The sequence below is a fragment of the Streptomyces sp. NPDC087845 genome (assembly GCF_044742755.1).
Classification (GTDB): domain Bacteria; phylum Actinomycetota; class Actinomycetes; order Streptomycetales; family Streptomycetaceae; genus Streptomyces.
On record NZ_JBIUVC010000005.1, the window covers coordinates 1 to 56,697 of the forward strand.

Below are 56,697 nucleotides of genomic sequence, written 5' to 3' on the forward strand. Positions count from 1 at the left end.
TCAGACTCTTTCGTGTCCGATTCCCGGTCGAAGCGGGGTTGCTTTCCAGTTCTTCGCTTTCGCGTTTCCCTTTCCGGCGAGTCCGACTCTATCAGGCCTTTTCATTCCCCTTGACCAACCTCCTGCAGGCATGCAGGTGCCGATCCGAGTTAGGGTCAGGGCTTAAAAGTCGCCGCCGACCCCCGACGTGAAGTCGTACTGGGGCCAGGCAGGGGTATGACAGTACAGGCAGCCGAGAGTCGAGGCAAATCGTTTCCGGTGCTCCTCCGATGGTCACGAACCGCCAGGACTCGGGCGGAACCGGAACTTCTTATGACTTACTCTGCTGAACAGCACGCTGTCGTCTGCAAGCCGTGACGGCGCCATTCGAGCTCCACCCCTGGGAGGTTCCCCATGACCACTGTGACGTCCCCCCTTGCCGGACGTGCCATCGGGCTCGCCGCCGTGCCGGACCCGGTCTTCTCCGGCGCGATGGTGGGTCCTGGAACCGCCATCGATCCCGTGCGCGAGCCGTCCGAGGCCGTATCACCGGTCGACGGCATCGTTGTCTCCCTGCACCCGCACGCGTTCGTCGTCGTCGACGGGCAGGGACACGGCGTGCTCGTCCACCTCGGCATCGACACCGTCCAGCTCAATGGCGAGGGCTTCGAGCTACTCGTGAACAAGGGGGACACGGTCACCCGCGGCCAGGGGATCGTGCGGTGGGACCCTGCGGGCGTCGAGGCCACCGGCAAGTCGCCCGTGTGCCCGATCGTGGCGCTGGAGGCGACTGCTGACTCCCTCTCCGATGTCCGGGAGGACGGCGACGTCAAGATTGGCGACACGTTGTTCGGTTGGCAGTGACGGACTCGGCGCGATGACGGCCGACTGGATATCCACCGCGGAGGCACGGACCGCCGCACAACCGGGGACGGGTGAAATGGAGACAACGCTGCGAGGCGTCGGCGTGAGTCACGGAGTGGCGATCGGCGAGGTGCGTCATATGGGTACGGCGGTGCTCGAACCGCCGGCGAAGCAGATCCCGGCCGAGGAGGCGGAGCGCGAACAGGGGCGCGCCCGCCAGGCGGTGGAAGCCGTGGCGGCCGATCTGATCGCGCGCGGCAACCTTGCCGGCGGCGAGGCCCAGCATGTGCTCGAGGCTCAGGCCATGATGGCGCAGGACCCCGAGCTGATCGCCGATGTGGATCGGCGCATCGCCGTCGGCAGCACCGCCGAACGCGGCGTCTACGACGCGTTCGCCGCCTATCGGGCGCTGCTCGCCAACGCCGGTGAGTACCTCGCGGGGCGGGTCGCCGACCTCGACGATGTCCGCAATCGGATCGTGGCACGTCTGCTCGGTGTGCCGATGCCCGGTGTACCGGACAGCGACGAGCCCTATGTGCTGATCGCCAGGGACCTGGCGCCCGCCGACACGGCGCTGCTCGACCCTGCCCTGGTGCTCGGCTTCGTGACCGAGGAGGGTGGGCCCACCAGTCACAGCGCGATCCTGGCGCGGGCACTCGGTGTGCCTGCCGTGGTGGCGCTTCCGGGGGCCGGTGAGCTGGCCGAGGGCACGGTCGTCGCGGTGGACGGCAGCACCGGTGAGATCTTCGTCGAGCCCAGCGCCGAGAAGCGTGCGGAGCTGGAGAGCGCCGCTGCCGCTCGCAAGGCCGTGCTGTCCGCTTCGACCGGTCCTGGGGCGACCTCCGACGGTCACAAGGTCCCGCTGCTCGCCAATGTGGGCGGGCCGGGCGATGTACCGGCTGCCGTCGAGGCCGGTGCGGAGGGTGTGGGGCTGTTCCGTACCGAGTTCCTGTTCCTGGACGACAGCAAGCGGGCGCCGTCCGAGGAGAAGCAGGTCGCGGCGTACCGGGCGGTGCTCGAGGCGTTCCCCGAGGGGCGTGTCGTGGTGCGGGTGCTGGATGCCGGTGCCGACAAGCCGCTGGACTTCCTGACGCCGGCGGACGAGCCCAACCCGGCACTGGGTGTGCGTGGGCTGCGGAGCCTGCTGGACCACCCCGAGGTGCTGCGGACCCAGTTGACCGCGCTGGCGAAGGCGGCCGAGGGTCTGCCTGTCCATCTTGAGGTCATGGCTCCGATGGTGGCGGACCGTGCGGACGCGAAGGCCTTCGCCGACGCCTGCCGCGAGGCCGGGCTGGCGGCGAAATTCGGTGCGATGGTGGAGATTCCGTCAGCCGCGCTGCGGGCACGCTCGATCCTGCAGGAGGTCGAGTTCCTCTCGCTGGGTACCAACGACCTGGCGCAGTACACCTTTGCCGCCGACCGTCAGGTGGGCGCGGTGTCGCGGCTGCAGGATCCTTGGCAGCCTGCGCTGCTCGATCTGGTCGCGCTGTCGGCGGAGGCGGCCGGGGCCGAGGGCAAGAGCTGCGGTGTCTGTGGTGAAGCCGCCTCCGATCCTCTGCTCGCCTGTGTCCTGACGGGGCTGGGTGTGACGTCGCTGTCGATGGGTGCCGCGTCCATTCCTTATGTCCGCGCCACGCTGGCGAAGTACACGCTCGCGCAGTGCGAGCGTGCCGCTTCTGCCGCGCGGGCGGCCGACTCCGCCGAAGAGGCGCGGGTGGCGGCTCAGGCCGTGCTGTCGGGCGAGTAGCCCTGCGGTGTCTGTGGCGAAGGGGCTCCCTGCCGATGGCGGGGAGCCCCTTCGGCCTGTCAGTGGTGCGTCTCCGGCTCGTCCGCCCCGATGTCGAAGCCGGCGCAGTACTCCACGTGCGACTCCGGAGCGACGGGTTCGCCGGTGTCGGCGTCGGTGCAGTAGGCGCTGAAGACCTCGCCGGCGGTGAGCGGGACCAGGCTGCCGCGGGCCAGCCGCCAGCCGTGGACCCGGTCCTGGGTCCCGGGGCTGCTCGTCCGGAGTACGACTCCTCCGGGCTTTTCGAGGGCGATGCCTACGGCGAGCACCGTGACGAATTCGGCTCCTTCCGCTGTTTCGAGGCGGGCGGGCCCCGTGGTGTCGCGCTCGGTGTGCAGGACCGCGAGCAGGTGCTCGGTCTCGGTGGGAGTGCTGCAGACGAGGTGGTGGGTGCCCGGGCCGGCCGTCTCCAGCATGCGCAGCAGGAGGTGGGAGGCCCGGTCGAAGGCGGCGCGGCCGATGTCCTGTCCGCAGTCGGCGCATGCTCCGAGGCCGGCCAGGGTCATCGTGGCGTATTCCCAGGTGGCCCGGCGGACGGCTCGACCGACCAGGAGTGGGATCAGGGTGTCGATGGGTTGCCCGGTGTACGCGACGGTGGCGCCGATCGAGGCGATTTCGGCGGTGAAGCGGCTGCGGCTGGCAGGGGTGTCGGGAGCGATTCCGGACTCGGTGCAGAACTCCGCGTACTCCTCGGGGTCGAAGAGGGCGACCGTGGCGTGCACGCCCTGTGCGGCGAGGGCCTTCAGCAGGCCTTCGACCTGCTGGAGGTAGACGGTGTGGTCGTCGAAGGTGAAGGTGCGATAGCGCTGCATCGCCGCGAAGTCCTGCTCGTCGGCCAGGAGGCCGACGGTGCTGGGTGCTTCGCGGCGCAGCGTGCGTCGCATGGATGTCCGGGACCGCCCGTACTCGCCGGTCCCGATGGTCTTGTCCTGCTTGGTGTTCCTGGTGTGCGCCATGACTCCCCCAGTGCGCTGTCGATCATTGCTCACTCAGAGTAATCAGGGGCACTGACAGTGCGGGGGTCAGCGCCGCTTGCGGGCGAGGTCCTCGTAGAAGTGGAGGAGTTCGAGGTTGTCGATCGAGCCGGGATTGACCGCCTTGGCCAGGGCTGTGCCTTGCAGGAGGCGTTTGACCGGAACCTCGATGCGCTTGCCGGTGAGGGTGTGCGGGATACCGGGAACCTCGATGATCTCGTCCGGGACGTGGCGCGGGGAGAGGTTCGCGCGGATGGTCTGCTTGATGCTGTCGCGCAGGTCGTCGTCGAGCGAGGCACCGTCGGCGAGGTGGACGAAGAGCGGCATCCAGTACCCGCCGTCGGGCTCTTCGAGGCCGATGACGAGGGACTCGCGGATCTCGGGGAGCCGTTCGACGGCTTCGTAGATGTCAGAGGAGCCCATCCGGACACCCTGGCGGTTGAGGGTGGAGTCGGAGCGGCCGTGGATGACGACGGAGCCGTGTTCGGTGATCGTGATCCAGTCGCCGTGGCGCCAGACTCCGGGGTACATGTCGAAGTAGCTGTCGTGGTAGCGGCTGCCGTCGGGGTCATTCCAGAAGCGGATCGGCATGGAGGGCAGGGGTGCGGCGACGACGAGCTCGCCGACCTCGCCGATGAGTGGCTTGCCCGCGGGGTCCCAGGCCTGGAGGTCCGTGCCGAGGCACGGTGCCTGGAGCTCGCCGATGTGCACGGGGAGGGTGGGGACCGCGCCGGCGAAGCAGCTGCAGACGTCGGTGCCGCCGCTGACGGAGGCGATCCACAGGTTGTCGTCCACCTCGTCGTGGAGCCAGCGGAATCCGTCGGGCGGGAGCGGGGAGCCGGTGGTGGCGACGCACTGGACGCGGGAGAGGTCGAAGTCGCGGCCCGGGTGGACGCCGGCTTTGCGGCAGGCCATGACATAGGCGGCGGAGGTGCCGAAGAGGGTTGCTCCGGTCTGTTCGGCGACGCGCCACTGGGCGCTGACGTCCGGGTAGCCGGGGCTTCCGTCGTACAGCACGAGTGTCGTCCCGGTCAGCAGGCCGGAGACGAGGAAGTTCCACATCATCCAGCCGGTGGAGGTGTACCAGAAGAAGCGGTCGTCGGGGCCGAGGTCGCAGTGCAGTCCGACCTGCTTGAAGTGTTCCAGCAGGATGCCGCCCTGGGACTGGACGATCGCCTTGGGGAGTCCGGTGGTGCCGGAGGAGTAGAGCACCCACAGCGGATGGTCGAAGGGGACCTGTTCGAAGACGGGCTCGGTGTCCGCCGACGTGAGGGCGGACCAGTCGAGGGCGCCCTCCGGGGCCTCGGTGCCCAGCAGCGGGATGTGGACGACGGCGCGCAGGGTGGGGAGTTCGCGGCGCAGCTCGGCGACCGTGTCGGTGCGGTCGTGCTCCTTGCCGCCGTAGCGGTAGCCGTCGACGGTGAAGAGGACGACCGGTTCGACCTGCTGGAAGCGGTCGAGGACGCTGCGGGCGCCGAAGTCGGGGGCGCAGGAGGTCCAGACGCCGCCGACGGCCGCGGTGGCGAGGAAGGCGACGACCGCCTGGGGGATGTTGGGGACGTAGGCGCTGACGCGGTCGCCCGGTGCGACGCCGAGGGCGCGGAGTTCGGCGGCGAGCGATCCGACCTGTCGGCGGAGTCCGGACCAGGAGAGGGGGACCTGGGTGTGGGTCTCGTCGACGTGGATCAGGGCGGGGGCGTCGGCGCGCAGGGGGTCGTCGGCGGTGCGCAGCGCGTGTTCCGCGTAGTTGAGGGTGGCGCCGGGAAACCACTGGGCGCCGGGCATGGTGCGGTCGCCGATGACGGATTCGTACGGGGTGGAGAACCGTACGTCGAACCAGTCGGCGACGGCCCGCCAGAAGGTGTCGAGCTCGTCGACCGACCAGCGGTGCAGCGCCTGGTAGCCGCCTTCGGCCGGTGCTCCGTAGCGCTCGGCCGCCCAGTTCTGGAAGCGGGTGACGGCGGCGGCCGCGATGCGGTCGGGGCCGGGCTGCCAGAGGGGGGCGTCGTTGGCTGCTGCGGTCATGGCGGCTCCCTGACTGTACGGGTACGCGGGGTGGGCGTGGGTCGCGCGCACACGTGCTGGGGTGTGCGCGTGAGGCGGCTTTTACGGACGATGCCACGTGATCGTCTTTCGCACCAGGGTTCGTCGCCCATGGTCGCGTGTCCGGACATGTGGTCCGGCCACGGGTGAACGGAAGTTGAACGGCGCCCGCACCCGCCCTGTCGGGTGGCAGGGTGAGCTGCATGAACGGTCGTGACCTGGTGCGCTCGGTGAAGATGGTCGGTTCGGTGCGGGGGCTGCGCACGATGCGCTCCTCCTGGCGGCGCCGGAATGCGGATGCGCGGGCGCTGCCCCGGCGCGGTGCGGAGCGGGCGAGGGTGCCGGGCCTCGTGGTGGGGGCGGAGCCGGGGCCGGGCGGGGGTGTGGTGCGGTTCGCGCGTTCGGAGTTGCGGGTCCGGGTGGCAGTGGGCGGGGCGGTGTTCTGGGGCTGGGACGGGGCGGACCCGCTGCCGTCGTACGCGTTGCCCGGCGCGGCGCCGGAGGCGGATCCGCGGGCCGAGCTGGAGCCGGACAAGGACGGCGGCTGGCAGGTCGTCTCGGAGCGGCTGACCGTCGCGGTGTCGCGGCACGGGGCCGTGGAGCTGCGTACGCCGGGCGGGGTGGTGCTCCGGCGCGAGCTGCCGCCGCGCTGGTGGGAGCCGGTCGCGGGCGGTGCCGCTCGCTGGGTGCAGCGGTCCGAGGTGCCGGCGGATGCCCGGTTCTTCGGGCTCGGCGGGCGGGCGTCCGGGCCGCGGTTGCGGGACGGTGTGTACCGGCTGTGGAACACCGATCCGGGTGGGCGCTTCGGGCCGGATGACGATCCGCTGTACCTGACGATGCCGGTGCAGCTGGTGGTCTCCGATGCGGGGACGCATCTGCTGTTCCACGACAATTCCTGGTCGGGGCGGGTGACGCTGCGCGAGGGCGAGGAGGGCGCGGGATCCGGCCACGACCGCCCGGGGATGTGCGAGGTACGGATGGACGGGGGGCCGCTGCGCTGCTGGGTGATGGCCGGTACGCCGGCCCGCGTGTTGCAGGGCTGGACGGCGCTGACGGGTGCGCCCGCGCTGCCGCCGTCCTGGGCGCTGGGTCCGCAGCATGCCCGTTGGGGGTTCGGGAGCGAGCGGGAGGTGCGACGGGTCGTCGCCGGTTACCGGGAGCGGGGGTTGCCCCTGTCGGTGCTGCATCTGGACATCGACCACTACGACGCGCACCGGGTGTTCACCGTCGACCGCGGGCGCTTTCCCGATCTTCCGGGGCTGGCGAAGGAGTTGCGGGAGGACGGGGTGCGGCTGGTGTCGATCGTCGATCCCGCGGTGAAGGCGGAGCCGGGGAACGCGGTGTTCGACTCGGGCGCGGCGGTCGGGAGCCGCGGGGCGTTCGTCCGGGACGCGCGCGGGCGGTTGGTGCGCGGGGAGGTGTGGCCGGGTGAGTGCGTGTATCCGGACTTCACCGATCCGCAGGTGCGGGACTGGTGGGGCGGGCTGTACGAGGAGCGGTTCACGCAGGGGTTCTCCGGTGTGTGGCACGACATGAACGAGCCGGTGTCGTTCGCGGCGTTCGGGGATCCGACGCTGCCGCGGTCGGCGCGGCACTGCCTGGAGGGCCGCGGGGGTGATCATCGCGAGGCCCACAATGTGTACGGGCTCGCGATGGCGCGTGCCGGGTACGAAGGGCTCCGTCGGCTGCGGCCGGAGACACGTCCGTTTCTGTTCTCGCGTTCCGGTTGGGCGGGGATGCAGCGGTACGGGGGGACCTGGTCCGGGGATGTGGAGACCGGCTGGCCCGGGCTGCGGGCCTCGCTGGCGCTGGTGCTGGGGCTGGGGCTGTGCGGGGTTCCGTATTCGGGGCCTGATGTGGGCGGGTTCGACGGGGCGCCGTCGCCGGAGCTGTATCTGCGGTGGTTCCAGCTGGGTGCGTACCTGCCCTTGTTCCGTACCCACAGCGCCGTCGACGCGGGGCGGCGGGAGCCGTGGGAGTTCGGGCCGGGGGTGCTTGAGCACGCGCGGGCCGCGCTGAAGGAACGGGAGCGGCTCCACCCCTACTTCGTGACGCTGGCGCAACTGTCCGGGCTGACCGGTGCACCGTATGTGCGACCGCTCTGGTGGGGTACGCCGGGTGAGCGGTCGTTGCGGGATTGCGAAGACGCGTTCTTGCTGGGTGACGCCCTGCTGGTGGCGCCTGTGCTGGAGCGTGGCGCGGACCGCCGGGCGGTGCGGCTGCCGCGGGGGCGTTGGTACGACACGGCGACGGGTGAGGCGTACGAGGGGCCCGGTCAGGTGTTGCTCGATGCTCCGTTGTCGCGGGTTCCGGTGTTGGCGCGGGCGGGTTCGGTGCTGCCCGTGCGGGGCGCCGACGGGGGTGTGGAGCTGGAGGTGTGGGCTCCGGCCGCGGGGCGCAGTGGTGGTGGTCTGGTGGTCCGGGACGCGGGTGACGGCTGGGAGCGGGCGGAGGTCGAGCGGTATACGTCGCGGCTGGTGGACGGGGAGGTTGTGGTGGAGCGGGAGGGTGAGGAGGGGCCGGTGAACGGTCCGGTGCGCGTCCGCGGGTTGTAGGCCGCGCGCCGTGTTCCGGAAGTGGCCTCGGGCCGGTCAGGGGTAGCCCCCGTCGAACCAGGTGCGGACGGCCCGGGTGTGCAGGGGGAAAGCGAGCTCGGTGGGTGTGCGGAGCAGGTGGAAGCCGGAGGTCTCGTCGGTGGGCACGGAGGGCGGGAGGCTGTCGGCGGGGCGTTCCGGGAGCAGGCCGAAGAGGAGCAGATGGCCGTCCGGGGCGCTGAGGGCATCGGCCAGGCGCACGTCCTCAGCGCCGGCTTCGATGCCGGTCTCCTCGCGCAGTTCGCGTACGACGGCGTGCTTCCAGTCCTCGTCGTGGTCGATGAAGCCGCCGGGGAGCGCGAGGCCGCCGCGGTGGGGCGGGACGGTGCGGGTGATGACGACGAGGCCGGTGCCGTCCCGGTCGGTGGCGGGGAGCAGCGCCACGGCGACCGGCAGCGGGTTGCGGTAGGCCTTTTCTCCGCAGGCGGCGCAGGTGCGGGGCCAGGCGGCGGAGGTCGCCGACGCGGCGAACAGCGCTCCGCAGCTGCCGCAGTGGGAGTCCTTGGCCGGCTTCTCGGGGTCGCTCATGGGGGCGGACACGCGCGGACTGTATCCGATCGCCCGCCGGGCGTGCCGTTCTGCTGGATTATGTGCTCATGACAGGTATCGCTTCCGCTCTCCGTGTCCTGGCCACTGCCGCTGCCGCCGCCCTGCTCGCCGTCACCGCCACCGCCCCCGTGGCGCAGGCGGGGCCCGAGCCGAAGGCCCCTGAGGAGTTCGTCGCGCTGCGTTCGGTGGATCCGACGATCATCCAGGAGATGCGCTACCCCACCGCGCACAACTTCATGGGCGTGCCGGTGGACGGCTACCGTCAGCCGCTCTGCATCCTGACCCGGCCGGCGGCCCTGGCCCTGCACCGCGCGCAGACCCGGCTGCTGGCGCAGGGCTACTCACTGAAGGTGTACGACTGCTACCGGCCGCAGCGGGCGGTCGACCACTTCGTACGGTGGGCGAAGGATCTCGGTGACGAGACCATGAAGGGCGAGTTCTATCCGCGCGTCGACAAGGCACGGCTGTTCGCCGACGGCTACATCGCGGAGAAATCCGGACACAGCCGCGGCAGCACGGTGGATCTGACGCTGGTGGAACTGCCGGCCGCACCGACCGGACCGTACCTGCCGGGCGGGCAGCAGGTGCCCTGCTACGCGCCCCGCTCCGACCGCTTCCCCGACAACTCCCTGGACATGGGCACGGGGTTCGACTGCTTCGACACGCTCTCCCACACGGACGACCCCCGTATCCAGGGAGCTCAGCGTGCCCATCGGCAGTTCCTGCGGAAGACGCTCGCCAATGCCGGTTTCGTGAATCTGGCCGAGGAATGGTGGCACTACACGTTCAAGCCCGAGCTGTTCCCGGACACCTACTTCGACTTCCCGGTGGCCAGGAGGTCCGTCGCGGGGCACTGACACACGTGCGGAGAAAGAGCGGCCGGGACCACCCCCGTGGGTCCCGGCCGCCCGCTCTTCCTCTCGGACGCGAACCGACCGTTTCCGGTTGCCACCCCAGCCGTTACGGTGCCCGTATGCCACAGCAGACGTTCGATTCCTACGAAGAGTTCTGGCCCTACTACGTCGCGATGCACTCCCGGGCCGCGACCCGCTGGGTCCATCTGACGGGCACCCTCACCGGGCTCGCGGTCACCGCGTACGGCCTGGCGCGCGGCCGCAAGAGGTACGCGGCCGCGTTGCCCCTGATCGGGTACGGGACCGCCTGGCCCGCGCACTTCCTCATCGAGAAGAACAATCCGGCCACCTTCGGGCACCCGGCCTGGTCGCTGCGTGGCGACGTGCAGATGATCCGGATGATGCTGGCGGGCCGCGACCGGGAGCTGGCGGAGATCGCGGCCAAGTGGCTCGCCGACAACCGCTGACCGCTCCCGCCGGCAGCCTTGACGGCCCCTCACGCCGGGTGAAAAATCCTTGCGCGGTCAGGCAGTGACGCGCGGCCCGTACCCCGGTCGGCGGGGGTGCGGGCCGCGTTGTCCGTACCGCGGTCGCCGTACGGGCCGCTACGTCGTGGCGGGCTCGCGGGGGCGCTCCGCACGGGCCACCGCATGCTCGACGACCGTCACCAGCACGTCCCGCGCGGAGGAGCGGTCGCGCGCGTCGCACATCAGGACCGGCACCTCGGGATCGAGGTCCAGCGCCGCCTGCACCGTCTCGGTGGCGAACTTGTCCGCTCCCTCGAAGCAGTTGACGGCGACGGTGAAGGGAATCCTGCGGCGCTCGAAGTAGTCGACCGCCGCGAAGCAGTCCTGGAGCCGCCGGGTGTCCGCGATCACGACCGCGCCCAGCGCGCCCTGGGCCAGTTCGTCCCACAGGAACCAGAAGCGGTCCTGCCCCGGGGTGCCGAACAGGTACAGCACCAGGTCCTCGCGGAGGGTGATCCGGCCGAAGTCCATGGCCACGGTGGTGGTGGTCTTGGCCTCCACGCCCGCCACGTCGTCCACCGGGCGGCCCGCCTCGCTGAGTCTCTCCTCCGTACGCAGCGGCCTGATCTCGCTGACCGCGCCGACCAGAGTCGTCTTGCCCACTCCGAAGCCGCCCGCCACCAGGATTTTCAGGGTAACGGGCTCCACGGGCCGCCTGTTGCGGCTAGAGCGCCCGAAGGCCATTGATCACCTCGCGAAGAATGTTCACATCCGGCAGCTCCGCCGGCGGAACGGGACGGGTTACGTGCACCAGCTCGTCCTCGACGAGATCACCGACCAGCACCCGGACCACCCCTACGGGGAGGTCCAGGCCGGCCGCGAGCTCGGCGATCGACTGGGGCATGTCACTGCAGAGTTCGACGATCTCCACATGTTCCGGGGAGAGCGTCTGGTCCCGGCCGGGGTCGTCGGCCGCGGGTTCGGGGACGACGACCGCGATCAGGTCGAGGCGATGGCGGGAGGCGCTGCTGGTACGGCCCCGGGTCATCGCGTACGGACGGACCACGGGTCCCGCATCGGCGTCGTACCAGCGCGATGCCTGCGGGTCCGCGGGCACGGCCGGAGATCTGGAGAAGTCAGCGCTCATGCCGTCCCCTCACCCCCCGGCGGACAGACCGGTCGTCCGGGGAGCGTTGGCCAGGTGGGCGCCGACGCGCTTGACCATCAGCGTCATCTCGTACGCCACCTGGCCGACGTCGGAGTCGGCATCGGCCAGCACGGCGAGACAGCTGCCGTCACCGGCCGCCGTGACGAAGAGGAACGCCTCGTCGAGTTCGACGACGGTCTGGCGCACCCGGCCCGCGTCGAAGTGGCGCCCCACCCCCTTGGCGAGGCTGTGGAATCCGGAGGCGACGGCCGCCAGATGTTCGCTGTCCTCGCGGGTCAGATCCTTGGACGTGCCGGTGGCGAGGCCGTCGCTGGAGAGCACCAGCGCCTTGTGGATGCTGGCGACGCGCTCGACGAGTTCGTCGAGGAGCCAGTTCAGCTGGCCGGAGCCCTGGCGTGCGGTGTTGGGTGCTGCGGCGTTCGGTGCGGTCATCGACCGTCCCCTCCCGAAGTGGTTCCTTGTGCTGTGTCACCGGGACCGGTCACGTCCTCGGCGTTCTGCCTCCGGCCGCGCTGCCAGCCGCGCTGGAGCGAAGCCATGCGGCTGCGCACCTCGTCCGCATCGCGCTCGAAGTCCTGGTCCGGTTCCGTACGGACCGGCTCCGCATCGCGGCCGCCGGAGACTTCGCGAAGCTGCGGGGCGAGGCTTGCCTGCCTGATGCGCCGGGGCAGGCCGCCCACCGTCTCGGGGGCCGCGCCCGGGGCTGCCGGGGGCGCGGTTTCAGTCGGCGCGACGGGTTCGGTGGGCGCGGCAGGACCGGTGGGTTTCCGGAAGCCGGCGGGCTGCCGGATTTCGGTGGGCTGCCGCGGCTCGGAGGGCCCGCCGGTGTCGGCGGCGGAGAGCCGCGGGCCGGCGGCCGGCGGCCTGAACCCGGCGTCACGGGTGGGACCGTCGGGGCCGGAAGCGGGGTCGTGCTCGGCGGCCGCGGGGTGGGCGCGGCCCGCCTCGTCGACCCGGCGGCCGTTGTCGGTGACCAGGATCGGCGGTTTGCGGCGGGGCAGCGGCACCGGGCCGCCGGGACGTCTCGCCCGTACACCGGCCGCGGACTGTCCCGCCTGGTCGGACGCCTGCTGGTGCTGTTCGCGGTCACCGTCGCGCCGGAGGTCGCGGGAGCGGAAGATGCCTCCGCGTTCGCTCTCGGTGTCGTCGATGTCGGACACGCCGCCGGGCAGGGGGTCGAGCAGGGGATCGAGTACGGGGTCGTTCTCGAAGCCCAGTGCTTCCACGGGTCCTTCGAGCTCCACCGGTCCGTCCAGGAGGGCCGGGTCCACGAGGCCGGTGGGGACGGGGGCCAGGCCGGAGGACCTGCCGGTGGCCCGGCGGTCGGGCGCGCCGTCCCTGCGGTCCTTGTCGCCGCCCGGTACCTGTCCGGCCGCCTTTGCGCTGCCGATCGCCTTCTCGGACCGGCGGTCGAGCCGGAATCCGGTGCCGTGCGTGTCCGGTGCGTCGGTGAGGAGCGCCGCGGGAATGAAGACGACCGCGGTCGTGCCACCGTACGGAGAGGTCTGCAACGAGACCCGGACGTTCTGCCGCTGGGCGAGACGGCTGACCACGAAGAGACCGAGCCGGTCGGTGTCGGAGAGCTCGAACTCCGGGGTCTCGGCGAGCCTCAGATTGGCGTCGAGGAGGACATCCGGGGCCATGCCGAGGCCCCGGTCGTGGATTTCGAGCGTGAAACCGTTGGCGACGCGTTCGCCGAGCACCTGCACCGCGGTGTGCGGGGGCGAGAACACGGTGGCGTTCTCCAGGAGTTCGGCGATCAGATGGGTGAGGTCGGCGACAGCGGGGCCGCCCACACCGAAGCGGGGCAGCCTGCGGACCTCGATCCGCTCGTAGTCCTCGACCTCGGCGACCGCCGCCCGTACCACGTCCATCAACTGGATCGGCTTGCGCCACTGACGGGACGGCGCGGCACCGGAGAGGATCACCAGGCCCTCGGCATGGCGTCGCATGCGCGTGGTGAGGTGGTCGAGGCGGAAGAGGTCCGCGAGTTCATCGGTGTTCTCGGTGCGGCGCTCCATGGTGTCCAGGAGCGTCAACTGCCGGTGCAGCAGCACCTGGTTGCGGCGGGCGAGATTGACGAAGACCTCGGACACCCCGCGTCGCATGTCCGCCTGCCTGACCGCGGCTTCGACGGCCGCCCGTTGCAGGGTGTTGAGAGCCTGTCCGACCTGTCCGATCTCGTCCCGTTCGTACTGGAGGCGCGGTGCCTCGGTCTCGACATCGACCTGTTCACCGGCGGCGAGGCGGCGCATCACGCTCGGCAGCCGTATGCCGGAGACCTCGTGGGCGTCCTTGCGGAGCCGGGAGAGGTCACGGATGAGCTCACGGCCGATGCGTACGGAGACGAACACCGAGGCGAGCAGGGCGAGGAAGCCGAGGACGCCCGCGACGCCCGCCTTGATCAGGACGCTGTAGCCGGCGGGCTTGCCGCGGTCCTGGAAGCGGTTGTTCATCTCGGTGGAGTCGCTGGCCAGCCGGTCCAGGACGGGCGGAGCGACCTCCTGCCAGCGCTCGGCGTCGACCGCTCGCGGGTCCTGGGTGGGACCACCGTTGAGGAGCGTGCTCTCGGCCGTTCTCAGTGCTTCGCTGTCCGGGCTCGCCCAGTACTGCTCGACGCGTTGGCGTTCCGACGAGGGAAGCATCTCGCCATTTGTCTCGTAGAGCAGCTTCCGATTGGCGACGAGGTCGGAGATCTGGCGCAGTTCGGCGGCGGAGAGCCGGCCGGCGACGAGCGCCGAGGCCACCAGGGCGTCTTCGCGGGAGAGCATTTCGCGGGCTCGTGAGATACCGGCCAGGGCGCGGACCTGCTTGTCCATCGACACGTTCTCGATCGTGCGGAGACCGTTCAGAAAGCGGTAGCAGGGATCTATGAGACGGTCGTAGAACTCCATCGCCTTCAGACGGTCGATGGTGCGTTTCTCGACCGAATCGCGGAGCGCGCCAAGGCCCTCGACCGTGCGGAGGACCGCATTCAGCTGGGTCTCGTCCTCGGGCCTCAGTGCGTCGCGAATGCCCTTCTGCCGTGCACTGTCCTGGACGTCCGCGACGACGCGGTCGGTGGCCGCTCGTTGGCGCCGCAGAAGGGGAAGGGCATTGGATGCTCTGGGGTCGGCGAGAAAGACCACGGTCTGGCGGCGCTCGTCCTGGATCGCGCGGACGGTGTCCTCCAGAGGATGGCCCACCTTCTCCACGATGGTGCTCGCACTCAGCAGGTGGCTTGCCTCGCGCCCCGTCAGGAACGTGGCGAAACCCCAGAGTCCGGTGAGGGAGACGAGCGGCACCAGCAGCAGGGCCACGATCTTCCTGCGGATGGACTTCCCGCGAAAGCGCATGGCCTCCCCCAGACCGACCCCACGGGTCGGGGATCGTGTTCCGTCAACAAACGGCGCGAGCCTACTACTGACAGCCAGGCAACTCGAAGAGATGTCCGTGATGTTTTTCAGCCGGACTCCCCGTTGTTGATCATGAGTTGTCCGGGTATTCCGGGCTATTAAATTCGCGAAAGCGGCAGAAGAGACCGGTCGGAGCAGCATACGATCCGTCAGGGCAGTTGGCTTGAATTCTTCGTTCGATGACGGTTCGAGGGAATCTTCACAGCTGGTCACTCGTCTCTCTGTACGGGGCAGGGAGAACACGGGGAGCGCTCGGGGCAGACGGTCCGATCCGCCCGCGTAGACACGGCGTACGCCGGGCAACAACCCTGAAGTCGGACAGCGGTGGGGAGTTGAGGGTCCTTGGATACGGAAGAGCGTCGGAGCCCGGTGCCGCCGGCACCGGTCGCGACGGCGGCCTCGGCAGCGACCGGCGGGGCGAGGATCCCACGCCAGGAGCGTCGGCAGCTCTGGGTGGAGGAGCCGGCGACACGTCGGCGGATGCCGGATCCGGTGCGTACGGCCGCTGTGCGTGCCGTGCTCATCATGTCGTTGACGATCATCCAGGCCGTGGTCGCGTTCCTGTGCACATTGGCGGGGTCCTGGCTGGCCTTTCCGATGGTGCTGAGCGGTGTGGGCAGCACCGTGGTCGCGACCTGGTCGGTGCTGGACGTCTGGGTCACCCGGCAGGTCTGGAATCAGCGCAACGGCGTGGTGTCCGTGCCGAGCAGTTCGGCGCGGCAGTTGCGCCGTGAGCGGCGCAGAGCACGACGAGCAGCGCGGACCGCGCGGCGGGACGATGCCCGGATACGCCGCCGGGGCGCGGGCAGCCTCTCGCAGGCCTGAGCGGCGCCGGTCCACCGGGCGGTGCAGAGTCCGCCCGGTGGACCGGGTTCGGGAGTCGGGCCCGGTCCGCCGCCCCGCCCCCGGTCCAGGAGCCTCGTCCTCGCTGCTCCGTCCCTGGTGCTCGCCGTTGTCCGACGTTGTTCGCTGTTGTCCGACGTTGTTCGCTGTTGTTCGCTGTTACTCGCTGGACGAGTCCGCAGAGGGTGTCCGGGCGGTGTCGGGCGGTGTCGTGGTGCGCTTGAACATGCGGGTGGCGGTGATCTCGCCGTGCACCGTCCCACCGTTCGGGTCCTGCTGCGGCAGCCCGGGACGAAGGTGCTCCTCCACGCTGATGTACTTCAGCCCGGCCCGCAGGTCCGCGTCGTTGCGCAACCGGATCACCAGCGGGAATTCGGCGAGCGCCGTGGTGTCGAACAGACCGGTCGTGTAAAGCAGCTGCACACCGAGGGCGTCCGACACCGCGCGCTGGAGTTCCAGGAGATAGGTGGCGTTGGCGCGGCCGATGGGGTTGTCCAGGAAGAGCGTGCCCGCGTGCCGGTGCTGATGGCGGTCACGGCCGCGGTCGTTGCTGCGCAGTGCGGCCATCGTGCAGTAGAGGGCGATGGCCGCGGTGAGCAGCTGGCCCCCGGAGAAGACATCGCCCATCTGGCCGACCGGGACGCGTTCGGCACGGAGCACCGCGTCCGGCTTGAGGATCTCCACGGCGATGCCCTTGGGCTCCAGCGCCGCCTGCACGCCGCGCAGCAGGAGGGACATGCCGTCCCTGCGCAGGTCGGAGTTCTTCTTCAGGGCGGCGCGGGTGGCCTCGTCGATGACGTCGCCGAGCCGCTCGGTGAGCGTCGCCTGGTCCGGTTCCTCGAAACGGATCCGGAGGAACTCCTGGCCGGACCACTCCCCCAGCCCTTCGGGGAGCTGGGAGAGCCGCTGGGCGGAGCGAAGGGTGGTGAGCGCGGACTCCACGAGGCCGCGGAGCCGGTCGACGATGGAGTCGCGGTTGCGCTCCAGCTGGGCCAGCTCGTCGGTGAGGACCCGGAGCCGGGGCGCGAAAGCGGCGGCCCACTTCTCCGCGTGCTCGGGCAGCGCCGCGGCCGGCAGCTCGCGGATCTGCTGGCGGGCGGGGGTGCGGACCTGTTCGTAGCGGGTGGAGTTGGCGTGCCGTACGAGGACGTCGCTCGCTTCGCGTACGGCGCTCTCGGCGGCGGACAGGTCGGCGGCGCAGCCACGCAGTGAACGGCGGGCCTCGGCGGCGGACTGCCGGGCCTCGTCGAGGCTGCCCGGGTACGGCTCGGGGGCCTCCGTGTCGTCGTCCGCGCCGTGGTCCCGGAGGAGGTCGCGCAGGAGTGCCGCGGTCTCGTCGAAGCCGCCCGCCGAGTCCTCGGCGGTGCGGTGGGCGTGCAGCAGTTCGGCGTGGGCGGCCCGTGCGGTGTCCAGGGTCGCGGTGGCGGCGGCCAGTTCGGCCGTGGCGCTGCGCAGGAGAGTCTGGGCCTGCTCGGCGTCGGCCGGGACCAGCTCGTCGGGGAGTTCGGTGTGGTGGGTCTCGCCGTCGACCGGTGCCAGGCGCTCGGCCTCGCCCCGCAGCCGGCCCAGTTGCTCGCTCGCGGCGGAGGCGCGGGTCTCCAGGAGCTGGACCAGGGACTCGGCGCGGGCGGCGGCCGCCTGCCGGGAGGGGCCGTCGGCGCCGTCGGTGCTTTCGAGGAGCTGGGCGGCCCGGGTGCGGACCTTGTTGGTGAGCCGGTCCAGTTCGGCCAGAGCGGCGCTCTCGTCGCTCTCCGCGCGGGCCTGTTCGGCGCGCAGGTCGGCGCCGACGCCCACCTTCTCGTACAGCTGGGACGCGGCCCGGTATGCCTCCCGCAGCGCGGGGAGCGCGCGGCGCGGGGCGTCGGGCGCGGGCTCCGGGAGGTGCTCGGGCGCACCCGCGATCTCGGCACGTTCGGCACGCAGGGCGCGGGCCGTGCGGCGGGCGTCGTCCGCGGCGCGCTGGGCGGCCCTGCGGTCCTCGTCGGCGGCGCGGGCCCGCTCCAGGCAGACGGTGGCGCGGGCCTCGGACTCGGCCGCCTCGTCGATCAGTTCGCGCAGCTTCGCCTGCCAGCCCGCGCGTTCGCGGAGCCGGAAGGCGAGGCCCGCGAGCGCGTCGGCGGCCCGTCGGGCACGCTGAGCGGCCTCCTGGCGTTCGTCGCGGACACGGGCGGTGTCCGCGGCGGCCTCGTCGGCCTCGGCGCGCACGGTACGGGCTTCGGCGAGCGCGGCTTCCGCTGTCTGGGCGGCCGTACGGGCGGTGCGCGCGGCTTCGGCGAGCTCGGCCAGCCTGCCGGGCGGGCAGTCGGCGCGCCAGGAGCCGATGCGGGCGGCGAGGGAGCGGTCGGCCGTGAGGCGGGCCGCGAGCGTGCGGATGTCCTCGTCGCGGGCGGCGGCCCTGCTCCTGAGGGCCTGCCGCTCCTCGTCGGCGGCGTGTTCGTCGTGCATCGCCGGGTTCGGCGGGACGAGGAAGACTCCTTCCGTGCTCGCGGCCGAGCCCGTGCCGGTGGCCGGGACGGGGGCGAGCAGCGCGGCGGCGGTACCCACGGCGACGGCGGAGCGCGGCAGCAGGGCGGCGCCGCTCAGGACCTCGCGGGCGCGGGCGTGCGAGTCGGGGTCGGTGATGACCACGCCGTCGACCAGTTCGGGACGGGCGGCGAGTACGGACGCGTGATCGGCGGGGTCGACGGCCTGGGCGAGGTAGCGCCAGCCGGGCAGGGCCGGGATGCCGTGTTCGCCGAGGTATTCGACGGTGGCGAGGACGTCGGGGCCGGGCGGCAGCAGTCCGCCGTCGCCGAGCGCGCCGAGGATGCGGGAGTCGTCGGCGGCCGCGGTCCGCAGTTCGAAGAGGCGGCGTTCGGCGGCGGCGATGCCCTGGTCGAGCAGCTCCCGCAGTTCGTCGGCGCTGCGGTCGAACTCCTCGGCGGTGAGCGGCTGTTCGCAGGCGTCGGGCTGTTCGGCCGTGCCGGTGTGCGCGGCCTGGCCCTGATCCGCGCGGTCGGTGGGGTTCTGGTGGTCCGCGCCGTGCGGGGCGTCGGGGTCCGTCTCCGTGCCCGCCGGTCCGCGGCGGGGCCGGGGCACGCCGGCGTCCTGCGCGGCGGGCAGGCCGAGCAGGTCGGCCAGGCGGCGGTCGGCGGCGATCGACTCGGCGGCCCTGAGCTCGGCCTCGTACGAGTGTTCCGCGGCCTGCGCGGCGTCGGCGGCGCGCGCCGCGGCCAGTTCGGCGCGGCTCTCTGCGGCCGCGGCTTCCCTGGCCCGGTCGGCTGCCGAGCGGGCGGCCTCCCTCGCGGTGTCCCACGCGGCGACGGCGGACTGCTCGGCGTCGCTGGCGGCGAGGGCGGCGCGCGCCGGGTCCGCGTCCGGTGCGGTGTTGTCGAGCCAGCCGGCCCGTACCGCCTCGGCCGTCTCCTGCTCGACCTCGGCGAGGCGCTGGCGCAGGTGTCCGGCCTCGCTGCGGGCGCGCTGGGCCTCGGTCGCCGCGGTGGTGGCGTCGCGGTGAGCGGTCTCGCCCGCTGTCTGGAGCGTGTCGGAGCGCTCCTCCTCCTCGTTGGCCAGCGTCTCGCCGGCCTCCGCCGCGGTGTGCAGGGCCCGTACGAGATCGGCGGCCGCGTCCGCGCGGGCGGCGAGCGCGGGTGCGGCGTCGCGCTCGGCCTCGCGGATGGCGACGGCGACCCGTGCGGAGCGGTCGGCGGCGGCGCGGTGGCGCAGTACGGCCTCGGCGGCCTGCCAGGCGGAGTGCAGGGTGCGGGCATCGCCCAGTTCGCGGCGCTGGGCGGCCGCGCTCTTCTCCGCCGCGGTGAGGGCCAGGGAGGCGTGCCGGTAGGCCAGTTCCGCCGCGATCAGCGCGCTGCGGCTGCGGGCCTCCTCGGCCGCGGTGACGGTGTGAGCCGCGCCCGTGACCTGCTGGGCCAGTTCGGCGGCCCGGCCGCGCTCCTGGCCGGCGCGGGCGGAGAGCCTGCGGGCGAGCGTACGGGTGCGGCGCTCGGCGCCCGCGTGGATGTCCCGGGCGTGGGAACGGGTGCCGGTGGCCTCCACGATCCGGCCGAGCAGATCGACCGAGCCGGCGGTGAAGTCGCGCTCCGCGGTCAGCTCGGCGCGGCGGCCCAGCTTGTTGCCGAAGCCGCTGACCAGGTCGGCGAGGCCGTCCGTGTCGCGGGTGTCCGTGACGGCGCGCAGGAGCAGGTCGGTGAAGTCGGAGTCCTTCTTGACGGCGAAGAGGCCGGCCGCCTCGCCCTCGTCGGCGTTCATCTCGCGCTGGTAGCGGAAGAGTTCCGGGTCGAGGCCGAGGTCGCCGAGGTGCTCGTTCCAGCGGTCGTGGATCTCTTCCCAGTGCACATCGAGGTGCTGGTAGAACTTGCCCGCCTCGGTCAGGGCGTCGCGGAAGCCCTTCATCGTGCGCCGTCGGCCCTGCGCGCCGGAGGCGCCCTCGACGGGGCGGTGCACGGAGGTGGCCTCGGCGACCGGCAGGGAGTCCAGGCTGAGCCCGGGGCCGGGGCGGAAGGAGTACCACGCCTCGGTGAACTTCCGCGGGTCGTTGGAGACCTGCCGGCCGCGCCACTCGCTGACCTTGCCGACGACCACGCACTCGCCGGTGAGGGTGTGCTGCCACTCCAGGGCGACATGCCCGCAGTCGTCGGCGAGCAGGAACTTGCGCAGCACCCCGGAGCTGGCGCCGCCGAGGGTGTTGCGGTGGCCGGGCAGCATCACCGAGAAGATCAGCTTCAGCAGCACCGACTTGCCGCCGCCGTTCTCCAGGAAGAGCACCCCGGCGGGGGCGGGGCGGCGCGGCGGGCCGACCGGTTCCTCCTCGAAGAACTCCGCCTGGGCCGGGGCGGGACGGGGCACGGGTTCGCCCACTCCGCGCAGGTCAAGCACGGTGTCGGCGTAGCGCGCACCGGCAGGCCCGATGGAGTAGAGGCGGACCCGGGACAGCTCGTACATGGCGGCGGACTCTCGTCGTTCAGACAGCGGGAGGGAGAGGGCGGTGGTGGGGCGGCGATGGTGGGGGGACGGCGATGGTTGTGGGGACGGCGGTGGTGGGGCGGGGGTCAGGCGTGGAAGGGCAGACCGGCGTCGGCGGCCAGCTCCAGGTCGTCGGAGTCGGGCGGCGGCAGGAGCGTCGCCGTGCCGTCGCTGACCGGCACGACTCCGAGTTCCAGGAGTTCGGCCATGGCGGCGCTGCCGGCCATGTCGCGGACCTGGAGCTGGTAGCGGGCGGTGGTACGGAAGGCGCCTCCGGCGTCGTCCCCGGTGCGCTGGAGGAAGCCGGAGTCGGTGAGGAAGGCGACGGCCTTGCCGACGATGCCGGTGGTGGAGCCGGCCAGCCTCCGGGCGTCCTTCGTCGCCCCGGTGGAGCTGCGCCGGGCGTAGATCCGCCAGGCCGCTTCCAGCCCGGGGTGGTCGGTGGCCGGGTCGGTGTTGTCGCCGTGCTCCTCGGCGCGCTCCTCCAGGCGGTGGCAGGCCTGGCGTACGAACGAGTCGACGCCGTTGACGGTGATCCGGCCGATGTACGCGTCGTCGGCGAGGTCCTCGGGGCGGGGGAACGCCATCGCGGCGACGGCGAGGTGGGCGAGCCCGTGCAGGAAGCGGTCGGCGGAGTCGGAGGAGGCGCGGCGGGCGTAGTCGCCCATGCGGACGGCGAAGACCGAGTCCTCACCGGCGGTCACGGCCATGCCCGCGCGGGTGGACACCTCCAGAACGACCAGGCCGAGTCCGGTCGCCACGGCGTCGGCGAGCCGGGCGAAAGCGGGCTCCTCCCGGTAGCGGCGCAGGAGTTCGGCGTATTCGGCATCGCGTGCGGGCAGCAGTTTGGGCTGCAGTCCGAAGGCGACGAGCCGGGCCGCGTCGGCTGTGTCGGCCGGGGTGACGGGTGCGGTCGCGGCGGGGCCGGCCGGGTCGGCGGGCGCCGTGCTCTCGGTCGCGTACGCGGCGGTCGGCTCGCTCCACGCGTCGGCGTGCTGTGCGCGGTGGTCGCTCACGACGGTCGCTCCTTGCTGCGGAAGATCTTCGGTACGGGGTGGACGGAAGCGGTTCTCGCGGCATCCGTCCCGAGCGGTGCGGTGCCGGCCGGTCCGCCGGCGGGGCGGCGGTGCCCACGGCCGGGGTGCGGCGGCCGGATCGGCGACCGGTGTGCCTCCCGCGGCACGCCGCTCATGATGCCTCCGAGCGGTCTGCGGCCATTCCGGCCGCGTCCAGCAGGGCTGTGCCCACTATCAGGTCGGCGCCGCCGAACTCCGGGTCGTCGAGCTGCGTTCCGTCGTCGACGGAGAACAACAGGCGCTGCTCGCCCTGCCGGTAGGCGGTGCCGACCGGCGGGCTGGCGGCGTGCACCGCGAGCAGGGCTACCAGATAGGGCAGTTCGGGGTCGCGGCGGCGGGCCTCCGCGAGGAGTCCGGAGAGCCGGCGCGGGGCGTCGTGCTCCAGGTCGAGGAGTTCCATGGCGCTCGCGAGCTGTTCCTCGCTGAACCTGCTGTCGTCCGGGGTGGCGATGAGATCGGGTTCGGGCATCTCGGCGCCCAGGTGTTCCCGTTCCAGGGGCGGGGTGAGCAGCATGTCGACGAGGTCGCCCACCCGTACCGAGGTGGGGGTGCGCAGTCCGGTGCCGTGGGCGAAGAACGCGTCGGTGACGCGGATGGCCTCTTCCACGGGGAGCGGCAGCAGAGGGGCGACGAGCTGGCCGTACAGGTCGAGGCCGCTGCGGGCCATGGGGGCGGCGAACGCCTGCCGGTCCTGTTCGGCGCGGAACAGCGGCCCGGCTTCCAGCAGTCGGGACTGGAGCTGGGTGTGGCGGCGGATGCAGTCCTTGACGATGTCGACGAGTTCGGCGGCGCGTCGCTTGTGCTCGGGCTCCTCGGCCTCGTCGCGCGCCTTGCGGATGTTGGTGAGGATCGCGTTCTCGTGGCGGTAACGGTCGGCGACGTGATCGAGCGCCTCGGCGATCATGTCGGGGACGGCGTTGAGCCAGTCGACGGCCCGGACGTTGCGCCGGGTGGCCTCCAGCGTCTTGCGGAGGGTCTCGGCGTACTGCACGGTGCGGTAGCGGGCCTGTTCGGCGGCGAGCTGGGCATCCGCGAGGCGGCCCCGGCTGATGAGGACCTCCAGCTTCACCTCGGCGGCGATCTGGGCGCTGGTGACGTCGGTGTCGAGGGCGCCGACCAGGACGTTGACCGCTTCGTCGGTGGCCCGGAGGTAGACGGTGCCGCCGTATCCCGGGACCTCTTCGATCAGCTTGAAGTCGTAATCGCGACGGACATACACCCCATCGGGGCCGAAAGTGCCGTACACCGCACGGAATCCGCGGTCGACGCTGCCGACGTTGATGAGGTTCTCCAGCACCCAGCGGGCGACCCGCTCGTGCTCGGCGGCCGGGCGGTCCGGAGCCTGGGCGGCGACGCGGGGAAGGAGCCTGGTCACTATCTGGTCGTGGTCGGCACCGGTGTCGAAGTCCATGTTGAGGGTGACGAGGTCGATCGCGGCGAGCGCGACCTCGGCCATCGCGTAGACCGTGTACTCACCGGCCAGATTCGCCTTGCGCACATCGAGGTCGTGCAGCGGCGCCGTGCAGGCGAGCGCGCGCAGCCGCCGCGAGAGCCCCTCGTCGGCGGCGGGGCCCGGGGCGGGCCGCGGCGCCGCGCTGAGCTGGGGCGCAGCGTTGTCCGTGTAGGCAGGCGAAGTCACGCTGCACAGATTAGGTCCTCAGACTGACAACGGTCGAAACGGCGCAGAAGCGACCCGTTGCCCGGAGCCGGCCGGCCGCGGCATCACGGCTGTTCGCCGGTGCGCTCCGTACCGCCGCCGCGGCCCGGTTCCGGGGCTCCGTAGCCCCCGCCGCCCGGCGTGCGGAGCACCAGGACGTCCCCCCGCTCCAGGTCGGCGGTGTCGCAGCCGCGCAGCGGTGCGACCGTCCGGCCGTCCGCCCGCTCGATGTGCTGCTCGCCCAGCGCGCCGGGCTCTCCACCCGCCATGCCGTACGGCCTCACCCGGCGGTGGCCGGAGAGCAGCGCCACGGTGACGGGTTCGAGGAAGCGGATGCGCCGCTCCACGCCGCGGCCGCCGTGCCAGCGCCCCGCGCCCCCGCTGCCGTCCCGTACCCGGAAGCTCTCCAGCAGCACGGGGTAGCGCCATTCGAGGACTTCGGGGTCGGTGAGGCGGGAGTTGGTCATGTGGGTCTGGACGGCGTCGGCGCCGTCGAAACCGTCGCCGGCGCCCGAACCGCTCGCCACCGTCTCGTAGTACTGGACCCGTTCGTTGCCGAAGGTGAGGTTGTTCATGGTGCCCGAACCCTCGGCCTGGATGCCGAGCGCCGCGTACAGGGCGCCGGTGACGGCCTGGGACGTCTCCACGTTCCCCGCGACGGTGGCGGCCGGATGGACGGGGGCCAGCATGGAGCCCTCCGGAATTCTGACCTCCAGGGGTGCGAGGCAGCCGCTGTTGAGGGGGATGTCGTCGGCGACCAGGGTCCGGAAGACGTACAGCACGGCCGCCATGACCACGGATTTCGGTGCGTTGAAGTTCCCCGGCTGCTGCGGCGAGGTGCCGGTGAAGTCGACGACCGCGCTGCGGGCGGCCGTGTCCACGGTGAGGGCGACCTCGATGACCGCGCCGTTGTCGGTCTCGTAGCGGTAGGTGCCGTCGTGCAGTGAGGCGATGATCCGGCGGACGGACTCCTCGGCGTTGTCCTGTACGTGTCCCATGTACGCGGCAACGGTCTCGGGCCCGAACTGCTCCACCATGCGCCGGAGTTCGACGATGCCCTTCTCGTTGGCGGCGATCTGGGCGCGGAGGTCGGCGAGGTTGGTCTCCGGGTCGCGGGAGGGGTACGCGGCGGTGGTGAGCAGTTCGCGTGTCTCGGCCTCGCGGAGTCTGCCGTCCCGTACCAGGAGCCAGTTGTCGAACAGCACTCCTTCCTCGTGGATGGTGCGGCTGAAGGCGGGCATGGAGCCGGGGGTGATGCCGCCGATCTCGGCGTGGTGTCCACGCGAGGCGACGAGGAACCGCAGCCGCGGCCCCTCGCCGGCGGCCCCGTCGGGGGCGAACACCGGTGTCACCACGGTCACGTCGGGCAGGTGTGTGCCGCCGTGGTACGGGTCGTTGATGGCGTACACGTCGCCCGGCCGCATCGCTCCGCCGTTGCGCCGCAGCACCTCCTTGATGGACTCCCCCATCGAGCCGAGGTGGACGGGGATGTGCGGGGCGTTGGCGATGAGATTGCCGTCCGCGTCGAAGAGGGCGCAGGAGAAGTCGAGCCGTTCCTTGATGTTGACGGAGTGGGCCGTGTTCTCCAGGCGCACGCCCATCTGTTCGGCGATCGACATGAAGAGGTTGTTGAAGACCTCCAGCATGACGGGGTCGACCCGGGTGCCGACGGCGGTGCGGCCGGGGCGCGGGCGGACCCGGGTGAGCAGCAGGTGGCCGGTGGCGGCGAGAGCGGCCTGCCAGCCCGGGTCGACGACGGTGGTGGCATCCGCCTCGGCGATCACGGCGGGGCCGGTCACGGTGTCCGCGGGGTGCAGTTCCTCGCGCCGGTGGAGCGGGGTGTCCTGCCATCGGCCCTCGGCGAACATGCGTACGGTGTCGTGTGGTTGAGGCTCGGTGCTCTCGCGGGGCGCGCGGTCGGCGGGGCGCGGCCGGTGCTGTCCCGCCGTCCCGGTCGCCTCGACCGACACCGCTTCGACGACCAGGGGTTTGTCCATATTGAACGCGTAGCGGGCGCGGTGCTCGGCGGTGAACGCCTCGGCCATGGCGGACACGGTGTCCAGGTCCACGGGCAGGCTGGAGTCCGTGCCGGCGTAGCGCAGCAGTACGCGGGCGCGCGTGCTGATCGCGCTGTCGGGGACGGCGTCGGCGCGCAGTTCGGCGCGGGTGCGGCCGGCGAGTGCGTCGCAGAGTTCGCCGACCGCGGCGCGGGTCTCCTCGTTCAGTTCCGCCTCGACGGACTGCTCGCGCATCGCGGTGGCGTCGGCGAGACCGATGCCGTACGCGGACAGCACACCGGCCAGGGGCGGTACGAGGACGGTGTCGATGCCCAGGGCGTCGGCGACGGCGCAGACGTGCTGGCCCCCGGCTCCGCCGAAGCCGGTCAGGGCGTAGCGGGTGATGTCGTGTCCGCGTTGCACGGAGACCTTCTTGACCGCGTTCGCCATGTTCAGCACGGCGATCTCCAGGAAACCCGCGGCGACCTCGGCCGCCGTGCGCCGTGTTCCGGTGGCGCGCGCCACGTCGTCGGCGAGGATGTCGAAGCGTTCGCGGACGAGGTCCGCGTCGAGCGGGAGGTCGCCGTCCGGTCCGAAGACGGCCGGGAAGTGGGCGGGCTGGACCCGGCCGAGCATCACATTGGCGTCGGTGACGGTCAGCGGGCCGCCGCGGCGGTAGCAGGCCGGGCCGGGGATCGCGCCCGCCGAATCGGGGCCGACGCGGTAGCGGTGACCGTCGAAGTGCAGCACGGAGCCGCCGCCGGCCGCGACGGTGTGGATGTTCATCATGGGGGCGCGCATCCGCACCCCCGCCACCTGGGTGCCGAGCTCGCGCTCGAACTCGCCCGCGTAGTGCGACACGTCGGTGGAGGTGCCGCCCATGTCGAAGCCGATGACGCGGTCGTATCCGGCCTGTCCGGACGTACGGGCCATGCCGACCACGCCGCCGGCGGGTCCGGAGAGCACCGCGTCCTTGCCCCGGAAGTGGGAGGCCTCGCGCAGCCCGCCGTTGGACTGCATGAACATCAGCCGGACGCCGTCGAGTTCCCGGGAGACCTCGTCGACGTACCGGCGCAGGATCGGTGAGAGGTAGGCGTCGACGACGGTGGTGTCGCCGCGTGGCACGAGCTTGATCAGCGGGCTCACCTCGTGCGAGCAGCTGATCTGGGTGAAGCCGGCCTCGCGGGCCGCGGCGGCCACGGCTTTCTCGTGTGCGGGGTGGCGGTAGCCGTGCATCAGGACGACGGCCGCGCTGCGCAGGCCGTCGACCCGGGCGGCCCGCAGCCGCTCGGCCACCGCGTCCCGGTCCAGCGGCGTCACGACCCGGCCGTGGGCGTCGGTCCGTTCGGGGACCTCGATCACCCGCTCGTACACGGCTTCGGGCAGCAGGATGCGGCGGTCGAAGAGCCTCGGCCGGTTCTGGTACGCGATGCGCAGGGCGTCCCGGAAGCCTTCCGTGATGACCAGCACGGTCGGCTCGCCGCGCCGCTCCAGCAGGGCGTTGGTGGCGACCGTCGTGCCGATCTTCACCGTGCCGATCCGGTCGGCGGGGACGGGGTCGGCCGGACCGAGTCCCAGCAGCCCGCGGATTCCCGCCACGGCGGCGTCGCGGTAGCGGTCCGGGTCGTGGGAGAGCAGCTTTCGGGTGACCAGGTACCCGTCGGGGTCCCGGCCCACGACGTCGGTGAACGTCCCGCCACGGTCGATCCAGAACTCCCAGCGTCCGGTCATCTCTCCATACTGGCCCGCGGCACCGGGCGACGGCCCTGCCGGCACGGCCTGTTTTCCGGTGGTCGGCGCACACCGCGGGGGGCGGCCGACGGCCACGACCCGGCCCCCGGGGGCCGCGCAGGCCCCCGCGGGGAGTTCGATGTGCTTCTCCGGGGCGAGCCCGTCCGACGTACCCGACGATCACCTCCCGACGGGCGCGAGACGGCGGCGCAGTGCCCCGTCCCGCAGTCCGGGCCCGAAACGCCGGACGTGACCGGGCCGGCTCGGATCTTTCCGCCGGGGGAACGCCCCATGAGCGTTTGAGCCGCGCACGCGCCCGACGCACTGCTGGGCCGCACGGCGTGCTGCGGGGCTTCGCGGGCACGGCCCCCGTGCCCGGTCGCGCCGCGCGCACCCGGCGCGCGCCGCTGGGTGCGCCCCGGTCAGACCGCGGGGGTGTCGGGCCCGATCCTGCTGCGTACCGCTGTCTGCACCTCTGCCTCCTCCGCCGGGTCCGCGGCGAGTCGGCGCAGCCGCTCGGCGACCCTGATGTCGCCGGTCTCGGCGTGGAGTGCGGCGACCTCGCGGGTGGTCTCCTCGCAGTCCCACAGGCATTCGACGGCGAATCCGGTGGGGAAGGAGGGGTCGGTCGCGGCCAGTGCGCGGGCCGCTCGGCCGCGCAGGTGCGAGGAGGACGTCTCCCGGTAGACATGGCGCAGTACGGGGGCGGCACAGGCGATGCCCAGTCGGCCCGCGCCGTCGACGAGGGTCCACAGGCGTGGCGCGTCAGGGCCTTCGCCCCGTACGGCTTCGCGGAGTGAGCCGAGGACCAGTGGGGCGTCCTGGGCGCCTCCCCGGCAGGCGAGCACACCGGCCGCGGAGGCGCCGAGGGCGTCGGGACGCCGGGCCCAGCGCCGGGCGCGCTCCACCGCCGCGTCGCCGCACATCCGCTCGAAGGCGGCGACGGCCGCGTCGGCGACGGTGCGCGAGGCGCTGACCGCGGCGTCCTCGATCAGATCGAGGACGGCCGGGTCCCTGGTCTCGGCCAGGTGGTGCAGGGCGGCGCAGCGCGCGCCCTCCGGACCGCTGCGGGCGGCCCCGATGATCGCGGACCGGTCGTCGGGACCGGCGACGGCCGTGAGGCAGCGAGCGGCCGGTACGTGGAGGACGCTGCCCCGTTCGAGTCCCTGCTGGGCCCAGTCGAACACGGCCTGGACGCTCCATCCGGGGCGGGGGCCGCCGGGCCGCATCTGTCGCTGCCAGCGGTCGAAGGAGCCCTGTTCCGAGGCGGCCCTGATCCGGGCGCCGACCTCTTCGCGGGGGTCGTCGGCCCAGAGCCGCCAGGGGCGTGGTTCGAACGCGTCCCGCACGGCGGCGGCCAGCTCGGCGGTGCCCTCCTCGGTGGCCGGGAACCGGCCGAGCACGGGTACGGCGAGGGCGCGGAGTCCCGCGTCGTCGTCGCGCAGGGCGAGCTCGTCGAGGGCCCAGGCCCAGTTGGCCCCGGTCGCGGCGTACCGCCGCAGCAGGGCCAGGGCGTCGTCCCGTCCGTACGAGGCGAGGTGGCCGAGTACGGCGAGGGCCAGCCCGGTGCGTGAGTCGTCGGTGTCGAGGTGGTCGTCGGGATCGCACAGGTGGCGCTCGATCTCTTCGATGCCGCCGTCGAGGTCGAGATACAGGCGTGCGTAGTAGAGCGAGCGGTTCTCCACCTGCCAGTCGTGGCGCGGATCGCTCAGGACGCAGTGGTTGAGAGCCGCCAGGGCCTCGGGGCGTGGTGCGGCGAGCGCGTGGAGCGTGCCGTCGCCACGGCCCCTCTGCAGCAGGCCGAGCAGAGTGCCGCTCGGCGCTATGAACGGATCAAACATGAAAAAAGCCTCACATCAAGCTGTCGACGCAACCGGGACTGTGCAGTTCCAAGTGCCGGGTGGGGCACTACGCCGCGCAGCGACATGATCGGCCGACCGCCGTCTTCTGCTTGGTGTAGACCATCTTCCTCTGCCTCTCGTCGGTGGCCCGAATCGGGCCCGCGACGTCATGATGACCCAGCCATTTCGCCACCGCGACCACATTTACGACGTACCCGGTCAGTGGGCGCCGAAGAGTTCCAGCAGGTCGGCCTTGCCGAACATGCGCGCGGTATCCAGCGCGGAGGGCGTTCCGGCCGCCGGGTCGGCCCCCGCGGTGAGCAGCGCCGCGATCACCGCGTCCTCACCCTTGAAGACGGCTCCGGCGAGGGGGGTCTGCCCGCGGTCGTTGGCCCGGTCCGGGTCGGCGCCACGGGCGACGAGGGCGGTGACCGCGGCGGCATGGCCGTGATAGGCGGCGAGCATCAGCAGCGAATCACCCCGGTCGTTGGTGAGGTTCGCGGGAACACCCGCGTCGACGTACGCGGCGAGCGTGTCGGTCTCACCGCGGCGAGCCAGGTCGAAGACCTTCGTCGCCAGCTCGACCACCTCGGGATCGGGGGCTTCGCTCATCGGACGGACCGCCTTCCATTAACCGGTTTCACCACTGTTGACCTGCTGGGCCGTACGTCCCGGGGGCCGTACGAGTGAACCGACAGGGTACTGCCCAACCGCGCACATACCCCGTGCCGCCCGCGGCAAAAGATCACACCCGGTGACGACGGAACGGTGCGCGGCATCGGATGTTCCGCCCCCACCGGCACCCATCGGCACCCGATCCGCCAATCAAGTGAAAATACAGACTTTTCACTCGAATGCAGCTTTTATCGTATAGATACTTCCGGTGAACCTGGAAGGACTCATGGTGACTGTCCCCCCAACCAGGAGAATTCCTCATGATCCTGTCCATGTCAGGCGTCGTCATCCTCGGCATCATCGTCTTCCTGTTCTTCAGGAAGGACGGCCTCAAGGCATCGCACGCACTCGTCACTGCCCTGTTCGGTTTCTATCTGGCAGGCACCGCCATCGCACCGAGCATCACCGCGGGCGGCGCGAGTCTCGCCGGCCTCTTGGGCGGGATCAAGTTCTGACCCCCCACGACCGCTCCCACCCCTTCAGGAGACCGACGTGGCCCGGCGACCACTCCCCCGCATTCTGAGCAGCGGCACCGCATCGATCACTCGCAGCCGCGAGTTCGCGCGCACGGCCACCGACAACGCCACCGACGTCCTCACTCCGCTGATGACGATCGCTCGGGGTCTGCGGCTGCTGGCCGGAGCCGGACGGCAGAAGTGGGCCGCGACACCCAAGGACAAGCGCGGCCCGGTGCTGTGCTCCGTCGCGGCCTGCGTACTGGTGGTCGCGCTCATGCCGTACGGGTCCGTGCTCACCCTGGTCACGGTGATGGGCGCCGCCGCCTGGAAGGGGCGGGAGCGGACGCCGGAGAAGACCGGCCCGGACGAGGCGGAGACCGGGCGGCTGCGATCCCTCTACGAGGCGCTCGTGCCGTACTTCTCCGTGGCCGACGACCCCAGTCCGCTGTTCGCCCGCGGCGGCGACTGGGACAAGACCTTCAGCGGCTACGAGTTCGACTCCGACGGGCGCCTGACGCGTCTCCAGTTGACGTACCCCGCCTACTTCACCGACAGCGAGGCCGATTCCCGCGCCCGGATCGAGCAGCTGCTGCACGCCAAGTCGGGCCGCGGCCGCGAGTACCACTTCGCCTGGGACGAGGAGAGCAACCGGCTCGTCATGAGCGTGCTCGGCGCCCTGCCCACCTCGATCGGCGCCCAGCGCTTCGTCACCGCTCCCGGCGAGACCGTGCTCGGCTTCACCGACGGCGACGCGGTGCAGCGCACCGTTCCCGTGAACGACGACGGCACGACCCGCGACGCGCCTCCGGTCGTCTGGCGGACCGGCTCCCGCTCCACCGAGCCCCATCTGCTGGCCGTGGGGCAGCCCGGCAGCGGCACCACCACGCTGATGCGCTCCATCGCCCTGCAGGCGCTCCAGCACGGCGACATCCTGGTCGTCGAAGGGGGCGGCACCGGCGAGTACGCCTGCCTGGCCGGGCGCGACGGAGTACTGGCCGTGGAGTGCGGCCTGGCCGGCGCGCTGGCGACCCTGGAGTGGGCGGCCCACGAGACGGAGCGGCGGCTGATCGCCGCGAACCGGGCCCGGCAGTCCGGTCACCCCGCCCCCGACGACACCAAGCGCCCCCTCTGGGTGCTGCTGGACCGCCCCAGCGTCCTCGGACACCTGGCGGCCGCCGACGGCAGACCCGATCCCCAGGAACTGCTCCAGGTACCACTGCGGCACGGCAGGGCGGCGAACGTCACCGTGGTCATCACCGATCAGTTCGACAGCCTGGACATGCTCGGCGAGACCGTCAGGACCCACACCCGGGCCCGGGTCGTGCTCGGCGACTGCTCCCGCGACCGGATCGAGTCGGTGCTCGGCACGGAGCCGCACACCACCCCGACGCCGAATGTCCCGCCGGGCCGCGGGTACGCGCGGCTCGGCACCGGCCCCGTGCTGCGGCTCCAGGTCCCGGCCACACCCGATCCCTACGACGAGGCGACCAGCGAGGCGCAGCGGCAGGCGGTACTCGGCCTGCTCCCGGAACGGCAGGCGGAGGCCGGGGCGACGCCCCCGGTCGAGGCGGCCGAGGGGCCCGCGCCCGTCGGGGCGGACGTCCCGGATCCGGTGATGCCGCACCCCCTGACCGCGGCCGTGGCCGTCGAGGGCTTGAGGGTCGGCGACTGAAGCGGACCGGTGCGGGGGCGGTGTACCGGCCGATCCGCCACCCCCGCGCCGTTGTCCGGTCAGGCGACGAACGTGCGCGGCGCCTCCATCCCCGCACCCGCCCCCGAACCCACCAGCTGCGCCGCCGCCGCGAGCCGTACCGCCGCCTCGTCCGCGACCGGCCCCGCAACCGTGAACGGCAGCCGTACGTACCCTTCGAAGGCGCCGTCGACACCGAACCGTGGGCCGGAGGGAACGCGTACGCCGACCCGCTCCCCCGCCACCGCGAGCCGCGAACCCGAGAGGCCGCCGGTACGCACCCAGAGGGTCAGCCCCCCGCGCGGAACCGAGAACTCCCAGTCCGGCAGCTCCCGGCGAACGGCGGCGACGAGCGAGTCCCGGTTCTCCCGCGCCTGTTCGCGCCGGACCTGGACCGCCTGCTCCCAGCCGCCGGTGCGCATCAGCCAGTTGACGGCGAGCTGCTCCAGGACGGGCGTACCCATGTCGGCGTAGGCGCGGGCGGCCACCAGGCTGCGGATCACGTCCGGGGCGGCGCGCACCCAGCCGATCCGCATGCCGGCCCAGAAGGCCTTGCTCGCCGAACCGACCGTGATCACGGTGGAGCCCGCCGGATCGAAGGCGCAGACCCGGCGCGGCATCCGGACGTCGTCGTCGAGGTACAGCTCGTTCATGGTCTCGTCGACGACGACGACCGTACCGGCGGAACGGGCGGCGTCCACCAGCTCCCGCCGCCGGTCCTCGTCGGCCAGCGCGCCGGTCGGATTGTGGAAGTCGGCGACGACGTAGGCGAGCCGCGGCGCCGCGTCGCGCAGCACCTGCCGCCACCGGTTCATGTCCCAGCCGCCGAGCCCCTCCTCCATCGCCACCGGCACCAGCCGGGCACCCGCCTCCCGCATCAGCTGCAGGATGTTGGCGTAGCTCGGGGACTCCACCGCGATCCGCTCGCCGCGCCCCGCGAACAAGTGGCAGATGGCGTCGATCGCGCCCATCGCCCCGGTGGTCACCATGATCTGCTCGGGCATGGTCGGGATGCCGCGCCCGGTGTAGCGGTCGGCGATCATCTGGCGCAGCGCGGGCAGACCGGCCGGGTAGTCGCCGTGCGTATGGGCGTACGGAGCCAGCTCCTCCAGGGCGCCCTGGACCGCCCGGGTCAGCCACGGCTCGGGGGCCGGCAGCGAGGCGCAGCCCAGGTCGATCATCGAACCGAGCGACTCCGGAGGAAGCGGCTCCAGGCCGCGCGCGGGCAGCGGATTGCCCGCGGGAACGGCCGTCCAGCTGCCGGCGCCGCGGCGGGACTCCAGGAACCCCTCGGCCCGCAGCGCCTCGTAGGCGGCGGCGACGGTGGTGCGGCTGACGGACAGGGCGAGCGCCAGTTCGCGCTCCGCGGGGAGCCGGGCGGCCACCGGCACCCGGCCTTCGAGGACGAGCAGACGGACGCCGTCGGCCAGCGCCCGATAGGCGGGCGGCCTGCGGGTGCCCGGTCCGGCGGGCCGGGGCTGCTGGGCATGGAGCTGCCGGGCGAGCTGTGCCGCACCGACTGCCGAAGTCCACTGCGCCATGGAAATCAGTCCACCTTCCTCGGATTGGCCATAGTTGGCGGCCAATCCCCTGCCACAGAGTGACATGCGGCAGTCCACCACCACCACTCCAGGGGGCATCTCTTGTCCATCACCAGCGCCCCTCGCGGGGCACATCTCACCCGAAGGCTGATGCAGCTGTACGTCGGCCTCGTGCTGTACGGAGCCAGTTCGGCGCTCCTGGTCCGTGCCGGTCTCGGCCTCGAACCCTGGGGGGTGCTGCATCAGGGGCTCTCGGAGCGCACCGGGCTGTCCATCGGGGTCGTCTCCATCGTCGTCGGCGCCGCCGTTCTGCTGCTGTGGATACCGATCAGGCAGCGTCCGGGCCTCGGCACCGTCTCCAACGTCTTCGCCGTCGGCATCGCCATGGACGGGACACTGGCGCTCGTGCCCGGGGTGCACGGCCTCGCCGCCCGGATCGCCGTGATGGTCGCGGGGGTCGTGGTCAACGGTGTCGCGACGGGGCTGTACATAGCGGCGCGGTTCGGCCCGGGACCGCGCGACGGACTCATGACCGGCCTGCACCTGCGGACCGGCCGCTCCATCCGGCTGGTCCGCACCCTGATCGAGGTGGCGGTCGTGGCGACCGGTTTCGCGCTCGGCGGTTCCCTCGGCGCGGGCACGGTCCTCTACGCCCTGTCCATCGGCCCGCTCGCCCAGTTCTTCCTGCGCTTCTTCGCGATCGTCGGGAAGCCGGCCGAGGAGGCGGCCGCCGGGCCGGGCGAGGAGGCGGCCGTCGCACCCGCGCCCGGCGGCACCACCACCGTCACCACCCGGACACCGGAGCAGGCCATACTGCCGAAGTGACCTCCGTACGCCACCCCTATCTGGACCATCCCGCGACGATTCCCTTCGCCCATCGGGGCGGTGCCGCCGACGGGATCGAGAACACGACGGCGGCGTTCCGCCGGGCCGCCGAGGCCGGATACCGCTACTTCGAGACCGATGTGCACACCACGGCGGACGGCCGGCTGGTGGCCTTCCACGACGCCACCCTGGACCGGGTGACGGACGCCCGGGGCCGGATAGCCGAGCTGCCGTGGAGCGAGGTGCGGCGGGCCAGGGTGGCGGGCCGGGAGCCGCTCCCGCTGTTCGAAGAACTGCTGGAGACGTTTCCCGGAGCCCGCTGGAACGTCGACGTCAAGACCGGGTCCGCCCTGGTCCCGCTGATCGACCTGATCCGCCGGGCGAATGCCTGGGACCGGGTGTGCGTCGGCTCGTTCTCCGAGAGCCGGGTCGCCGCGGCCCACCGCCTCGCGGGGCCCCGGCTCGCCACCTCCTACGGAGTCCGCGGCGTGCTGGGCCTGCGGCTGCGCTCGTACGGCGTTCCGGCGGCGCTGCGGGCCGGTGCGGTGTGCGCCCAGGTGCCGGAGAGCCAGAACGGCGTCCGGGTCGTCGACCGGCGCTTCGTGCGCGAGGCGCACGCGCGCGGACTCCAGGTGCACGTCTGGACGGTGAACGAACCCGAACGGATGGCAGCACTCCTCGACCTCGGCGTGGATGGCATCATGACCGATCACATCGAGACGCTGCGTACGGTGCTGAGCGAGCGGGGGGCCTGGGCCTGACGCCGGTCGTGCGAGGTCTCCACGGGGAGAGACGAGGGGGTGCGCCGTGAGCGCCGAGACCGCTGAGCCGACGGAGCTCGTGACCGGTTCCGCAGACGCCGCGAGCCGCAGACGGGAACAGCGCGGCTGGTATTTCTACGATTTCGCCTGCTCCGTCTACTCGACGAGCGTCCTGACGGTATTCCTCGGCCCCTATCTGACATCGGTCGCCAAGGCGGCCGCCGACGCCGACGGTTTCGTGCACCCGCTGGGCATACCGGTGCGCGCCGGGTCGCTCTTCGCCTACGCGGTCTCCGTGTCGGTGGTGGTCGCGGTGGTCGTGATGCCGGTCGTGGGTGCCGCCGCGGACCGTACGGGGCGGAAGAAACCGCTGCTCGCGGCCGCCGCGTACGTGGGGGCCGCCGCCACCACCGGCATGTTCTTCCTGGACGGCCACCGCTATCTGCTGGGCGCGTTCCTGCTGATCGTGGCGAACGCCTCGATCTCGGTGTCGATGGTGCTCTACAACGCCTATCTGCCGCAGATCGCCGAACCGGACGAGCGGGACGCGGTCTCCTCGCGCGGCTGGGCGTTCGGATACACCTCGGGCGCGTTCGTCCTCGTCCTGAACCTGGTCCTGTACACGGGCCACGACTCCTTCGGCCTCTCCGAGTCCGACGCGGTGCGGATCTGTCTCGCGTCGGCCGGCGTCTGGTGGGGCGCCTTCACGCTCGTCCCGCTGCGACGGCTCCGCGACCGGCGGGTGGCACCGGGCGGCGAGGGGACCGTCGGTTCGGGGTGGCGGCAGTTGGCGAACACCCTGCGCGACATGCGCCGCCATCCGCTGACGCTCTCCTTCCTGCTGGCGTACCTGGTCTACAACGACGGCGTGCAGACGGTGATCTCCCAGGCCTCGGTGTACGGCTCCGAGGAACTGGGCCTGGACCAGACGACGCTGATCACGGCCGTGCTGCTGGTGCAGGTGCTCGCGGTGGCCGGAGCCCTGGGCATGGGCCGACTCGCCCGGGTGCACGGTGCCAAGCGCACGATCCTCGGCTCGCTCGTCGTCTGGACGCTGATTCTCGTCGCCGGCTATTTTCTGCCTTCCGAAGCGCCGGTCTTCTTCTATGTGCTGGCCTCGGCGATCGGCCTGGTGCTCGGCGGCAGCCAGGCACTGTCGCGCTCGCTGTTCTCGCATCTAGTGCCCCGCGGCAAGGAGGCCGAGTACTTCTCCGCGTACGAGATGAGCGACCGCGGGCTGAGCTGGCTGGGGCCACTGGTGTTCGGGCTCGCGTATCAGCTGACCGGCAGTTACCGGGATGCGATCATCTCGTTGGTGATCTTCTTCGTGGTCGGTTCCGTACTGCTCGCGAGGGTGCCGATCAGGCGGGCCGTGGCCGCCGCGGGCAATCCTGTTCCGGAACGGATTTAGACGTTGAAGTGAAAGGCCGGTAGTGTACGCCTTTGGCCTGCCCGGAGGACCGTTACTGCGAGTGGAAGAAGCCAAACCGTTGGGTGACAACTTCTGCCAGATGTGACAAACCGGGCATTGGCGGGTACCCCAACCCTGAAGAAGCAGCGGCACGACGGGCGACGCATGACCGGCAACGGGAATCTTTACCGCCGACCGGACGTTGACCGGATGACGACGACAGCGACACCTGTCCTGTGGGCGACAAGCCCGGGAGGCACGATTCATGAGTGAGCGAGCTCTCCGCGGCACGCGACTCGTGGTTACCAGCTACGAGACGGACCGCGGCATCGATCTGGCCCCGCGCCAGGCGGTGGAGTACGCATGCCAGAACGGACATCGATTTGAGATGCCGTTCTCGGTAGAGGCGGAAATTCCGCCGGAGTGGGAGTGCAAGGCGTGCGGCGCCATGGCACTCCTGGTGGACGGGGATGGCCCCGAGGAGAAGAAGGGCAAGCCTGCGCGTACGCACTGGGACATGCTCATGGAGCGGCGCACACGCGAGGAGCTGGAGGAGGTGCTGGCCGAGAGGCTGGCGGTTCTGCGCTCCGGAGCCATGAATATCGCCGTGCATCCGCGGGACAGCAGGAAGTCTGCCTGACCGCCCGACACCGCCGTACGACGGAGCCGCGGGGGGGGGGGGGCCCCCCCCGGGGGGGCGCCCCCCCCCGGGGGGGGGGGGGGGGGGGGGGGGGGGGGGGGGGGGGGGGGGGAAGGGGTGGTTTTTGATGGGGACCCCCGCCCCCCCGCCCGCCCCCCCCCCCCCCCCCCCCACCCCGCCCCCCCCCCCCCCCCCCCCCCCCCCCCCCGGGCGGGGGGGGCCCCCCCCCCGGGGGCCCCCCCCCCCCCGCGGCTCTGTCGCGTCACGGACCCGCTACCGGGCCGCGCGCGCAGCCCCGGCACCGGGTCCGGCGTCCTGCGCCCGGAGGGCTCAGGGGGTCAGCGGCGGGCGGGGGCCCTCGTCGGGGCGGGAGTCCGGCTGCGCGCCGTCCTGACGGATGACCTCACCCTGCACGACCTTTCCGTCCGGCCGGTGAATACGGGCCTGCTGGAAGGCGTCGGAGAGGCTGCCGGGATCCGCGGCACGCATCCGGCGCTCCAGCGACCGCTCCGCGTACCGGCCCAGCATCGAACGGACCGGCGGCACGAGCAGCAGAAGCCCCGCCACGTCCGAGATCACCCCCGGGATGATCAGCAACAGCCCGCCGAGCATCAGGAAGCCGTTGCCCTCGCTTCCCGGGGACGCGGCCTGCGGGGCCTCGGCCGCCCCGGGCTGCCCCGGCATCCGCTGGAGCGTCTCGGTGAGGTTGCGGAAGGCCCGGCGGCCGGCCCGCTTCATCACTGCGGCCCCGAGCACGATCCCCGCCACCAGGAGCAGCAGCACGGTGAACCCGCCCGCCGCGTTCGCCACGACGGTGAGCAGCCAGATCTCCAGCACCGCCCAGGCGGCGATGGCGAGAGGAACGAAGGTACGGGCGCGTGAGCGCCCGGGGGCGGTCGGGGGCGGTGTGCCGGTCGTCATGCTCCCCAGTGTGCCCGTACGGGCGTCCAAGCGGCGTAAGGGGGTGATCATGGGCGACGGACCGGTGCCCGCCGCCCGCGGCGGATCAGATCGCCTTGCGGCCGAGGACCCGGTTCGTACGGGAGGCGACGCCCCAGGAGGTGACCCGCCAGAGCGCCTCGACCAGGATGTCGCGGCTCATCTTCGAGTCGCCGATCTCGCGGTCCACAAAAGTGATCGGGACCTCGACGACGTGGTATCCGGCGTCGACGGCGCGGCGGGCCAGGTCGACCTGGAAGCAGTAGCCCTGGGAGGCGACCCGGTCGAGGCCGATCCCCTCCAGGGTCTCGGCGCGGAAGGCCCGGTAGCCGCCCGTGACGTCCCTGGTCCGCAGCCCGAGGAGGAGCCGGGAGTACGTGCTGCCGCCGCGGGAGATCATTTCCCGCGTCTTGGGCCAGTTGACCACCCGTCCGCCCGGCACCCAGCGGGAGCCGAGCACCAGGTCGGCACCCTTGAGCGCGGTGAGCAGCCGGGGCAGTTCCTCGGGCTGGTGGGAGCCGTCGGCGTCCATCTCCACGAGCACGCCGTAACCGTGTTCGATCCCCCAGCGGAAGCCCGCGAGGTAGGCGGCGCCCAGCCCCTCCTTGCCCTTGCGGTGCAGCACCTGGACCTGGTCGTCGGCGGAGGCGAGCTCGTCCGCGACCTTGCCGGTGCCGTCGGGGCTGTTGTCGTCGGCGACCAGGATGTCGGCTTCCGGCACAGCCGCGCGCACCCGGCTGACGATCGGCTTGATGTTCTCGGCCTCGTTGTAGGTCGGAATGATCACCAAGGTTCTGCCGAGCGGGCCGTACCGCCTCTGACCGCCGTCGTTCACTTACTGCCCCTTAAGTCCGTACGCAGATGCACACCATATCCAGCGGACGGGGGGCCGATGGCGACGCGGTCGGGCGGGGGCGGGCACCGCCACGGACAGAAGGAGGGAAGTACGGACAGATTCCCTGACCGGAACCGACGGGAACTGCGGATGGGGGCCCGGCGCCCTTCGGGCCGACCTGGGACCCGCCGGCTGCGGGTCGACCTAGAGCCGTTGTCTACTGAACGTCCGGGCCCCACCCGGGTCACACCTACCGTCCGGCTGAAACCTTCCCTCGCCCCGAGGCGCGGGCGCTGAACCTGGCTGTCAGAAGTGGTGTGCCGGTGCGGCACACCACCCCATGACCCAGCGGCGTTCGACGACTGCGTGGAGGTTTAACCGGTCGGACGTCCTGTGGTGGACTCGGCCGAACCTACCGGCCGGTGGGCGCGTTCTGTCAATAGCCGCCTGGCCTGCAATGTTTACGGAACTTGCCTGGTCAGTAGCGAAGATCCGCAGGTCGCGACGGAGCGGCGGCGTCTTCGATCGGCGGTACGAAATGTCCGGACGTCACTCGTTCGGCCGTACGTAGACAGTTTGTCCGAAGACCACGGTTCGCAGGCAGACCGGGAGCTCGGCGCCCGGGGTGAGATCCGGCAGGCCGGGCGTTCCCGACCTCGGGTCGGTCGACCAGCGGGCGACCCGGTCGTCCGGAGCCTGGACCACCAGGTCAGCGGTGCGCCAGACCGCGTAGTCGGCCGGGGCACCGGGCACCAGGGTCCCCGCGTCGTCACGCCCGACGGCCCGCCAGCCGCCCCTGGTGTGAGCCGTGAATCCGGCCCGCACGGAGATCCGGTGTTCGGGCGTGCGGTGGAAGGCGGCGGCCCGTACGGTCCCCCAGGGGTCCAGCGGGGTCACCGGGCTGTCCGAGCCGAAGGCCAGGGGCACACCGGCCCGCAGGAGCGCCGCGTACGGGTTGAGGATCCTGGCCCGCCCGGCACCGAGCCGCTGGGCGTACATGCCCTCCTCACCGCCCCAGGCCGCGTCGAAGGCGGGCTGGACGGAGGCGGTCAGGCCCAGTTCGGCGAAGGCGGCGACGGTCTCGGGAGTGAGCATCTCGGCATGCTCGACCCGGTGCCGGGCGGCCCGGATCCGGGCCGGGCCGAGCGTCTCGCAGGCGGCCCGGACGCCCTCCACCACGGCGGATACCGCCGCGTCGCCGATGGCGTGGAAGCCGGCCTGCAGCCCGGCCTCGGTGCAGGCGGTGACATGGGCGGCGATCCGCGCCGCGTCCAGATGGGCGGTGCCGGTGTGTCCGGCGGGACCGTCGGCGTACGGCTCGTGCAGACAGGCGGTGTGCGAGCCGAGCGAGCCGTCGACGAAGAGGTCCCCGGCCGCGCCGACCGCGCCGAGTTCCCGGATGCGGCGGGCGTCCTTCTCGTCGGCGACCTGCTCGGCCCAGTAACCGAAGACCCGCGGACCGCTCTCCGCGGCGGCAAGCTTCAGCAGCGCGACGAAGTCCTCCTCGTCGGAGATGTCCGGGCCGCCGCACTCGTGGACGGTGCCGATGCCGAGCGAAGCGGCGTGGCGCAGGGCGGCGCGCTGGGCGTCGGCACGCTGCCGCGGCGCGACGGCGCCGTGGGCCGCGGAGCGCACCGCGTGATGGGCGGCGCCGGTCAGCGGGGCGTCGGGGTGGTACCCGGTCAGTCCGGTGACGCCCGGGACCAGATCGAGCAGGGCGGTGGTGACGGCCGCGGAGTGCACATCGACACGGGGCAGGTAGACCGGCCGGCCGGGCGCGGCCGCGTCGAGCTCGCCGCGCGAGGGGGGACGCCCCTCGGGCCAGCGTGCGGCGTCCCAGCCGTGGCCGAGGACGACCCGGTCCTCGGGGTGCGCCACCGCGTACGCGCGCAGGAGACCGAGCGCCTCGCCGAGCGTCCGGGCACCGGAGAGGTCGAGGCCGGTGAGGGCCAGGCCGGTCGAGGTGGTGTGGACGTGGGCGTCGGTGAACGCGGGGGTGACCAGCGCGCCTTCGAGGTCGATCACCTCGTCGACGCCGCTCGCGAAGGCGTCGGCGGCCCCTTCCGAGCCCACCCAGGCGACATGGCCGCGCTCGACGACCATGGCGGTGGCGAAGGGATCGGCGGGGCTGTGGACGTCTCCACCGCGCAGCAGCACGGTGCGGTGTTCGCTCTGGGGGGCGGTGCTCTCGGTCATGGGACCAGTCTCGCGCCTGTCCGGACCCGCGCGGTCCGCGACCCCCTCAGATCTGCGGCGGCCGGGCCTCGTACGGCGTGGAGAGGACCACGGTCGTCCGGGTGGAGACACCGGCCAGCGAGCGGATCCGGGTGAGCAGGTGCTCCAGCTCCAGCGGGGTCGCGACCCGCACCTTGAGGATGTAGTTCTCGTCACCCGCGACGCTGTGGCAGGCCTCCAGCTCCGGGACGTCCGCAAGGCGCTCCGCGATGTCGTCCGGTGCACTCGGGTCGAAGGGTTTCACCGAGATGAAGGCGGTGAGCGGCAGCCCGACGGCCTCGGGGTCGACGACCGCCGCATAGCCCCGGATCACCCCGCGCTGCTCCAGCCTGCGGACACGCTGATGAACGGCCGAGGTGGACAGGCCCGTGGCCTTGCCCAGGTCGGTGTAGCTCATCCGCCCGTCCTTGACGAGCAACTCCACGATCTGTCGGTCCAGCTCCTCCATACGGATCAACCTATTGCCCCAGGCCCCTTCGGGCACAGTGGCGAGGGCCCCGGAAGGGCACCTGCGGCAGGCATGTGACGAATGCCACAGGTTTACGGGCGGGTAGCCACTCGCCCGGCGGTTACGGCCGATGCGCGACGGGAAGTGCTTGCTGTGGTCGAGGCCGTGGCGCCTTGTCGGCCCACCCGAGGGGGGAATTTCCCATGCAGAGCCTGAAGCTGACCGGACGCGTCGAACCGGAACCCGCTGATCCGGTCGAGGACACCGGTCCCGACCCGTACGACATGTTCGAGATGTACCGGGTGATCTGCCCGGACTGCGCGCAGCCGATCGCGCTGCTGGCGGACGAGGACGTACTGCCGGAGCACGCGCTGTGCCCGACGCCGTGGAACCCGTTCGTCCTGACGGTCTGTGCCGGTACGGGGCGCGCGGCGTCGCAGACGCGGCCCGCCGACGAGTCGCTCGACCTCCAGGAGCAGGAGACGGCCCTGCTGTTGACGCTCCCTCAGGGGCTCGACTGGAGAATGCAGCCGTTCTCGCACGCCGGCGGCCCCGGCTCGCGCCCGCTGCGGATGCCGCAGATGCGGCGCGACGCCGCCTGAGAGAGCCCCCGCCCGCACGGGGCCGGCCCGGACGCGTCCGGGCCCGTCGCACCATTGCGCCGCACCACGACGGCCCGGCCGACGTGGTGCCCGCACCCGAAAGACTCCGCCGCCCGGGAACCGGGCGAACGGGCTCGCGAATCGGCCCGGCAGTGACCCCGGCCCACCCCGCACCGTTGGCCAGGCATGACCCTGCTGCATTCAACGGCCGGTCCCGGTCGTCGCCGTCTCGCCGCTCCGACCGCCGAAGAATCGGTTCCGCAGCCCGGTTCGCAGCCCGCACCTCCCCGCTCCACGCCGCGGCCGGTGCCGCACTCCACCGATCCGCCCATCTACCGGGCCCTGCTGCGTCATTGGGAGGGCGCCGGACGGACCCTGCCGGGCCGCCACGACCAGGAGTGGAACCGGATCATGGCGACGCCCGTGTGGTCGGCGCGACCGCTGCGGATCAGCGCGTCTCAGGACCCGCGAGGTGGCGCGCGATGACCATCCGCTGGATCTGATTGGTGCCTTCGACGATCTGCAGCACCTTGGCCTCGCGCATCAGCCGCTCGACGGGGAAGTCGAGGGTGTAGCCGTATCCGCCGAGGACCTGGACGGCGTCGACGGTGACCCGCATGGCCGCGTCCGTGCAGAACAGCTTGGCCATGGCCGCCTGGCGCGAGAAGGGCTTGCCCTCGTCGCGCAGCCGGGCCGCCTCCAGGTAGAGCGCCCGGCCCGCCTCGATCTGGGTGGCCATGTCGGCGAGCATGAAGCGCAGCCCCTGGAAGTCGGCGATGGGGCGGCCGAACTGCTGCCGCCCGGTGGCGTAGGCGACGGCCTCGCTCAGGGCGGCCTGGGCGACACCGATCGCGCAGGCGGCGATGCCCAGGCGGCCGGAGTCGAGTGCGGACAGGGCGATCGCGAAGCCCTGGCCCTCCTCACCGATCCGGCGCGCGTCGGCGACCCGTACGCCGTCGAAGTTCAACTGGGCGGTGGGCGAACCCTTCATGCCCATCTTCTTCTCGGGGGCCGCGGCGTTCAGCCCCTCGGCGTCGCCGGGGACCAGGAAGGCCGTGATGCCGCGGGCACCCTCGGCCCCGGTGCGGGCCAGGACCGTGTAGAAGTCGGCGATGCCGCCGTGGGTGATCCACGCCTTGGTGCCGGTGACGACCCATTCGTCGCCGTCCCGTACGGCCTTCGTGCGGAGCGAGGCGGCATCGGAGCCCGAGGCGGGCTCGGAGAGGCAGTAGGCGCCCAGCAGGCCCCCTCCCAGCATCGCCGGGAGGTGTTCGGCCTGCTGCTCCTTGGTGCCGAATCCGGCGAGCGCGTGGCAGGCGAGGGAGTGGACACTGACGCCGAGACCGACGGTGAGCCGGGCGGCCGCGAGTTCTTCGAGTACCTGGAGGTAGACCTCGTACGGCTGGTCCCCGCCGCCGTGGGCGGAGTCGTAGGGCAGTCCGAGCAGTCCGGACTCGGAGAGCAGCGTGAAGACTTCACGCGGGAAGCGGCCCGCTTCCTCCTCCTCGGCCGCGCGCGGCATGATCTCTCGCTGGGCGATGTCGCGGACGAGCGCGACGAGCTGCCTGGACTCCTCGGTGGGCAGACGGCGTTCCACCAATTGCGGGGCACGGTCGGACATGACGGCGCTCTCCTCCCTGTCGGGCGTTGCGACGGTCGCGCGCGCGGGGTGTGGACGGCGCCGCCGGGGGACTTCCGGGCAGGGCCCGGAAGAGCACTACTACCCAGCCGGTGCCGGCCCCTCGGATTACGAGAGCTGCTGGCCAGCGGCTGTGGCGGCTTGAGTATGCCCGATCGGACGATATCCGTCACGGGGTGCCGGAGCGACTCGGCTGCGGGCGGGACGATCACCGGAATTGGTCCGAACCATTGACCCAACTGGTCTAGTCCATCTACGGTTCCACCCGAACCGGCCTTTCCGCGTTCATGCCAAGTCCACGGGACAGCCGGCAGCACGCCCCCCACTCGCGAGTTCCCTCCCCCACGAGGAGACAAGATGTTTGGACCGCATCGTCCCCGCGCCCGCTTCCGGGCGCTCGCCGCAGCCGTCTGCACCACCGCCCTCGGAGCCGCCCTGCTGGGCGTCGCGGGCGCCTCATCGGCCGGCGCGGCCCCCACCACCACGCGGGCCGCGGCCCCCGCAGCCGACGGGGCCGCCCCCACAGCGGCCGGCGACAAGGTGGTCGGGTACTTCACCAACTGGGGTGTCTACCAGCGCAATTACCACGTCCGGAACATCGAGACCTCGGGTTCCGCCGACAAGCTCACGCACATCAACTACGCCTTCGGCAACGTCACCGGCGGCAAGTGCGCGATCGGCGACTCGTACGCCGACTACGAGAAGGCGTACACGGCCGACCAGTCGGTCGACGGTGTGGCGGACACCTGGGACCAGGACCTGCGCGGCAACTTCAACCAGCTGCGCAAGCTGAAGAAGCTGCACCCGAACCTCAAGGTCGTCTGGTCGTTCGGCGGCTGGACCTGGTCCGGCGGCTTCGGAGAGGCGGCGAAGAACCCGGCCGCGTTCGCCGAGTCCTGCTACAACCTGGTGGAGGACCCCCGCTGGGCCGATGTCTTCGACGGCATCGACATCGACTGGGAGTACCCCAACGCCTGCGGCCTGACCTGCGACACCAGCGGGCGTGACGCCTACGGCAACCTGCTGGCTGCGCTGCGCTCCAAGTTCGGCGCGGACAACCTGGTCACCTCGGCGATCTCCGCCGACGGCTCCGACGGCGGCAAGCTCGACGCCGTCGACTACGGCGGCGCGGCGAAGTACGTCGACTGGTACAACCCGATGACGTACGACTTCTTCGGCGCCTGGGACGCGAAGGGGCCGACCGCCCCGCACTCCCCGCTGACCTCCTACGAGGGCATCCCGAAGGAGGGCTTCAACAGCGAGGCCGCCATCGACAAGCTGAAGGCGCAGGGTGTTCCCGCCTCGAAGCTGCTGCTCGGCATCGGCTTCTACGGCCGCGGCTGGACCGGCGTCACCCAGGACGCTCCCGGCGGCACCGCCACCGGCGCTGCCCCCGGCACGTACGAGGCGGGCATCGAGGACTACAAGGTCCTCAAGAACAGCTGCCCCGTCACCGGCACCGTCGCCGGTACGGCGTACGCGCACTGCGGCACCAACTGGTGGAGCTACGACACCCCGGCCACCATCGCCACCAAGATGGACTACAAGAACCAGCAGGGGCTGGGCGGCACCTTCTTCTGGGAGCTCAGCGGTGACACCACCAACGGCGAGCTGATCAAGGCGATCAGCTAGTCACGACCGGTCGGGGCCGGTCACGGCGGTCACGGCTGTCACGGCAGAAGGAGCGGGGCGGTGGGCCGATCGGCCGGCCGCCCCGTTCCGTCCGTGCCGAGGCGATCCGCGCGGGGGCCGGCTTCTCACATGAGGCCGGCCCGGGTGACGAACACGGCGATCACCACGACGAGGATCCAGCCCAGCACGGTCTCCAGGAGCTTCGGCCCGTCCCCGGGACCGCCGGTCCGCGTATGGCGGCGGGCGACAGGGGTGGTGGCGGTTTCGGCAGCAGTCGCGGTCATGGCATCTCGCCCGGTCGGCCGGCGGTGGGTGTCCCCCGAGGACCCGACCACGGTGCCACCACGACAGGGCCCCGGGGGCAGAGACGTCCGTCACTGCTCCCGGGGCCCCGCTCCGCGTCAGCGGATGCCGACGGCCGCCAGAGCCCGCTTCTGCGCGGGTGTCGGGTGCGCCGGGAAGTACAGGTAGCAGACGCCGCCTGTGCCGGAAACCACATTGCCGGCGGCGTTGCGGCGCTTGGTGCGGAGCCAGATCGTCTCCCACTCCTCGCGCTTGTAGACCCGGCGCACGGCCTCGTCGCTCGGCGAGGCGGGGTCGTTCGCGATCACATCGCCGTCCTCGGTGAACCCGATCACGGTCATCAGATGACCCGAGGTCCCGTATCCCGCGCCGGTCAGCTCTTCCTTGAGGAAGGACTGCGACGTTATGGCCGGGATGCCCGCCCGGATCAGCGTCTCCAGGTCCGTCAGCGAGCCGAGCCGGGTCACGACCGCGCTCATGCCGTCGTACGTCGCGGCGTAGGCGGCGTTGAACGGCCAGTTGCCGCAGCCCTCGTACTGGTAGTCGTACGTGAACCGGGCGGCGTGGCAGACCTGCGGGTCGGCCAGGCCCGGCTCGACCCAGGCGAGCTCCTCGGCGGTGGGCCTGCGCCCCCAGTACTCGATGATCATCTGCGAGGAGGTGGGGCTGCACCAGGCCTCGCCGCCGTTGTCGTACTCCGGGTACTGCCCCACGTGGACGTTCTGCGAGTAGCGCGGCACCGGCAGTTCCCGGGCGAGGCCGGGGGTGCTGGCGGGCACGGTGAAGCGGTCCGGGATATCGGACGCCATCGCGCCGAGCCGCCACACGGTGGGCGTGAGGCGCGTACCGGGGGTTCGGTGGAGGGTGAGCCGCAACCGGTACGAGACCAGCCGCAACCCGCTCGCCGCGTCGTCCACCGAGAAGGTGTCGGTCCAGACGGAGCTCCTGCCGTCGCCCTGGTCGTCGACGGAGGTCCGGCGGATGTCGCCGTCACCCGCGGCCCAGCGGCCCATCACGTACCAGGGTGTCGGGGTGGCGTCCGAGTAGCGGCCCTGCAGCTCGATCTGGATCCAGGTGCCCGCCGGGGTGTCGGCGTTCCAGGAGGCGATCACCTCGGTCGCCGGGACGGCGGACCGGTGGACCGGTGAGGTCCAGGTCGCGTACTCCCAGGCGGCGGTCCGGCCGGTGTGCGGGTCGGTGTAGTCGGTACGCCCCTCGGCGTGGCCGATCACCAGACCGGGCCGGCGGCCCGCGACGGCGCGGGTCCCGGCGCCGCAACCGCTGCGCCAGTCGGTGTACGTGTGCCAGGAGTGGTTGTCCACGGCAGAGGCGGCTGCCGAGGGCGTGGGGGACGGAGCCGAGGAGCGGGCGGCGGCGGTCGCGGGGCCGGCGGACGACACCGTGCCGGCGGTGGCCGCTGCCGCGAGCGCGGCGGTCAGCACGGTTCTGCGCGAGGTCGGTCTGTTCATGGGCGAGACCCCCGGTCGTAAGCGGAATGGGGCTGCAGGTGCACGACAGTGCGCCAACTATCGCGGGTCGTGGCCGGATTCGGCCAGCGATTCGACTCGCGCCGATAAACCAATATTGGTCTGGTCCACTGACGTGACCTGCGATTGCTTCGGACCTGCTCGTAGGCTGGGACGCATGAACGACCTCTCGCCCCTCGCCGCGCGGCTGCGCGCCCTGGCGCCGTCCTGCGGACCGGTGCGCCTGGTCGCCGTCGACGGGCACGCCGGATCGGGGAAGAGCACCTTCGCGTCCCGCCTCGCCGCCGCGCTCGACGGCGCTCCTGTCCTGCATCTGGACGACCTGGCCACCCATGAGTCCTTCTTCACCTGGACGGAGCGGCTGCGGGAGCAGGTGATCGAGCCGCTGTCGCGCGGGGAGTGCGCGCACTACGCGCCGTACGACTGGACCGCGCGGACGTTCGCGACGCCGCGCGCCCTGAAGCCCGCGCCGGTGGTCCTGATCGAGGGGGTCGGGGCGGGCCGCCGGGCGCTGCGGCCCCGCCTGGCGCGGCTGTTGTGGATGGATCTCGCGGCGGCGGAGTCCTGGGAACGGGGCCGCCGCCGGGACGGTCCGGCTCTTTCGGCCTTCTGGGACGGGTGGACGGCGGCCGAGACGGAGCATTTCTCGGCCGATCCCTCGCGCTCCCACGCGGACACTCTGGTACGGCAGTTGCCGGTGGGGTACGAGTGGCTGGAGGGGCCTCTCGCGGCAGCAGGAACGAACCATTCCGTCACGGACCGTGAGCACATCGCCCCACCGTCCTGAGTGGTGAGAAAACGCCCCGGAAGTACCTCAACTCCGCTTGACCCGAGGGCGGTACAGGTCTTACGTTCTCAATGTGCGGCTTTTCGGAGCCCCCACAGACACGAAGCCCCCGGTTGTTCCCCCGTGATCGGGGGCTTCGTTCTGCCCTCGCACCCTCGTTCCCACGCCGGTTCGGCGGATTCCGCTCACCCTCGGTCACGGTCTCCCTTCTGCCTGCGGCGCTCTTAGTCGCACACTCCCTGCGCAGGTACGATGCCTCTCAGTGCGGTCAATTCCCGTCCGTGGCACAGCGATTCAGCGCGCCTCGGCGGGCAGGTCGTGCGGCGGGACATCCTGGGGGCACGGTTTGTGGGGGACCAGATGGACATCGGCACGCAGGGCGCACAGGCCCCGGCCGACCTCGCCTGGCTGCGCGGCGTGGACGCCTACACCATGGGCGCCTACCCCCAGGCCGAAGAGGAGTTCAAGGCTGCGGTACGGATCGATCCCGGCATGGCGGACGGCTGGCTGGGCCTCCATGCGCTGAGGGTCGACACCACGACGGCGCTGCTGCGCATGTACCGCCATCGCGAACGCTTCGGCGAGCAGCGTGCCCGCCATCGGCGCACGCTCAACTCCTGGTATTGGCTGGGCTGGTGGGTGCAGCCGGTGCTGGAGAGCCCGCGCGACCTGCTGCTCGCGCACGCCTCGCACTGGCTGGACGGGCGCCATGTCCCCGAGCTGGACCGCGCGCTGGCCGGCCTGCCGCCGGTGGACGCGGACCCGCAGGTGCGCTTCCTGCACGCCTGCCGCTCCTATCTCGTCAAGGACTGGGATCAGCTCGTACGCAACACCGAACAGCTCGTCGACGATCCGATGCTCGGCATCGAGGCGGGGCTGTTCGGCGGGATGGCACGGGTGCGGCTGGAGATGTACGGGCAGGCCGAGCCGCTGCTCTCCACCGCGCTGATGCGCTGCCGCAGCGAGCAGCCGCAGCGCAAGGAGCTGCGCTACTGGCTGGCCCGCGCGCACGAGGGCACCGGGCGCAGCGCGGCCGCCCTGCCGCTCTACCGGGCGGTGCACCGGATCGACCCGGCGTTCATGGACACCTCGGCGCGGCTCGCCGCGATCGCGGACTACGACGGCCTCGACGGCGCCGACGAGGCCGCCGGTATCACCGCCGTCTCGCTGGCCGGGCCGGGCACGGACGCCGTGGCGGAGGCGCAGCCGGACGGGGATTCGCTGCTCGGCACCGATCTGGTGGACGGCCGCGAGCTCCGGCCGGGCGGCGAGCCCCCGGGCCTCGTGGGCATCGGGGTGCCGCCGCCGTCCGACGGAGCGCGTCGCAAGACGGCGGTGCCCGGCCAGCCGCCGTCCCCCTTCCCGGCCGGGCCCAGCGATCCGGTGCTGCTCGCCGAGGCGCTGGCGGAGCTGGAGCGGATGGTCGGCCTGGAGCCCGTCAAACGCCAGGTCAACGCCTTGTCCGCGCAGTTGAACATGGCGCGGTTGCGGGCCGGTCAGGGGCTGCCTGTACAGCCGCCGAAGCGCCATTTCGTCTTCTCGGGGCCTTCCGGCACCGGCAAGACCACGGTGGCCCGCATCCTGGGCCGGGTCTTCTACGCCCTCGGCCTGCTCGGCGGTGACCATCTCGTCGAGGCCCAACGGGCCGATCTGGTGGGCGAGTTCCTCGGCCAGACCGCTGTGAAGGCCAATGAGCTGATCGATTCGGCACTCGGCGGGGTGCTGTTCGTCGACGAGGCGTACAGCCTCTCCAACACCGGCTACAGCAAGGGCGACGCGTACGGCGACGAGGCGCTCCAGGTCCTCCTCAAGCGGGCGGAGGACAACCGGGACCACCTCGTCGTCATCCTCGCGGGCTATCCGGAGGGCATGGACCGGCTGCTGGCCACCAATCCGGGGCTCTCCTCACGCTTCACCACCCGGGTGGACTTCCCGAGCTACCGGCCGCTGGAGCTCACCTCGATCGGTGAGGTGCTGGCCGCGGAGAACGGCGATGCATGGGACGAGGAGTCCCTGGAGGAGCTGCGCTCCATCAGCGGTCATGTCGTCGACCAGGGCTGGATCGACGAGCTGGGCAACGGGCGGTTCCTGCGCACCCTGTACGAGAAGAGCTGCGCCTACCGGGATCTGCGGCTCTCCGGCTACGCGGCCCTGCCGAGCCGGGACGATCTGGCCACACTGCGGCTGCCGGATCTGATGCAGGCGTACGGCGAGGTGCTGTCCGGCCGGGGGCCGGTGGACCGCGGCCCGCAGGAACCGCCGGTGTTGTGAGGGCGGTCCGCCGGGGGCCCGGCGGCCGTTGTCCTCGATCGCCGGGCGGGCCGAAGAGCGCGCATCGGCCCGCCCGGCGGTCGGGAACTCAGTGGACCGACGCGGTGAGTTCGCCGGTGCCGGTCGTCGTCTCCGCCGCCCGGCGCGGTACCGAGACCCGGTGGGCCGGGTCGCGCACCTCGCCGACCAGCATCTCCAGGACGTCCTCCATGGCGACCAGGCCGAGGATCCGGCCCGACGCGTCGGCGACCTGCGCCAGATGTGTGGCCGCGCGGCGCATCACGGTCAGGGCGTCGTCCAGGGGCAGCTCCGCCCGTACGGTCGCCATCGGGCGCCAGACGTGCTGGGGGACGGCCCGCTCGCCGTCCTCCAGGTCGAGGACGTCCTTGACGTGCAGATAGCCCATGAACGGGCCGCCGCCCTCCGCACACACGGGAAAGCGCGAGTAGCCGGTCCGTACGGTCAGCTCCTCGATCCGGTGCGGGGTGACGGAGGGGTCCACCGTCACCAGGGAGGCCCGGCTGAGCAGCACATCGGTGACGGGCCTGCTGCCCAGCTCCAATGCATCCTCCAGCCTCTCCTGCGCCTCCGGCTCCAGCAGTCCCGCCTGGCCGGAGTCCTCGACGAGCCGGTTGAGCTGCTCGCTGGTGAAGACGGCCTCCACCTCGTCCTTCGGTTCGACGCCGAAGAGCCGGAGCACCAGCCGGGCGCAGGCGCCCAGCGCGGAGGTGACCGGCCGGCAGACGCGGGCGAAGCCCACGAGGCCGGGGCTGAGCCAGAGCGCGGTCTTCTCCGGCGCCGCCATCGCGAGGTTCTTCGGGACCATTTCGCCGATGACGAGATGGAGGAAGACCACGAAGACCAGCGCGAGGACGTAGCCGAGCGGGTGGATGAGCCCCTCGGGCAGGTGAACCGCGTGGAAGACCGGCTCCAGCAGCCGGGCGACGGTCGGTTCGGCGACCGCGCCGAGGGTCAGCGAGCAGACGGTGATGCCGAACTGGGCGGCGGCCATCATCTGCGGCAGGTTCTCCAGGCCGTACAGCACCTGGCGGGCCCGTCCCGACCCGGCCGCCGCGAGCGGCTCGACCTGGCTGCGCCGTACGGAGACGAGGGCGAACTCGGCGCCGACGAAGAAGCCGTTCGCCAGCACGAGGAGCCCGGCGAAGATCAGCTGGACCAGGCTCATCGCACGGCCTCCAGGGCGTCCTGGGTCAGCGGCGCCGCGGTGACGGGATCGGTCGCCTCCACCGTGCGGACGAAGCGGACCTTCTCGGCACGGTAGTGGCCGACCTGGCGGACGGAGATCCGCCAGCCCGGCAGCTCGGCCCGGTCACCGGGGGCGGGGATGCGTCCCAGCAGATCGGCGACGAGTCCGGCGACGGTCTCGTACGGGCCGTCGGGGACGTCGAGCCCTATCCGGCGCAGGGTCAGGACCCGGCAGCTGCCTTCGGCGTCCCAGGCCGGGCGGCCGTCCTCCGCAGCGGCGGGGGCCAGTTCGGGGCGGTCGGCGCCCTCGGCGTCGTGCTCGTCCCTGACCTCACCGACGAGTTCCTCGATGATGTCCTCAAGGGTGACGACTCCGGCGGTGCCGCCGTACTCGTCGACCACGACGGCGATCGGCTGCTCGTTGCGCAGCCGCTGGAGCAGCTGTTCGACGGGCAGGGACTCCGGCACCAGCAGTGGCGGTACGGCGATCCGGCCGGCCGGGGTGCGCAGCCGGTCCTGGGCGGGCACGGCGAGCGCGTCCTTGAGGTGGATCATGCCGACGACCTCGTCGATGCGCTCCCGGTAGACCGGGAAGCGGGAGAGGCCGGTGGCGCGGGTGAGGTTGAGGACGTCCTCCGCGGTCGCCGAGGACTGCAGGGCACTGACCTTCACCCGCGGGGTCATGACGTGCTGGGCGGTGAGTCCGGCGAGCGACAGGGTCCGTACGAAGAGATCCGCGGTGTCCTGTTCGAGGGTGCCGGCCTCGGCCGAGTGCCGGGCCAGGGAGACCAGTTCTCCCGGGGTGCGGGCGGAGGCCAGCTCGTCGGTGGGCTCGACGCCCAGCAGCCGTACCAACCGGTTGGCGACGGTGTTCAGCAGGCTGATCACCGGCCGGAGAGCGGCGGAGAAACGGTGCTGGGGACCGGCGACGAACCGGGCGACCTGGAGCGGCCGGGAGACCGCCCAGTTCTTCGGCACGAGCTCGCCGATGACCATCTGGACGGCGGAGGCGACCAGCATCCCGATCACCACGCTGATGCCGGGTACGGCGCCGTCGGGCAGACCGGTCGCGGTGAGTGGGCCGTCCAGCAGCTGGGCCAGCGCCGGTTCGGCGAGCATGCCGACGACCAGTGAGGTGATGGTGATGCCCAGCTGGGTGCCGGAGAGCTGGAAGGAGAGTTCGCGCAGGGCTTCGACGACGGTGCGGGCCCGCCGGTCGCCCTCGGCGGCGGCGCGCTCGGCGTCCGGCCGCTCCACCGTGACGAGCCCGAATTCGGCCGCCACGAAGAATCCGTTGGCGAGGATGAGAAGGAACGCTGCGCAGAGAAGCAGCAGGGGGGTGGTCATGCCGCCGCCTCCGGGGAAGGGGCGGCGCAGGTACTACCGGACGATCCGTCCATTGCTGGAAGGAGTCACTCCTTGGGTCGCAGGAAAGCCCCGCCGGCCTCGTGGACCTTCTCGTGCGGGGCGGGGCGCACAGGGCGCCGCCGCCCTCCAGAGTAATCAAGAAGAGGCCGTACGGGGCAGGGGGCTCAGCCGATGTCCGTACCGGTGCCGTGGTTCTCGGCGAGGGCGCGGAGCGCACGGGCGTCGCGGATGGCCTGTTGCTTGGCGATTCCCGGCTGGATTCCGAGGGCGGGCATGCTGGTCCCGTCGCTCAGGTCCAAAAAGACCCAGGGATCGCCGACCCGCAGGTTGACGCGGAGAATCTCCGCCCAGGAGAGTTGGCGCGTCCGGGTGAGATTGACCACGGTCACGCCGTCCTCGTTCGCGACGATCTTCGGACGGCTGAGCAGCGCGAGCACGCCGAAGAACAGCAGCGCGGTGAAGATGAAGCTGGACCGCTCCCCCGCGCTCAGCTGCTCCAGGGTCAGGGCGATGACGGTGATGACGACGAACATCGCCGCCCCCACGGTCAGCAGGACCACTCTGGTTCGGGTCGGCCGGAACGTGACCGGGAGTGTGGGGAGTTCGGACCGGGGCGCGGGGGCGGACATGGTGTTCTTCAGTCTTCCGGGTGGTCGCCGGGCCGTCAGAGGCGGCAGGCGTGGATGGCGGTGGTGAGGATGGCGCGGGCGCCGAGGTCGTACAGATCGTCCATGATCCGCTGGGCCTCCCGGGCGGCGACCATGGAACGGACGGCGACCCAGCCCTCGTGGTGCAGCGGGGAGATGGTCGGCGACTCCAGGCCCGGGGTGAGGGCGACCGCGCGCTCCAGGTGCTCGACGCGGCAGTCGTAGTCCATCATCACGTAGGAGCGGGCGACCAGGACGCCCTGGAGGCGGCGGAGGAACTGCTGGACCTTGGGGTCGTCCTCCGGTGCGCCGGTGCGGCGGATGACGACGGCTTCCGACTTCATGATCGGCTCGCCGATGACTTCGAGTCCGGCGTTGCGCAGGCTGGTGCCGGTCTCCACGACATCGGCGATGACCTGGGCGACTCCGAGTTCGATGGCGGTCTCGACCGCGCCGTCGAGGTGGACGACGGAGGCGTTGACGCCGAGATCGGCGAGGTGCTTGGCGACGATGCCCTCGTAGGAGGTGGCGATCGTCTTGCCGTCGAAGTCCTGCGGGCCCTGGGCCGTGCCGGGCTTGGTGGCGTAGCGGAAGGTGGAGCGGGCGAAGCCGAGCTGGAGGATCTCCTCGGCGTCGGCGCCGGAGTCCAGCAGCAGGTCACGGCCGGTGATGCCGATGTCGAGGCGGCCGGAGCTGACGTAGATCGCGATGTCGCGGGGCCGCAGGTAGAAGAACTCGACCTGGTTCTCGGGGTCGACGAGGACGAGTTCCTTGGACTCCTTGCGCTGCTGGTAGCCGGCCTCATGGAGCATCGCCATCGCAGGCCCGGAGAGTGAACCCTTGTTGGGAACGGCGATGCGCAGCATGAGGTCGGGTTTCCTTTGCGAGGAGGGGGTCTGTGCGGTCTGCGGTGTGCGGGTGTACGTGGGTCGTGCTCAGAGGTGGGCGTAGACGTCGTCGAGGGAGATCCCGCGGGCGACCATCATCACCTGGACGTGGTACAGCAGCTGGGAGATCTCCTCGGCGGCGGCGTCCTTGCTCTCGTGCTCGGCGGCCATCCAGACTTCGGCGGCCTCCTCGACGACCTTCTTGCCGATGGCATGGACCCCCTTGTCCACCAGCTCGGCGGTGCGGGAGGTGGAGGGATCGCCGTCGGCGGCCTTGAGCTGCAGCTCGGCGAAGAGCTCTTCGAAGGTTTTGTTCGCCATGATGGTCCTTAGAGTACGGGGTCCGGGCCCTTTGATCAGCGCCAGGGCTCGCTGACGGTGCGCAGTGTGGCGGCGGTGGCGACGGCCGCGGTGACCGCTTCGTGCCCCTTGTCCTCGTTGGAGCCCTCCAGTCCGGCCCGGTCGAGCGCCTGCTCCTCGGTGTCGCACGTGAGTACGCCGAAGCCGACCGGGACGCCGGTGTCGACGGCGACCTGGGTGAGGCCGTTGGTGACGCCGTGGGAGACGTACTCGAAGTGCGGGGTGCCGCCGCGGATGATCACGCCGAGGGCGACGATCGCGTCGTAGCCGCGGCCGGCGAGGACCTTGGCGACCACCGGGAGCTCGAAGCTGCCGGGCACCCGGAGCAGGGTCGGCTCGTCGATGCCGAGCTCGTGCAGGGCGCGCAGCGCGCCGTCGACGAGTCCGTCCATGACCTTCTCGTGCCACTGGGCGGCGACGACCGCCACGCGCAGGTCACCGCAGTTGCGTACGGACAGTTCGGGTGCGCCCTTGCCGCTCATGTGTCTCCTACCGCTCGTTTCCGTGATCGTTCACTGGTTGCCGCAGGTCGACGCCGTGGTGGCGTCGAGCCAGGGAAGGTCGTGCCCCATGCGGTCGCGCTTGGTGCGCAGGTAGCGCAGATTGTGTTCGCCGGCCTGGACGGGCATCGGCTCGCGGCCGGTGACGGCCAGACCGTGCCGCAGGACCGCGGTCGTCTTGTCGGGGTTGTTGGTCATCAGCCTGAGGCTCCGGACGCCGAGGTCCTTGAGGATCTGGGCGCCCGCCGCGTAGTCCCGGGCGTCGGCGGGCAGGCCGAGCTCCAGGTTGGCGTCGAGGGTGTCGCTGCCGCGCTCCTGGAGTTCGTAGGCGCGCAGCTTGGACAGCAGGCCGATGCCCCGGCCCTCGTGGCCGCGCAGGTAGACGACGACGCCGCGGCCCTCCTCGGTGATCCGGCGCATGGAGGCGTGCAGCTGGGGCCCGCAGTCGCAGCGCTGGGACTGGAAGATGTCGCCGGTCAGGCACTCGGAGTGGATCCGCACCAGGGTGTCGTCGCCGTCCCCGATGTCGCCGTGGACGAGCGCGACGTGCTCGACGCCGTCGGCCGTGGAGCGGTAACCGTACGCGGTGAACGCGCCGAAGCTCGTCGGCAGCCGCACCTCGGCCTCGCGGCGGACGGTCGGCTCCGAGGTGCGGCGGTAGGCGATCAGGTCCTCGATGGAGATGATCGTGAGGCCGTGCTTGCGGGCGAACGGGACGAGCTGGGGCAGGCGCAGCATCACGCCGTCCTCGCCGGCGATCTCGACGATCGCCCCGGCGGGCCGCAGTCCGGCGAGCCGGGCGAGGTCGACGGCGGCCTCGGTGTGGCCGTTGCGGACCAGCACGCCGCCGGAGCGGGCGCGGAGCGGGAAGATGTGGCCGGGCCGTACGAAGTCGCCGGGGCCCGCCTCGCCGCCCGCCAGCAGCCGGAGCGTGGCGGCCCGGTCGGCGGCGGAGATGCCGGTGCTCACGCCGTGCGCCGCCGAGGCGTCGACGGAGACGGTGAACGCGGTGCGCATCGACTCGGTGTTGTGGGAGACCATCTGCGGCAGTTCGAGCCGCTCCAGCTCGTCGTTCTCCATGGGCGCGCAGATCAGGCCGCGGCACTCGCTCATCATGAACGCGACGATCTCGGGGGTCGCCTTCTCGGCCGCGACGACGAGGTCGCCCTCGTTCTCGCGGTCCTCGTCGTCGACGACCACCACGGGCCGTCCGGCGGCGATGTCGCGGATCGCCTGCTCCACGGGGTCGAGCGCGAGGTCCTCGACGGCGTCCTCGTGTTCCCGGTGCAACCAGGTGGGCTGGGCAGTCATGCCGTGGCTCCTTCCAGAGCGGGTGTCCGCGAACGCAGCCACCAGTCGCGCATGCCCCACAGGACGAGGGCGCCGTACACGACGTAGATGAGACCGGAGAAGGCGAGGCCGCTGTGGAAGTTCAGCGGCACGCCGACCAGGTCGACGAGGAGCCAGGCGAACCAGAACTCGACCATGCCGCGGGCCTGGGCGAACATCGCGACGAGCGTGCCGGCGAATATGTACGCGTCCGCCCACGGGCTCCAGGAGAGCGAAGGGAACGCGGTGAACAGGCCGCCGACCGCGAGGGTGCCGAGTGCGGCGCCGCCCAGCAGGCAGCCGCGCTCGCGCCAGGTGGCGAACCGTACGGCGATGGAGCCGTCCTGGGCCCGCTGCCTGCCCCGGGTCCACTGCTGCCAGCCCCAGACGGCCACGGCGATGACCACGAGCTGCTTGCCCACGCTGCCGGCCTGGTGCACGGAG

45 protein-coding genes (1 of these 45 only partly in view) are annotated in these 56,697 nt (G+C 71.9%); 16 read left to right on the forward strand and 29 right to left on the reverse strand.

Annotation, left to right across the window (positions count from 1 at the left end; all coding sequences use genetic code 11):
* Window positions 1-393: 393 nt before the first annotated feature.
* Together ACIOMQ_RS14510 and ptsP are read left to right on the forward strand one after the other, a co-directional pair.
* Window positions 394-843, forward strand: coding sequence for a PTS glucose transporter subunit IIA (locus ACIOMQ_RS14510; RefSeq protein ID WP_362208889.1), 450 nt, complete (start codon window positions 394-396; stop codon window positions 841-843).
* A gap of 76 nt (window positions 844-919) precedes the next feature.
* Window positions 920-2,590 carry a phosphoenolpyruvate--protein phosphotransferase gene (ptsP, locus tag ACIOMQ_RS14515; RefSeq protein WP_362208891.1) on the forward strand — a complete coding sequence of 557 codons (1,671 nt, stop codon included), beginning with the start codon at window positions 920-922 and terminating at the stop codon, window positions 2,588-2,590.
* A 59-nt stretch (window positions 2,591-2,649) separates the two neighbouring features.
* Here ptsP and ACIOMQ_RS14520 read toward each other — a convergent pair whose 3' ends face one another.
* Both ACIOMQ_RS14520 and ACIOMQ_RS14525 read right to left on the reverse strand, forming a co-directional pair.
* Window positions 2,650-3,585: a hypothetical protein gene (locus tag ACIOMQ_RS14520; protein WP_362208894.1), complete on the reverse strand. Its 936-nt coding sequence runs from the start codon at window positions 3,583-3,585 to the stop codon at window positions 2,650-2,652.
* A gap of 66 nt (window positions 3,586-3,651) precedes the next feature.
* Complete coding sequence (locus ACIOMQ_RS14525; protein ID WP_362208897.1) at window positions 3,652-5,628, reverse strand: acetoacetate--CoA ligase; 1,977 nt, start codon at window positions 5,626-5,628, stop codon at window positions 3,652-3,654.
* Window positions 5,629-5,849: 221 nt separating this feature from the next.
* Between ACIOMQ_RS14525 and ACIOMQ_RS14530 the strand changes: the two genes are divergently transcribed.
* Window positions 5,850-8,201 carry a glycoside hydrolase family 31 protein gene (locus tag ACIOMQ_RS14530; RefSeq protein ID WP_402189114.1) on the forward strand — a complete coding sequence of 784 codons (2,352 nt, stop codon included), beginning with the start codon at window positions 5,850-5,852 and terminating at the stop codon, window positions 8,199-8,201.
* A gap of 36 nt (window positions 8,202-8,237) precedes the next feature.
* On the opposite strand, the gene ACIOMQ_RS14535 is transcribed toward ACIOMQ_RS14530, so the two are convergent.
* Window positions 8,238-8,768 (reverse strand): NUDIX domain-containing protein, encoded by a 531-nt coding sequence (locus ACIOMQ_RS14535; RefSeq protein ID WP_402189290.1) that lies wholly within the window; start codon window positions 8,766-8,768, stop codon window positions 8,238-8,240.
* Between the two features lie 68 nt (window positions 8,769-8,836).
* Here ACIOMQ_RS14535 and ACIOMQ_RS14540 point away from each other — a divergent pair, with 68 nt between their 5' ends.
* Both ACIOMQ_RS14540 and ACIOMQ_RS14545 read left to right on the forward strand, forming a co-directional pair.
* Window positions 8,837-9,646, forward strand: coding sequence for a M15 family metallopeptidase (locus tag ACIOMQ_RS14540; protein WP_402189116.1), 810 nt, complete (start codon window positions 8,837-8,839; stop codon window positions 9,644-9,646).
* Between the two features lie 116 nt (window positions 9,647-9,762).
* A complete protein-coding gene (locus tag ACIOMQ_RS14545) occupies window positions 9,763-10,110 on the forward strand; it encodes a DUF962 domain-containing protein (RefSeq protein ID WP_362208905.1) in 348 nt (115 codons plus the stop codon).
* Window positions 10,111-10,248: 138 nt separating this feature from the next.
* Here ACIOMQ_RS14545 and ACIOMQ_RS14550 read toward each other — a convergent pair whose 3' ends face one another.
* The 4 genes from ACIOMQ_RS14550 to ACIOMQ_RS14565 are packed head-to-tail and all read right to left on the reverse strand — an operon-like array spanning window position 10,249 to window position 14,613.
* Window positions 10,249-10,854 carry an ATP/GTP-binding protein gene (locus ACIOMQ_RS14550; RefSeq protein WP_362208907.1) on the reverse strand — a complete coding sequence of 202 codons (606 nt, stop codon included), beginning with the start codon at window positions 10,852-10,854 and terminating at the stop codon, window positions 10,249-10,251.
* On the reverse strand, window positions 10,835-11,257 hold the full coding sequence (locus ACIOMQ_RS14555) for a DUF742 domain-containing protein (protein ID WP_362208910.1): 423 nt from the start codon (window positions 11,255-11,257) through the stop codon (window positions 10,835-10,837). The genes ACIOMQ_RS14550 and ACIOMQ_RS14555 overlap by 20 nt, the downstream gene beginning before the upstream one ends.
* Window positions 11,258-11,266: 9 nt before the next feature.
* Window positions 11,267-11,710, reverse strand: a complete 444-nt coding sequence (locus ACIOMQ_RS14560; protein ID WP_362208912.1) for a roadblock/LC7 domain-containing protein — start codon at window positions 11,708-11,710, stop codon at window positions 11,267-11,269.
* Window positions 11,707-14,613 carry a nitrate- and nitrite sensing domain-containing protein gene (locus ACIOMQ_RS14565; protein WP_402189119.1) on the reverse strand — a complete coding sequence of 969 codons (2,907 nt, stop codon included), beginning with the start codon at window positions 14,611-14,613 and terminating at the stop codon, window positions 11,707-11,709. Before ACIOMQ_RS14565 ends, ACIOMQ_RS14560 begins: the two co-directional genes overlap by 4 nt.
* 402 nt (window positions 14,614-15,015) lie before the next feature.
* Between ACIOMQ_RS14565 and ACIOMQ_RS14570 the strand changes: the two genes are divergently transcribed.
* A complete protein-coding gene (locus ACIOMQ_RS14570) occupies window positions 15,016-15,498 on the forward strand; it encodes a hypothetical protein (protein ID WP_401270708.1) in 483 nt (160 codons plus the stop codon).
* A 177-nt stretch (window positions 15,499-15,675) separates the two neighbouring features.
* Here the strand turns inward: ACIOMQ_RS14570 and ACIOMQ_RS14575 are convergent, their stop codons facing one another.
* From ACIOMQ_RS14575 to ACIOMQ_RS14600, 6 genes are all read right to left on the reverse strand, one after another.
* The gene (locus ACIOMQ_RS14575; RefSeq protein WP_402189121.1) at window positions 15,676-20,454 is read right to left on the reverse strand and encodes a hypothetical protein; all 4,779 of its coding nucleotides are present in this window, start codon (window positions 20,452-20,454) and stop codon (window positions 15,676-15,678) included.
* Window positions 20,455-20,561: 107 nt separating this feature from the next.
* Entirely contained in the window at window positions 20,562-21,491 is a 930-nt protein-coding gene (locus ACIOMQ_RS14580) for a hypothetical protein (protein ID WP_362208920.1), read from the reverse strand.
* A 172-nt stretch (window positions 21,492-21,663) separates the two neighbouring features.
* A complete protein-coding gene (locus ACIOMQ_RS14585; RefSeq protein WP_402189123.1) occupies window positions 21,664-23,190 on the reverse strand; it encodes a hypothetical protein in 1,527 nt (508 codons plus the stop codon).
* Window positions 23,191-23,273: 83 nt separating this feature from the next.
* Window positions 23,274-26,936 carry a hydantoinase B/oxoprolinase family protein gene (locus tag ACIOMQ_RS14590; protein ID WP_402189125.1) on the reverse strand — a complete coding sequence of 1,221 codons (3,663 nt, stop codon included), beginning with the start codon at window positions 26,934-26,936 and terminating at the stop codon, window positions 23,274-23,276.
* A gap of 422 nt (window positions 26,937-27,358) precedes the next feature.
* A complete protein-coding gene (locus ACIOMQ_RS14595) occupies window positions 27,359-28,777 on the reverse strand; it encodes a HEAT repeat domain-containing protein (protein WP_362208928.1) in 1,419 nt (472 codons plus the stop codon).
* 219 nt (window positions 28,778-28,996) lie between these two features.
* A complete protein-coding gene (locus tag ACIOMQ_RS14600) occupies window positions 28,997-29,389 on the reverse strand; it encodes an ankyrin repeat domain-containing protein (RefSeq protein ID WP_402189127.1) in 393 nt (130 codons plus the stop codon).
* Window positions 29,390-29,712: 323 nt separating this feature from the next.
* On the opposite strand from ACIOMQ_RS14600, the gene ACIOMQ_RS14605 reads away from it, so the two are divergent.
* Both ACIOMQ_RS14605 and ACIOMQ_RS14610 read left to right on the forward strand, forming a co-directional pair.
* Entirely contained in the window at window positions 29,713-29,907 is a 195-nt protein-coding gene (locus tag ACIOMQ_RS14605; RefSeq protein WP_018103962.1) for a hypothetical protein, read from the forward strand.
* A gap of 37 nt (window positions 29,908-29,944) precedes the next feature.
* Entirely contained in the window at window positions 29,945-31,582 is a 1,638-nt protein-coding gene (locus ACIOMQ_RS14610; protein ID WP_401270688.1) for a hypothetical protein, read from the forward strand.
* Between the two features lie 59 nt (window positions 31,583-31,641).
* On the opposite strand, the gene ACIOMQ_RS14615 is transcribed toward ACIOMQ_RS14610, so the two are convergent.
* Window positions 31,642-33,141 carry a PLP-dependent aminotransferase family protein gene (locus ACIOMQ_RS14615; RefSeq protein WP_362208937.1) on the reverse strand — a complete coding sequence of 500 codons (1,500 nt, stop codon included), beginning with the start codon at window positions 33,139-33,141 and terminating at the stop codon, window positions 31,642-31,644.
* A gap of 102 nt (window positions 33,142-33,243) precedes the next feature.
* Here ACIOMQ_RS14615 and ACIOMQ_RS14620 point away from each other — a divergent pair, with 102 nt between their 5' ends.
* The 4 genes from ACIOMQ_RS14620 to ACIOMQ_RS14635 all read left to right on the forward strand — a co-directional run bounded on the left by ACIOMQ_RS14620 (window position 33,244) and on the right by ACIOMQ_RS14635 (window position 36,778).
* Entirely contained in the window at window positions 33,244-33,966 is a 723-nt protein-coding gene (locus tag ACIOMQ_RS14620) for a YitT family protein (RefSeq protein WP_401755547.1), read from the forward strand.
* The gene (locus tag ACIOMQ_RS14625) at window positions 33,963-34,727 is read left to right on the forward strand and encodes a glycerophosphodiester phosphodiesterase (RefSeq protein WP_362208943.1); all 765 of its coding nucleotides are present in this window, start codon (window positions 33,963-33,965) and stop codon (window positions 34,725-34,727) included. Before ACIOMQ_RS14620 ends, ACIOMQ_RS14625 begins: the two co-directional genes overlap by 4 nt.
* Before the next feature lie 46 nt (window positions 34,728-34,773).
* Window positions 34,774-36,138, forward strand: a complete 1,365-nt coding sequence (locus ACIOMQ_RS14630; RefSeq protein ID WP_362208946.1) for an MFS transporter — start codon at window positions 34,774-34,776, stop codon at window positions 36,136-36,138.
* A gap of 265 nt (window positions 36,139-36,403) precedes the next feature.
* Entirely contained in the window at window positions 36,404-36,778 is a 375-nt protein-coding gene (locus ACIOMQ_RS14635; protein ID WP_007262928.1) for an RNA polymerase-binding protein RbpA, read from the forward strand.
* Window positions 36,779-37,108: 330 nt separating this feature from the next.
* On the opposite strand, the gene fxsA is transcribed toward ACIOMQ_RS14635, so the two are convergent.
* From fxsA to ACIOMQ_RS14655, 4 genes are all read right to left on the reverse strand, one after another.
* A complete protein-coding gene (gene fxsA / locus ACIOMQ_RS14640) occupies window positions 37,109-37,699 on the reverse strand; it encodes an FxsA family membrane protein (protein WP_402189129.1) in 591 nt (196 codons plus the stop codon).
* An 85-nt stretch (window positions 37,700-37,784) separates the two neighbouring features.
* The gene (locus ACIOMQ_RS14645) at window positions 37,785-38,552 is read right to left on the reverse strand and encodes a polyprenol monophosphomannose synthase (RefSeq protein WP_362208952.1); all 768 of its coding nucleotides are present in this window, start codon (window positions 38,550-38,552) and stop codon (window positions 37,785-37,787) included.
* Between the two features lie 549 nt (window positions 38,553-39,101).
* A complete protein-coding gene (locus ACIOMQ_RS14650; protein WP_401989145.1) occupies window positions 39,102-40,748 on the reverse strand; it encodes an amidohydrolase in 1,647 nt (548 codons plus the stop codon).
* A gap of 46 nt (window positions 40,749-40,794) precedes the next feature.
* Window positions 40,795-41,235, reverse strand: coding sequence for an Lrp/AsnC family transcriptional regulator (locus ACIOMQ_RS14655; RefSeq protein WP_124718962.1), 441 nt, complete (start codon window positions 41,233-41,235; stop codon window positions 40,795-40,797).
* A 203-nt stretch (window positions 41,236-41,438) separates the two neighbouring features.
* Here ACIOMQ_RS14655 and ACIOMQ_RS14660 point away from each other — a divergent pair, with 203 nt between their 5' ends.
* Entirely contained in the window at window positions 41,439-41,837 is a 399-nt protein-coding gene (locus ACIOMQ_RS14660) for a hypothetical protein (protein WP_362208958.1), read from the forward strand.
* Window positions 41,838-42,285: 448 nt separating this feature from the next.
* On the opposite strand, the gene ACIOMQ_RS14665 is transcribed toward ACIOMQ_RS14660, so the two are convergent.
* Window positions 42,286-43,458, reverse strand: a complete 1,173-nt coding sequence (locus ACIOMQ_RS14665; RefSeq protein WP_362208961.1) for an acyl-CoA dehydrogenase family protein — start codon at window positions 43,456-43,458, stop codon at window positions 42,286-42,288.
* A gap of 375 nt (window positions 43,459-43,833) precedes the next feature.
* Between ACIOMQ_RS14665 and ACIOMQ_RS14670 the strand changes: the two genes are divergently transcribed.
* The gene (locus ACIOMQ_RS14670; protein WP_389800237.1) at window positions 43,834-45,108 is read left to right on the forward strand and encodes a glycoside hydrolase family 18 protein; all 1,275 of its coding nucleotides are present in this window, start codon (window positions 43,834-43,836) and stop codon (window positions 45,106-45,108) included.
* Window positions 45,109-45,233: 125 nt separating this feature from the next.
* Here the strand turns inward: ACIOMQ_RS14670 and ACIOMQ_RS14675 are convergent, their stop codons facing one another.
* Window positions 45,234-45,392 (reverse strand): SCO1431 family membrane protein, encoded by a 159-nt coding sequence (locus ACIOMQ_RS14675; RefSeq protein WP_402189132.1) that lies wholly within the window; start codon window positions 45,390-45,392, stop codon window positions 45,234-45,236.
* 117 nt (window positions 45,393-45,509) lie between these two features.
* Complete coding sequence (locus tag ACIOMQ_RS14680) at window positions 45,510-46,880, reverse strand: peptidase C39 family protein (RefSeq protein ID WP_362208969.1); 1,371 nt, start codon at window positions 46,878-46,880, stop codon at window positions 45,510-45,512.
* Window positions 46,881-47,055: 175 nt separating this feature from the next.
* Here ACIOMQ_RS14680 and ACIOMQ_RS14685 point away from each other — a divergent pair, with 175 nt between their 5' ends.
* Window positions 47,056-47,685, forward strand: a complete 630-nt coding sequence (locus ACIOMQ_RS14685) for a uridine kinase (RefSeq protein WP_401270671.1) — start codon at window positions 47,056-47,058, stop codon at window positions 47,683-47,685.
* Between the two features lie 360 nt (window positions 47,686-48,045).
* Window positions 48,046-49,956 carry an AAA family ATPase gene (locus ACIOMQ_RS14690; RefSeq protein WP_362208975.1) on the forward strand — a complete coding sequence of 637 codons (1,911 nt, stop codon included), beginning with the start codon at window positions 48,046-48,048 and terminating at the stop codon, window positions 49,954-49,956.
* Window positions 49,957-50,044: 88 nt separating this feature from the next.
* Here ACIOMQ_RS14690 and ACIOMQ_RS14695 read toward each other — a convergent pair whose 3' ends face one another.
* The 8 genes from ACIOMQ_RS14695 to ACIOMQ_RS14730 form a co-directional block, all read right to left on the reverse strand.
* Window positions 50,045-51,142: a hemolysin family protein gene (locus ACIOMQ_RS14695; protein WP_362208978.1), complete on the reverse strand. Its 1,098-nt coding sequence runs from the start codon at window positions 51,140-51,142 to the stop codon at window positions 50,045-50,047.
* Window positions 51,139-52,509, reverse strand: a complete 1,371-nt coding sequence (locus ACIOMQ_RS14700) for a hemolysin family protein (protein ID WP_362208981.1) — start codon at window positions 52,507-52,509, stop codon at window positions 51,139-51,141. The genes ACIOMQ_RS14695 and ACIOMQ_RS14700 overlap by 4 nt, the downstream gene beginning before the upstream one ends.
* A gap of 185 nt (window positions 52,510-52,694) precedes the next feature.
* Window positions 52,695-53,159, reverse strand: a complete 465-nt coding sequence (locus tag ACIOMQ_RS14705) for a PH domain-containing protein (protein ID WP_362208983.1) — start codon at window positions 53,157-53,159, stop codon at window positions 52,695-52,697.
* 35 nt (window positions 53,160-53,194) lie between these two features.
* Window positions 53,195-54,043 carry an ATP phosphoribosyltransferase gene (gene hisG / locus ACIOMQ_RS14710; RefSeq protein ID WP_362208986.1) on the reverse strand — a complete coding sequence of 283 codons (849 nt, stop codon included), beginning with the start codon at window positions 54,041-54,043 and terminating at the stop codon, window positions 53,195-53,197.
* 69 nt (window positions 54,044-54,112) lie between these two features.
* On the reverse strand, window positions 54,113-54,385 hold the full coding sequence (locus ACIOMQ_RS14715) for a phosphoribosyl-ATP diphosphatase (protein ID WP_073739434.1): 273 nt from the start codon (window positions 54,383-54,385) through the stop codon (window positions 54,113-54,115).
* Between the two features lie 35 nt (window positions 54,386-54,420).
* The gene (ribH, locus tag ACIOMQ_RS14720; RefSeq protein ID WP_114243451.1) at window positions 54,421-54,906 is read right to left on the reverse strand and encodes a 6,7-dimethyl-8-ribityllumazine synthase; all 486 of its coding nucleotides are present in this window, start codon (window positions 54,904-54,906) and stop codon (window positions 54,421-54,423) included.
* Window positions 54,907-54,936: 30 nt separating this feature from the next.
* Complete coding sequence (locus tag ACIOMQ_RS14725; RefSeq protein WP_401938580.1) at window positions 54,937-56,235, reverse strand: bifunctional 3,4-dihydroxy-2-butanone-4-phosphate synthase/GTP cyclohydrolase II; 1,299 nt, start codon at window positions 56,233-56,235, stop codon at window positions 54,937-54,939.
* Window positions 56,232-56,697, reverse strand: the 3' portion of a protein-coding gene (locus ACIOMQ_RS14730; RefSeq protein ID WP_401938583.1) for a nicotinamide riboside transporter PnuC. 179 nt of this gene lie beyond the right edge of the window; the window shows 466 of its 645 coding nt (coding positions 180-645); its start codon lies beyond the right edge, outside the window; its stop codon occupies window positions 56,232-56,234. The genes ACIOMQ_RS14725 and ACIOMQ_RS14730 overlap by 4 nt, the downstream gene beginning before the upstream one ends.

Bases quoted from the DNA above. Each gene is read 5' to 3' on its own strand.
- ACIOMQ_RS14520 (WP_362208894.1), bottom strand. From the start codon at position 3,585: ATGGCGCACACCAGGAACACCAAGCAGGACAAGACCATCGGGACCGGC.
- ACIOMQ_RS14725 (WP_401938580.1), bottom strand. From the start codon at position 56,235: ATGACTGCCCAGCCCACCTGGTTGCACCGGGAACACGAGGACGCCGTC.
- ACIOMQ_RS14555 (WP_362208910.1), bottom strand. From the start codon at position 11,257: ATGAGCGCTGACTTCTCCAGATCTCCGGCCGTGCCCGCGGACCCGCAG.
- ACIOMQ_RS14635 (WP_007262928.1), top strand. From the start codon at position 36,404: ATGAGTGAGCGAGCTCTCCGCGGCACGCGACTCGTGGTTACCAGCTAC.
- ACIOMQ_RS14690 (WP_362208975.1), top strand. From the start codon at position 48,046: ATGGACATCGGCACGCAGGGCGCACAGGCCCCGGCCGACCTCGCCTGG.
- ACIOMQ_RS14660 (WP_362208958.1), top strand. From the start codon at position 41,439: ATGCAGAGCCTGAAGCTGACCGGACGCGTCGAACCGGAACCCGCTGAT.
- ACIOMQ_RS14705 (WP_362208983.1), bottom strand. From the start codon at position 53,159: ATGTCCGCCCCCGCGCCCCGGTCCGAACTCCCCACACTCCCGGTCACG.
- ACIOMQ_RS14685 (WP_401270671.1), top strand. From the start codon at position 47,056: ATGAACGACCTCTCGCCCCTCGCCGCGCGGCTGCGCGCCCTGGCGCCG.
- ACIOMQ_RS14675 (WP_402189132.1), bottom strand. From the start codon at position 45,392: ATGACCGCGACTGCTGCCGAAACCGCCACCACCCCTGTCGCCCGCCGC.
- ACIOMQ_RS14550 (WP_362208907.1), bottom strand. From the start codon at position 10,854: ATGGCCTTCGGGCGCTCTAGCCGCAACAGGCGGCCCGTGGAGCCCGTT.
- ACIOMQ_RS14565 (WP_402189119.1), bottom strand. From the start codon at position 14,613: ATGCGCTTTCGCGGGAAGTCCATCCGCAGGAAGATCGTGGCCCTGCTG.
- ACIOMQ_RS14545 (WP_362208905.1), top strand. From the start codon at position 9,763: ATGCCACAGCAGACGTTCGATTCCTACGAAGAGTTCTGGCCCTACTAC.
- ACIOMQ_RS14715 (WP_073739434.1), bottom strand. From the start codon at position 54,385: ATGGCGAACAAAACCTTCGAAGAGCTCTTCGCCGAGCTGCAGCTCAAG.
- ribH (WP_114243451.1), bottom strand. From the start codon at position 54,906: ATGAGCGGCAAGGGCGCACCCGAACTGTCCGTACGCAACTGCGGTGAC.
- ACIOMQ_RS14600 (WP_402189127.1), bottom strand. From the start codon at position 29,389: ATGAGCGAAGCCCCCGATCCCGAGGTGGTCGAGCTGGCGACGAAGGTC.
- ACIOMQ_RS14605 (WP_018103962.1), top strand. From the start codon at position 29,713: ATGATCCTGTCCATGTCAGGCGTCGTCATCCTCGGCATCATCGTCTTC.
- ACIOMQ_RS14680 (WP_362208969.1), bottom strand. From the start codon at position 46,880: ATGAACAGACCGACCTCGCGCAGAACCGTGCTGACCGCCGCGCTCGCG.
- ACIOMQ_RS14530 (WP_402189114.1), top strand. From the start codon at position 5,850: ATGAACGGTCGTGACCTGGTGCGCTCGGTGAAGATGGTCGGTTCGGTG.
- ACIOMQ_RS14535 (WP_402189290.1), bottom strand. From the start codon at position 8,768: ATGAGCGACCCCGAGAAGCCGGCCAAGGACTCCCACTGCGGCAGCTGC.
- ACIOMQ_RS14615 (WP_362208937.1), bottom strand. From the start codon at position 33,141: ATGGCGCAGTGGACTTCGGCAGTCGGTGCGGCACAGCTCGCCCGGCAG.
- ACIOMQ_RS14670 (WP_389800237.1), top strand. From the start codon at position 43,834: ATGTTTGGACCGCATCGTCCCCGCGCCCGCTTCCGGGCGCTCGCCGCA.
- hisG (WP_362208986.1), bottom strand. From the start codon at position 54,043: ATGCTGCGCATCGCCGTTCCCAACAAGGGTTCACTCTCCGGGCCTGCG.
- ACIOMQ_RS14595 (WP_362208928.1), bottom strand. From the start codon at position 28,777: ATGTTTGATCCGTTCATAGCGCCGAGCGGCACTCTGCTCGGCCTGCTG.
- ACIOMQ_RS14560 (WP_362208912.1), bottom strand. From the start codon at position 11,710: ATGACCGCACCGAACGCCGCAGCACCCAACACCGCACGCCAGGGCTCC.
- ACIOMQ_RS14525 (WP_362208897.1), bottom strand. From the start codon at position 5,628: ATGACCGCAGCAGCCAACGACGCCCCCCTCTGGCAGCCCGGCCCCGAC.
- ACIOMQ_RS14590 (WP_402189125.1), bottom strand. From the start codon at position 26,936: ATGACCGGACGCTGGGAGTTCTGGATCGACCGTGGCGGGACGTTCACC.
- ACIOMQ_RS14655 (WP_124718962.1), bottom strand. From the start codon at position 41,235: ATGGAGGAGCTGGACCGACAGATCGTGGAGTTGCTCGTCAAGGACGGG.
- ACIOMQ_RS14700 (WP_362208981.1), bottom strand. From the start codon at position 52,509: ATGACCACCCCCCTGCTGCTTCTCTGCGCAGCGTTCCTTCTCATCCTC.
- ACIOMQ_RS14540 (WP_402189116.1), top strand. From the start codon at position 8,837: ATGACAGGTATCGCTTCCGCTCTCCGTGTCCTGGCCACTGCCGCTGCC.
- ACIOMQ_RS14650 (WP_401989145.1), bottom strand. From the start codon at position 40,748: ATGACCGAGAGCACCGCCCCCCAGAGCGAACACCGCACCGTGCTGCTG.
- ptsP (WP_362208891.1), top strand. From the start codon at position 920: ATGGAGACAACGCTGCGAGGCGTCGGCGTGAGTCACGGAGTGGCGATC.
- ACIOMQ_RS14575 (WP_402189121.1), bottom strand. From the start codon at position 20,454: ATGTACGAGCTGTCCCGGGTCCGCCTCTACTCCATCGGGCCTGCCGGT.
- ACIOMQ_RS14665 (WP_362208961.1), bottom strand. From the start codon at position 43,458: ATGTCCGACCGTGCCCCGCAATTGGTGGAACGCCGTCTGCCCACCGAG.
- ACIOMQ_RS14510 (WP_362208889.1), top strand. From the start codon at position 394: ATGACCACTGTGACGTCCCCCCTTGCCGGACGTGCCATCGGGCTCGCC.
- fxsA (WP_402189129.1), bottom strand. From the start codon at position 37,699: ATGACGACCGGCACACCGCCCCCGACCGCCCCCGGGCGCTCACGCGCC.
- ACIOMQ_RS14695 (WP_362208978.1), bottom strand. From the start codon at position 51,142: ATGAGCCTGGTCCAGCTGATCTTCGCCGGGCTCCTCGTGCTGGCGAAC.